The sequence below is a fragment of the Actinoplanes auranticolor genome, assembly GCF_018332655.1.
GTDB lineage: Bacteria > Actinomycetota > Actinomycetes > Mycobacteriales > Micromonosporaceae > Actinoplanes > Actinoplanes auranticolor.
Window position 1 is genome coordinate 340176 of sequence record NZ_BOQL01000018.1, and the last position, 56856, is coordinate 397031.

Annotated in this window: 52 protein-coding genes and 1 pseudogene (2 of these 53 running past the window's edge); 36 read left to right on the forward strand and 17 right to left on the reverse strand. The window is 70.8% G+C overall.

Translation table 11 applies throughout. The features are described 5' to 3' along the window. Positions 1-111: the 3' end of a cytochrome c biogenesis CcdA family protein gene (locus Aau02nite_RS10865; protein WP_212988214.1), read on the forward strand. It extends 741 nt beyond the left edge of the window; 111 of the gene's 852 nt are visible here — the last part of the coding sequence; its start codon lies off the left edge, out of view; it ends in the stop codon at positions 109-111. 65 nt (positions 112-176) lie between these two features. Here the strand turns inward: Aau02nite_RS10865 and Aau02nite_RS10870 are convergent, their stop codons facing one another. After that, positions 177-2204 carry a sensor histidine kinase gene (locus Aau02nite_RS10870; protein ID WP_212988215.1) on the reverse strand — a complete coding sequence of 676 codons (2028 nt, stop codon included), beginning with the start codon at positions 2202-2204 and terminating at the stop codon, positions 177-179. Positions 2205-2428: 224 nt separating this feature from the next. Between Aau02nite_RS10870 and Aau02nite_RS10875 the strand changes: the two genes are divergently transcribed. Beyond that, positions 2429-2755, forward strand: a complete 327-nt coding sequence (locus Aau02nite_RS10875; protein WP_212988216.1) for a hypothetical protein — start codon at positions 2429-2431, stop codon at positions 2753-2755. A gap of 12 nt (positions 2756-2767) precedes the next feature. Here the strand turns inward: Aau02nite_RS10875 and Aau02nite_RS10880 are convergent, their stop codons facing one another. Then, positions 2768-3883, reverse strand: a complete 1116-nt coding sequence (locus tag Aau02nite_RS10880) for a MerR family transcriptional regulator (protein ID WP_212988217.1) — start codon at positions 3881-3883, stop codon at positions 2768-2770. Positions 3884-4113: 230 nt separating this feature from the next. Further along, entirely contained in the window at positions 4114-6003 is a 1890-nt protein-coding gene (locus Aau02nite_RS10885) for a DUF8189 domain-containing protein (protein WP_212988218.1), read from the reverse strand. Between the two features lie 179 nt (positions 6004-6182). Here Aau02nite_RS10885 and Aau02nite_RS10890 point away from each other — a divergent pair, with 179 nt between their 5' ends. The 8 genes from Aau02nite_RS10890 to Aau02nite_RS10925 all read left to right on the forward strand — a co-directional run bounded on the left by Aau02nite_RS10890 (position 6183) and on the right by Aau02nite_RS10925 (position 17486). After that, positions 6183-7316: a glycosyltransferase family 4 protein gene (locus Aau02nite_RS10890; RefSeq protein ID WP_212988219.1), complete on the forward strand. Its 1134-nt coding sequence runs from the start codon at positions 6183-6185 to the stop codon at positions 7314-7316. Positions 7317-7319: 3 nt separating this feature from the next. Continuing rightward, on the forward strand, positions 7320-8399 hold the full coding sequence (locus tag Aau02nite_RS10895) for a glycosyl hydrolase (RefSeq protein WP_212988220.1): 1080 nt from the start codon (positions 7320-7322) through the stop codon (positions 8397-8399). A gap of 509 nt (positions 8400-8908) precedes the next feature. Further along, complete coding sequence (locus Aau02nite_RS10900) at positions 8909-10090, forward strand: glycosyltransferase (RefSeq protein WP_212988221.1); 1182 nt, start codon at positions 8909-8911, stop codon at positions 10088-10090. After that, entirely contained in the window at positions 10087-11313 is a 1227-nt protein-coding gene (locus Aau02nite_RS10905; protein WP_212988222.1) for a glycosyltransferase family 4 protein, read from the forward strand. Before Aau02nite_RS10900 ends, Aau02nite_RS10905 begins: the two co-directional genes overlap by 4 nt. Next, positions 11313-12431 (forward strand): glycosyltransferase family 4 protein, encoded by a 1119-nt coding sequence (locus Aau02nite_RS10910; protein ID WP_212988223.1) that lies wholly within the window; start codon positions 11313-11315, stop codon positions 12429-12431. Before Aau02nite_RS10905 ends, Aau02nite_RS10910 begins: the two co-directional genes overlap by 1 nt. Next, positions 12428-14857 carry a DUF2206 domain-containing protein gene (locus Aau02nite_RS10915; RefSeq protein WP_212988224.1) on the forward strand — a complete coding sequence of 810 codons (2430 nt, stop codon included), beginning with the start codon at positions 12428-12430 and terminating at the stop codon, positions 14855-14857. Before Aau02nite_RS10910 ends, Aau02nite_RS10915 begins: the two co-directional genes overlap by 4 nt. Before the next feature lie 14 nt (positions 14858-14871). After that, positions 14872-16176 (forward strand): glycosyltransferase family 4 protein, encoded by a 1305-nt coding sequence (locus tag Aau02nite_RS10920; RefSeq protein ID WP_212988225.1) that lies wholly within the window; start codon positions 14872-14874, stop codon positions 16174-16176. Next, complete coding sequence (locus tag Aau02nite_RS10925; RefSeq protein ID WP_212988226.1) at positions 16173-17486, forward strand: lipopolysaccharide biosynthesis protein; 1314 nt, start codon at positions 16173-16175, stop codon at positions 17484-17486. The genes Aau02nite_RS10920 and Aau02nite_RS10925 overlap by 4 nt, the downstream gene beginning before the upstream one ends. Here the strand turns inward: Aau02nite_RS10925 and Aau02nite_RS10930 are convergent. The 3 genes from Aau02nite_RS10930 to Aau02nite_RS10940 are packed head-to-tail and all read right to left on the reverse strand — an operon-like array spanning position 17455 to position 19597. Further along, the gene (locus tag Aau02nite_RS10930) at positions 17455-18294 is read right to left on the reverse strand and encodes an SAM-dependent methyltransferase (RefSeq protein ID WP_212988227.1); all 840 of its coding nucleotides are present in this window, start codon (positions 18292-18294) and stop codon (positions 17455-17457) included. The genes Aau02nite_RS10925 and Aau02nite_RS10930 overlap by 32 nt on opposite strands. Before the next feature lie 53 nt (positions 18295-18347). Next, entirely contained in the window at positions 18348-18656 is a 309-nt protein-coding gene (locus Aau02nite_RS10935) for a hypothetical protein (RefSeq protein ID WP_212988228.1), read from the reverse strand. Next, on the reverse strand, positions 18653-19597 hold the full coding sequence (locus tag Aau02nite_RS10940) for a LysR family transcriptional regulator (protein WP_212988229.1): 945 nt from the start codon (positions 19595-19597) through the stop codon (positions 18653-18655). Before Aau02nite_RS10940 ends, Aau02nite_RS10935 begins: the two co-directional genes overlap by 4 nt. Before the next feature lie 596 nt (positions 19598-20193). Between Aau02nite_RS10940 and Aau02nite_RS46335 the strand changes: the two genes are divergently transcribed. Then, positions 20194-20979 (forward strand): MFS transporter, encoded by a 786-nt coding sequence (locus tag Aau02nite_RS46335; RefSeq protein WP_246595048.1) that lies wholly within the window; start codon positions 20194-20196, stop codon positions 20977-20979. Positions 20980-21158: 179 nt separating this feature from the next. On the opposite strand, the gene Aau02nite_RS10950 is transcribed toward Aau02nite_RS46335, so the two are convergent. Beyond that, entirely contained in the window at positions 21159-21644 is a 486-nt protein-coding gene (locus tag Aau02nite_RS10950) for an SDR family oxidoreductase (protein ID WP_246595049.1), read from the reverse strand. A 33-nt stretch (positions 21645-21677) separates the two neighbouring features. Between Aau02nite_RS10950 and Aau02nite_RS10955 the strand changes: the two genes are divergently transcribed. From Aau02nite_RS10955 to Aau02nite_RS10970, 4 genes are all read left to right on the forward strand, one after another. Continuing rightward, the gene (locus Aau02nite_RS10955) at positions 21678-22160 is read left to right on the forward strand and encodes a hypothetical protein (protein WP_212988338.1); all 483 of its coding nucleotides are present in this window, start codon (positions 21678-21680) and stop codon (positions 22158-22160) included. 176 nt (positions 22161-22336) lie between these two features. Next, positions 22337-22777, forward strand: coding sequence for a hypothetical protein (locus Aau02nite_RS10960; RefSeq protein WP_212988231.1), 441 nt, complete (start codon positions 22337-22339; stop codon positions 22775-22777). Positions 22778-22801: 24 nt separating this feature from the next. After that, complete coding sequence (locus Aau02nite_RS10965; protein WP_212988232.1) at positions 22802-23530, forward strand: response regulator transcription factor; 729 nt, start codon at positions 22802-22804, stop codon at positions 23528-23530. Further along, positions 23527-24963: a sensor histidine kinase gene (locus tag Aau02nite_RS10970; protein ID WP_212988233.1), complete on the forward strand. Its 1437-nt coding sequence runs from the start codon at positions 23527-23529 to the stop codon at positions 24961-24963. Before Aau02nite_RS10965 ends, Aau02nite_RS10970 begins: the two co-directional genes overlap by 4 nt. Here the strand turns inward: Aau02nite_RS10970 and Aau02nite_RS10975 are convergent. Continuing rightward, the gene (locus tag Aau02nite_RS10975; RefSeq protein ID WP_212988234.1) at positions 24957-26090 is read right to left on the reverse strand and encodes a Gfo/Idh/MocA family protein; all 1134 of its coding nucleotides are present in this window, start codon (positions 26088-26090) and stop codon (positions 24957-24959) included. The genes Aau02nite_RS10970 and Aau02nite_RS10975 overlap by 7 nt on opposite strands. Further along, on the reverse strand, positions 26087-26692 hold the full coding sequence (locus tag Aau02nite_RS10980; protein ID WP_246595050.1) for a TetR/AcrR family transcriptional regulator: 606 nt from the start codon (positions 26690-26692) through the stop codon (positions 26087-26089). Before Aau02nite_RS10980 ends, Aau02nite_RS10975 begins: the two co-directional genes overlap by 4 nt. 123 nt (positions 26693-26815) lie before the next feature. Between Aau02nite_RS10980 and Aau02nite_RS10985 the strand changes: the two genes are divergently transcribed. Both Aau02nite_RS10985 and Aau02nite_RS10990 read left to right on the forward strand, forming a co-directional pair. Then, the gene (locus Aau02nite_RS10985; RefSeq protein WP_212988235.1) at positions 26816-27787 is read left to right on the forward strand and encodes an aldo/keto reductase; all 972 of its coding nucleotides are present in this window, start codon (positions 26816-26818) and stop codon (positions 27785-27787) included. A gap of 30 nt (positions 27788-27817) precedes the next feature. Then, the gene (locus tag Aau02nite_RS10990) at positions 27818-28561 is read left to right on the forward strand and encodes an SDR family NAD(P)-dependent oxidoreductase (protein ID WP_212988236.1); all 744 of its coding nucleotides are present in this window, start codon (positions 27818-27820) and stop codon (positions 28559-28561) included. 89 nt (positions 28562-28650) lie between these two features. Here the strand turns inward: Aau02nite_RS10990 and Aau02nite_RS10995 are convergent, their stop codons facing one another. Next, positions 28651-30840: an MMPL family transporter gene (locus Aau02nite_RS10995; protein ID WP_212988237.1), complete on the reverse strand. Its 2190-nt coding sequence runs from the start codon at positions 30838-30840 to the stop codon at positions 28651-28653. A gap of 792 nt (positions 30841-31632) precedes the next feature. On the opposite strand from Aau02nite_RS10995, the gene Aau02nite_RS11000 reads away from it, so the two are divergent. The 4 genes from Aau02nite_RS11000 to Aau02nite_RS11015 all read left to right on the forward strand — a co-directional run bounded on the left by Aau02nite_RS11000 (position 31633) and on the right by Aau02nite_RS11015 (position 36577). After that, entirely contained in the window at positions 31633-32952 is a 1320-nt protein-coding gene (locus tag Aau02nite_RS11000; RefSeq protein ID WP_246595051.1) for an SWIM zinc finger family protein, read from the forward strand. Then, the gene (locus Aau02nite_RS11005; protein ID WP_212988239.1) at positions 32942-35584 is read left to right on the forward strand and encodes a DUF6493 family protein; all 2643 of its coding nucleotides are present in this window, start codon (positions 32942-32944) and stop codon (positions 35582-35584) included. The genes Aau02nite_RS11000 and Aau02nite_RS11005 overlap by 11 nt, the downstream gene beginning before the upstream one ends. 15 nt (positions 35585-35599) lie before the next feature. After that, entirely contained in the window at positions 35600-35821 is a 222-nt protein-coding gene (locus Aau02nite_RS11010) for a hypothetical protein (protein WP_212988240.1), read from the forward strand. Between the two features lie 120 nt (positions 35822-35941). Beyond that, entirely contained in the window at positions 35942-36577 is a 636-nt protein-coding gene (locus Aau02nite_RS11015; protein ID WP_212988241.1) for an HNH endonuclease family protein, read from the forward strand. Between the two features lie 21 nt (positions 36578-36598). Here Aau02nite_RS11015 and Aau02nite_RS11020 read toward each other — a convergent pair whose 3' ends face one another. Together Aau02nite_RS11020 and Aau02nite_RS11025 are read right to left on the reverse strand one after the other, a co-directional pair. Next, entirely contained in the window at positions 36599-37138 is a 540-nt protein-coding gene (locus tag Aau02nite_RS11020; RefSeq protein ID WP_212988242.1) for a hypothetical protein, read from the reverse strand. 55 nt (positions 37139-37193) lie between these two features. Next, positions 37194-38864 carry an FkbM family methyltransferase gene (locus Aau02nite_RS11025; RefSeq protein ID WP_212988243.1) on the reverse strand — a complete coding sequence of 557 codons (1671 nt, stop codon included), beginning with the start codon at positions 38862-38864 and terminating at the stop codon, positions 37194-37196. Between the two features lie 227 nt (positions 38865-39091). Here Aau02nite_RS11025 and Aau02nite_RS11030 point away from each other — a divergent pair, with 227 nt between their 5' ends. Then, a complete protein-coding gene (locus tag Aau02nite_RS11030; protein WP_212988244.1) occupies positions 39092-39484 on the forward strand; it encodes an ester cyclase in 393 nt (130 codons plus the stop codon). Between the two features lie 9 nt (positions 39485-39493). Here the strand turns inward: Aau02nite_RS11030 and Aau02nite_RS11035 are convergent, their stop codons facing one another. Next, complete coding sequence (locus tag Aau02nite_RS11035) at positions 39494-40087, reverse strand: hypothetical protein (protein WP_246595052.1); 594 nt, start codon at positions 40085-40087, stop codon at positions 39494-39496. 225 nt (positions 40088-40312) lie between these two features. On the opposite strand from Aau02nite_RS11035, the gene Aau02nite_RS11040 reads away from it, so the two are divergent. From Aau02nite_RS11040 to Aau02nite_RS11065, 6 genes are all read left to right on the forward strand, one after another. Next, complete coding sequence (locus Aau02nite_RS11040; RefSeq protein WP_212988246.1) at positions 40313-41797, forward strand: alpha/beta hydrolase; 1485 nt, start codon at positions 40313-40315, stop codon at positions 41795-41797. A gap of 89 nt (positions 41798-41886) precedes the next feature. Next, complete coding sequence (locus Aau02nite_RS11045) at positions 41887-42783, forward strand: ABC transporter ATP-binding protein (protein WP_212988247.1); 897 nt, start codon at positions 41887-41889, stop codon at positions 42781-42783. Then, positions 42780-43529, forward strand: coding sequence for an ABC transporter permease (locus tag Aau02nite_RS11050; protein WP_212988248.1), 750 nt, complete (start codon positions 42780-42782; stop codon positions 43527-43529). Before Aau02nite_RS11045 ends, Aau02nite_RS11050 begins: the two co-directional genes overlap by 4 nt. Before the next feature lie 15 nt (positions 43530-43544). Then, a complete protein-coding gene (locus tag Aau02nite_RS11055) occupies positions 43545-44699 on the forward strand; it encodes a sensor histidine kinase (protein ID WP_212988249.1) in 1155 nt (384 codons plus the stop codon). Beyond that, entirely contained in the window at positions 44696-45349 is a 654-nt protein-coding gene (locus Aau02nite_RS11060; protein ID WP_212988250.1) for a response regulator, read from the forward strand. The genes Aau02nite_RS11055 and Aau02nite_RS11060 overlap by 4 nt, the downstream gene beginning before the upstream one ends. A 50-nt stretch (positions 45350-45399) precedes the next feature. Beyond that, a complete protein-coding gene (locus tag Aau02nite_RS11065) occupies positions 45400-45855 on the forward strand; it encodes a helix-turn-helix domain-containing protein (protein WP_212988251.1) in 456 nt (151 codons plus the stop codon). Here the strand turns inward: Aau02nite_RS11065 and Aau02nite_RS47835 are convergent. Then, entirely contained in the window at positions 45822-46112 is a 291-nt protein-coding gene (locus tag Aau02nite_RS47835; RefSeq protein ID WP_212988252.1) for a transposase, read from the reverse strand. The two genes, Aau02nite_RS11065 and Aau02nite_RS47835, sit on opposite strands and share 34 nt — an antisense overlap. 168 nt (positions 46113-46280) lie before the next feature. Here Aau02nite_RS47835 and Aau02nite_RS11075 point away from each other — a divergent pair. After that, positions 46281-47575, forward strand: a pseudogene (locus Aau02nite_RS11075) (IS701 family transposase). Between the two features lie 27 nt (positions 47576-47602). On the opposite strand, the gene Aau02nite_RS11080 reads toward Aau02nite_RS11075, so the two are convergent. Continuing rightward, positions 47603-47797, reverse strand: coding sequence for a hypothetical protein (locus tag Aau02nite_RS11080; protein WP_212988253.1), 195 nt, complete (start codon positions 47795-47797; stop codon positions 47603-47605). 176 nt (positions 47798-47973) lie between these two features. On the opposite strand from Aau02nite_RS11080, the gene Aau02nite_RS11085 reads away from it, so the two are divergent. The 7 genes from Aau02nite_RS11085 (at position 47974) to Aau02nite_RS11115 (ending at position 55286) form a co-directional block, all read left to right on the forward strand. After that, the gene (locus tag Aau02nite_RS11085; protein WP_212988254.1) at positions 47974-50154 is read left to right on the forward strand and encodes an FtsK/SpoIIIE domain-containing protein; all 2181 of its coding nucleotides are present in this window, start codon (positions 47974-47976) and stop codon (positions 50152-50154) included. A gap of 430 nt (positions 50155-50584) precedes the next feature. Further along, entirely contained in the window at positions 50585-51289 is a 705-nt protein-coding gene (locus Aau02nite_RS11090) for a GOLPH3/VPS74 family protein (protein WP_212988255.1), read from the forward strand. Positions 51290-51397: 108 nt separating this feature from the next. After that, on the forward strand, positions 51398-52330 hold the full coding sequence (locus tag Aau02nite_RS11095; protein WP_212988256.1) for an ABC transporter ATP-binding protein: 933 nt from the start codon (positions 51398-51400) through the stop codon (positions 52328-52330). 10 nt (positions 52331-52340) lie between these two features. Beyond that, complete coding sequence (locus Aau02nite_RS11100) at positions 52341-53060, forward strand: hypothetical protein (RefSeq protein WP_212988257.1); 720 nt, start codon at positions 52341-52343, stop codon at positions 53058-53060. Positions 53061-53067: 7 nt separating this feature from the next. Next, positions 53068-53448 (forward strand): alpha/beta hydrolase, encoded by a 381-nt coding sequence (locus tag Aau02nite_RS11105; protein WP_212988258.1) that lies wholly within the window; start codon positions 53068-53070, stop codon positions 53446-53448. Between the two features lie 84 nt (positions 53449-53532). Continuing rightward, positions 53533-54291, forward strand: coding sequence for a MerR family transcriptional regulator (locus Aau02nite_RS11110; protein ID WP_212988259.1), 759 nt, complete (start codon positions 53533-53535; stop codon positions 54289-54291). A gap of 50 nt (positions 54292-54341) precedes the next feature. Continuing rightward, positions 54342-55286, forward strand: a complete 945-nt coding sequence (locus Aau02nite_RS11115; RefSeq protein ID WP_212988260.1) for a DUF5996 family protein — start codon at positions 54342-54344, stop codon at positions 55284-55286. On the opposite strand, the gene Aau02nite_RS11120 is transcribed toward Aau02nite_RS11115, so the two are convergent. After that, on the reverse strand, positions 55264-56310 hold the full coding sequence (locus Aau02nite_RS11120; RefSeq protein WP_212988261.1) for a flavin-containing monooxygenase: 1047 nt from the start codon (positions 56308-56310) through the stop codon (positions 55264-55266). The genes Aau02nite_RS11115 and Aau02nite_RS11120 overlap by 23 nt on opposite strands. Before the next feature lie 158 nt (positions 56311-56468). Next, positions 56469-56856 carry the 3' portion of an alpha/beta fold hydrolase gene (locus tag Aau02nite_RS11125; protein WP_212988262.1) on the reverse strand. 425 nt of this gene lie beyond the right edge of the window, so 388 of the gene's 813 nt are visible here — the last part of the coding sequence; the start codon falls outside the window, past its right edge; its stop codon occupies positions 56469-56471.

Below are 56856 nucleotides of genomic sequence, written 5' to 3' on the forward strand. Positions count from 1 at the left end.
TGGTGGATCCTCGCCGCCTTCATCCTGACCGCGGGAATCGCCGTCGCCCTCCGGGCAGCCCGCCGGACCAGGTCCGGGGACGACCATCGCCGAAACGCAACCACTGGGTAACGCTTCCCGGCAGGGTGGCTCCGGTGCGGCACGTTCCTGCAAGCCGCGAGCCCATCGCCCCGGTCCTACCTGTCCTCCGCGGCGTGCCGGGGCGCCGCGCCGGGCTCGGCCCTGGCTCGGCCGCCCTGCGCGACCATCCCCACCAGTTTGGCCGCGTTGGAGCGGCGGATGCCCCCGGTGGGCGGCGCGGCAGTCGCGGGGACCGGTGCGACCACCGGGACGGCCAGCTCGGGCGGAATCGTCACCGTCGCGGTGAGGCCGCCGTGCGGAGACGGCCGGAGTACGACACGGATTCCGCGCTGGGCAGCCAGGAAGGCCACGACGAACAGGCCGAGTCGTGCGCTCTTGGCCGGGTCGAACTCCTGGGGTTGGGACAGCCTGCGGTTGGTCTCGTCCAGGACGGTCCGGGACATCCCCAGACCCTGGTCCTCGATCTCGATCGCGACCCCGTCCGGAACCCGTTGGGCCGACACTCGCACCGGCGTGCCGGGCGGGGAGAAGGTCGTACCGTTCTCCAGCAGCTCGGCGAGCAGATGCCCGATGTCGGTCACGGCCGGCTCGGGCACCTCCGCGTCCGTCAAGGGGCCGAACTCTATCCGTTGCGAGTGTTCGACCTCGCCCGCCGCCCGGGTGATGATCCGGGCCAGCGGCTCCGGGCCGAATCCGCGCCGGCTGCGCGCGGAGCCCGCGAGGATCACCAGATGGTCGGCGTGCCGGCGCATCTGGACGGCCAGCTGTTCGACCCGGGTCGTCGCGCGTTCTCCGGCGGCGTCCACGGCGGGCGTCCGGGCCAGGGCCTCGAGCTGCCGGTCCAGCAACGTCTGGTTGCGGCGGGCGATGTTGACGAGGGCCTTGTTCATGTCGTAGCGCAGAGCGGCTTCCCCGGCCGCGGAGTCGATCGCGCTCTGCTGCACCTCGCTCAGTGCGGCTCCGACGTCGGCGATCTCATCGTCGCCCAGGGACAGGCGCAGCGTGTTGCCGTCCGCGTCGATCTGCTCCCCCGCCCGTACCCGCCTGACCATCTCGGGCAGCCGGCGCTGGGCCAGATCGTTTGCCGCTGTCCGCAGGACGGACAGCCGCCGTACCACGGAACCGCCGACGCGGATCGACAGGAACAGCGACGCCAGGATCGCGACCAGGCCCAGCATCCCGGACACGCCGAACCGCATCAGGATCCGGTCGCGTTCCGCTGCCGCGAACTCCGCGGCCTTGCCGTAGCCGTTGGCCAGGAAGTCGTACAGCTGACGGACGGCCGGGATGAAGGTCGCCTTCCACTCGGCCCGCGTGGTCGACACCGGTCCTCCGGGACCGTCCTCGCTGAGGATGCGATCCTCGGCTGTCCGCAGCGCCACGAAGTTGGGGCTGCTGAGCATGCTCTTGAAGGCGGCCTGGTCCGGCGCCGGCAACGTGGAGCCGGCGACCGGGATCTGGAAGCGCAACGCTCCGACGATCTCACTCAGTTGCCGGCGTTCCCCGGTGTCGAACCGGCCCGCCGAGGTCACGCCGGTCAGCAGGGCGTCCTCCTGATGGAGCAGCTCGCCGGTCCGGCGCATGGCGACCGAGGTACGCATGACCCGTTCCACCAGCGGATCGCTGGAGACGGCGGCCGCGGTGGACACGCTGAAGGCGTAGCTGATGATGCCGTTGTATCCGCTCACAGCCACGGCCCGGGTGATGCTCCCGGCGTCGACCTGGGTGCGCAGCAGGACCAGAGCGTCGCGGGCCGCGAGCATGTCGGCGATCCGGGCCCGGGTGATGTCGGCCGAGATGCCGCTGCCCCGGTAGTGCCGGGAGAGGTCGCGGAACTCGGTGACTGCCGCGTCGGTCGCCGCCCGTTGCGCCCGCAGCGCGGCGGTGTCTCCGCCGGCCACCGCCAGGACATCGACGGACAGACTGCGTTCGGCCTGCAAGGCCGCCACCATCTTGTCGCACGGCAAGCTGACGTTGTCCTGGGTGTGGTTGGTGTCCCGGAGCGCCGTCGCGTCGGCGAACGACGCCGTGACATCCACGGTCCACAGCGCGGTCAACGCGGCCACGGGCACCAGCAGCACCAGGACGATCTTGGAACGGATGGACCTCGGTTTTCGCCCCACGAGACCTCATTCCTGGCCGGACGGCTGACGGTGGGATCGCTCCCATTGAGTACTCCGCCGCGCTGCCCTCGGATCAAAATCCGTCGAAGGTGCCCCGGAGAACTGACAGATGCTGCCCTATCGCCCGCTGCCGGCGTCGCTGTGACGCGTAAGCGCTACGCCAGCGCGCGGTAAGCGGCGTCTGGCTTGATGGGTGCCGGTGCACCACCAAGGGCGGCCGGCGCGTGGAAGCCGATCCCCGCTACCGCGCCACGCTTGCGAAATGGCAGGCTTGCCTGCGCGGCAAGGGCTACCACTACGAGCGGCCCGACAAGGCGTCGAAGGCGATGTCGAAGCTCTACGGCAAGCCGGGCACCGACACACGAGCACGGGCGACGGAGATCCGTACGGCCGTGGCGGACATCGAGTGCCGCCGGGCGACGGGCCTGGTCCGCCTCGCCCGGCAGCTCGACCAGAAGTACCAGGCCAAGACCCGTACGGAACGCGCAACCGAGATGGCGGCGTACCGCGACCTCCAGGCAGATGCGGTCAACCGCGCGACGGGGCTGTAGCCCGGCCACGGTTCAAGCTACGAGCAGGCGGAGTCCGAGCTCCGCCGCGTCGAGGCCGGCGAGTTCGCGGTTGCGATCGGCCCACCGCCCCGAGGACAGGTCTTCGCGGAGTCTGCTCACCGCCCGCTGCTCGGCCTCCGGCCCGACTCTGGTCCATACCGATACCGCGCGGCGCACACGCTCGTCGAGGTAGGTCTCGGGCCGGCGCCAGTAGGCCTCGAAGAAGCCGTCAGTGCAGTCCCAGGGAACGGGCACCGGCTCCGCGCGTCCCCCGATCGCCTCGGTCAGGTCGGTCAGCGACGGCCAGCCGATGAGCAGGTTCGCGAACTCGGGCAGGTAGTCGCGGGTGAGCCAGAACTGCCCGCGCCCGGCGATGTGGTCGGCGTCGTAGGTGAACACCACCACCCGGCGGGCCACCCGCCGCAGCTCGCGTAGCCCGGCGACCGGATCCGGCCAGTGATGGACGGTGCTGACCGCCATCGCGGCGTCGAAGGACTGGTCCTCGAACGGCAGGCTCTCCGCTGCGGCGGCCACGCACGGCGCGGCGCCCGCGGGCCGCTGTTCCCGCATGACCGCCGACGGTTCCACCGCCGTGACGTCGCGGTCCGGTGGTTCGTAGGAGCCGGTGCCGGCCCCGACGTTCAGAACCGTGCGGGCATCCCCGAGGGCGTCCCAGATCCGCGCGGCGATCCGCGGCTCGGTGCGCCGCGTCGCCGGGTAGGCGGACCCGATGGCGTCGTACAACTGCGCGCCGAACACCCGCAGCTGTTCCTCCGGCGTCGTCCTGATTCCCATCGCCCGTGCCTCCAGTTCCTTGTCTATGGCCGCCACCATGGCGGCCGCGCGATCCTGCTGCTCCAGCAACAGGCCGCGCAGCCGGCGCAGGTGCGCGATCGCGTCGGTTGCCGGGTCGTCGACGAGGTCGGCGATCTCACCCAGTCCGAAACCCAGCCGGCGGTAGGCGAGCACCTCCCGCAACCGCTCCACGTCGTCCGCGGAGTAGGCCCTGTGCCCGGCCGCGGTCCGCGTGGAGGGATGGAGAAGGCCGATCGCGTCGTAGTGGTGCAGCGTGCGGACGGTTACGCCGGCCAGCTCGGCCACGCGTCCCACGGTCAGGTGCTCTTCCACGCCACCGACTATGTGCCATGACGCCGCGTGAGGGGCAAGGGCTGTCAGTGGCCGTCGCTGCCGAGCCGAACATGCCAGCCACCACCGGGAGAACCAGAACACTCGCGCTCAACCGCATAGCGTTCGCATCATGGCGTCAGCATCATTGACCGCACAGCTACGGCACATCAGGATGCGACCCGCACCGGCCCCTCAAGTCGGCACGCGTGCTCTCCACTGTGGCGCCGTGGCTACATGCCCAGGCTCTGGGGGACGAACGGCTGTTCCGAGCCGGTTCCGGTCTGCCGCCGGGCCGACACCCCCGTCGGCTCGATCGTGAACACCACGGGCAGCCCGGCCGCGTCGACCGCCGCCGCCGGCTCACCGAGCAGCGTGCCACCCAGGTCGGCCCAGGGGCTGAAGGTCTCGCCACCGGCGGAGCGCCGGGTGACGCTGACCCCGTTGGCAGCGTTCCGCGCGAAGATCAGCTGTCCCCCGGCCGCCGGGAGCGCGGGAGTGGGCTGCCCGAGGCCGGATCCACCCAGGTCGGTCGGCTCCTCCGGCCAGGTGCCGTCGGCCGGCCGGGTCAGCTGCAGCACCCGTCCGGTGCCCTCCTCGCGGTAGCTGACCGAGATCCGTCCCTGCGTGTCCACGGTCGCCTGCGGCGGGCTCGCCGGCGCCCCGCTGCTGAGCGAGTCCTTGCGCTCCAGCGCCGCATTCGGCTGAGGCTGCGACCAGTGCTGGATCTCGGTACGGCTGCCGGCGAAGATCTCGATCCGTCCCTGCGGGCCGGTCACCGCGGCGACGCCGTCCTGCAGGTCGTGGCCGCCGAGGTCGTCCCAGCGCCCGCTCCACCCACCCTGGGCCGCCTGCGCCTGCGTGCTGATCCCGCCGCCGCCGTTCTTGACGAACACCTGCAGCCGCCCGTCGGCGTTGACCGCCAGCGCCGGCGTACCGACCTGGTCCTCGTTACCCAGGCCGGTGTTGGGGTTGCCCAGATCGGTCCAGCCCCCGGCGAACGAGCCGTCGGCGGCCTGGGCGGACGCGAGCAGGTGATGGTCGGACAGCCGACGGCCGGCCACCGTCAACCGGCCGTCCGGCGTACGCCCGACAGCGAGGCCGGAAGCCAGCCGGCCGCCGGGGCCGGCCAGCGGCAGCCCGGGGCCCCAGATCCCGGTGGCCAGCTGGGAGTAGACCTTCGGGGCGCCGTTGCTGACCACGAACGCCCGCACCGTTTCGCGGGCATCGCGGGCCACCCATCCGGCGCCGCGCGGCCACCGGTGGTACATGCGCGACAACCACCGGTCGCCGCCGTGCGAGTCGCCGAACTCGCGGTCGTAGCGGTAGTACGCCTCGAGGATCCGGCTCTTGCGGGCGGTCTGCTCGGCGGACAGGTTCGGTGGGACATCACCGATGTTGTAGCCGCGATAGTTGACCTCCTGCAGGGGGCCCGGGTACCCCGCGGCCGCGTCCCGTGCGAACCGGGCGGCCGTGACGTGGTCGGCGTGATCCTCGGTGTATCCGCTCCGGCGGTCCGGCTCCGGGTCGAGCGAGCGCAGCACGGTGGGCCGGTAGACGTCCATCAGCGAGCGCAGCACGGCCAGGACGTCGGTGCGGCCGTACCGCGACGAGGAGACACCCAGGCCGCCGGCCGGCACCACCGAGCCGAACGAACCGCCGGTGTCGATGTTGCGCAGCTGCCCGTCGGGCAGGTTGAGGAACAACAGGTGCACGTCCGGACGGGCCCGCAGGAAGTACATCTCCACCACGCGGCCCGCGACCGGGAACGGGGTGCCTTCCCACTCGGACTGGGTGGCATCGCTGGCGTCGGCGACCCCGGCCATCTCGGCGTACGCGTTCTGCAGACCGCGCTGCCGGTTCCGGGCCCGTTCGGCCGGGGTGGCCCCGTTTCCGGTCAGTTCGCCGGCGGTCAGGTACACCGTGATCGCCGGCAGCGCGGTGTTGATCGAGCGGTCGATGTCCGGGTTCATGAAGAAGAGTTCGTCGTCGGGATGGGCCACCACCTGCATATACAGCGGATGCAGATCTTGCGGCGCGGCGGCGGGTACGGCGGGCGCCGGAGTCACCGGCACGGCCACGCCCAGCGTCACCGTGGCGACCGCGACCACAAACGTCTTCACTCTGTGCAGCATGGTGTCCCCCGTAGCGATACTCTTCTATGCCACGCACCGTAGTCGTTCGAATGCGGAAGGGGGATCAGCTGGCCGGACACGGGTCAATGGCCATCGGTTCGGCACATCGGCGCCCTCAGCCGAGCGGCGGACCAGCCGGCAACCCGTATCAGGCAGGCCTCATCACCGTGAAAATTCTCCTCGCTGCCCCGTACTTCGCACCCCGCACCGGAGGCATGGAGACCTACGCCTGGCACCTCGCCCAAGGACTACGGGCGGCCGGCGCCGAGGTCGTCGTGGTCTGCGGCGACGATGTCCCCTCGGTGCGGCGCGAGCACCTCGACGGGCTCGTCGTCTACCGGTTGCCGATCTGGCGGACGGTCTCCAACACGCCCGTGCACCCGGCCTGGCCCTGGCTGCTGCGGCGGATCCTGCGCGCCGAGCGTCCGGACGTGGTCAACGCGCACACCCCGGTCGTGTTCATGGTGGACGCCGCCGCCCTGGCGGTGGGGCGCGTCCCGCTCGTCGTGACCTACCATGCCGCCACCCTGGACAAGCCCGGCGGCCTCGCGATGCGCGCGACGACCCTCGCCTACCGGGCGGTCCAGCGGCTGACGCTGGGCCGGGCCGACGCCGTCGTCGCGGTCTCCCCCTACGTCCGCGACGCGTTGGGCCGATGGGCGGACAAGCTGCACGTGGTGCCGAACGCGGTCCCCGCGGTCGCCGCCGCCCCGCCGGAGGCGATCGGCGACGGCCTGGCCTTCGTGGCCAGCCTGCAGCGCACCCACTCCTGGAAGGGACTCGACCTGCTCCTCGACGCGCTGGAACGGTACCGCCGCCGCTACGGCGGCAGCGCGCCCCGGCTCACGGTCGTCGGCGACGGCGACGACCGGCCCCGCTACGAACGGCGGGTGAAGGAGCTGGGCCTCACCGCCGCGGTGACGTTCACGGGCAGATTGCCTCCGGCCGACCGCGACCGGGTGCTGCGCGGGGTCCGCGCCCTGGTGGCCTGCCCCAGCACCGCCAACGACGCCTTCCCGACGGTGCTGCTGGAGGCCTGGGCCCAGGGGGTGCCGGTCGTGGCCACCGCGATCGGAGCCCTGCCCTCGCTCGTGGCGGAGGGCCGGACCGGGGCACTGGCCCAGGCCGGCGACCCGGATGATCTGGCCCGGGTCCTGCACGAGGTGCTGACCGACCCCGAACTGGCCCGCACGCTCGGCGAGAACGGCCGACAGCGGGTGGCGGCGGAATACACCTGGCCCACCCAGGCCCGCCGGATGATCAACCTGCTGGCCGCGGTCGCCGGCCCCCGCCGGAGGTGACCCGTGCGGACCAGGCCCCGGCGGGTGGTTGCTGTGCTGGCCGCTGCCGTCATCACTGCCGCGATTGTGTACGGCGGCCCGATCACCACCGGCCCGGCCACGGTGCAGCCCGTCGTCCCGGACGCGCCGGCCCAGAGCAGGCACGTCGGCGGCGTCGCGCTGGGCAGCGGCGAACCGGCGAACCCGCGTCGCCGCGCCGACTACGCGGCGCTGCGGGCGATGAACGCGTCCTGGGTGCGCAGCGACATCGACTGGCGGGCCGTGGAGGAGTCGCCCGGCCGCTGGGACTTCAGCCGGTACGACCCGGTCGTCGCCGACGCCCACGCCGCAGGCCTGCGCCATCTGGCCATCCTGCACACGGCGCCGGCGTGGGCCAACAACGGAGCCGGCGCCTATGCGCCACCGCGGCAGCTGGTGTGGCTGCGTGAATACTGCCGGCGGGCCGCGGAGCGGTACATCCCCCGGGGCGTACGGGACTACGAGATCGGCAACGAGGTGAACCTGCCGCATCCGGGCCGGGCCCGGCCCACCGCTCCGGCGTACGTGCGCCAGTTGCTGCAGCCATGTGCGCTGGGCGTTCGCAGCGCCGCGCGCCACCTGGGCGTACAGGTCAACGTGGTCCTGGGATCGGTGGTGCCCGGTGGCACCGGCCCCGCCGACCCGGTGCGCTTCCTCACCGACGTGTACCGCGCCGGCGGCGGGCCGCTGTTCGACACCGTTTCGGTGCACCCGTACACCCGGCCGCTGGCCCCGGCCGCGAGCGACCACCTCGACGGGTTCGTCGAGCGGATCTACGAGGTCATGCGGGCGCACGGTGACGCCGGGAAGACGATCTGGGCAACGGAGTACGGATATCCGACCGCGGGACCGCACTCGACGTCCGAGCAGCGACTGGCGACCTATGTGGATACGGCCGTGGATCTGTGGTATTCGCACCCGTTCGCCGGCCCACTGTTCTGGTATTCCGCCCGCGACACGGGCGTCGACCGCGGCGACGACGAACAGCACTTCGGTCTGCTGCGCCACGACGGATCGGCCAAACCGACATACCCGGCACTGGCCGCCCGGTTCACCCGCCGCTAGGCGACCCGGACGACCCACGGTCGGTTCCGGGCATAACGGATTCATCCCTGTGAATGTGCTCGCATCTGCATCCCCGCAGGGCCCGGCCGCGTGAATAGGCGCGATTATCCGCCACGAATTGTTCATGAGCTGTTAAAAGTCAACACGGCCGAGGATGCATTGCCGGACCCCGAGCACTCGGTGGCCGCCGCCGTTATCAGCAAAAGCCCATGATCGCGATACGGCGTTCACAATTTTCGGTGACCCGTACTCGCTTGCTTGATGACAACGATGAAAAAGCGGAAGTCATTGACGCCCGCCACTCTCTGATGCTTCCATGGACCGGCATCAGTGTGCCGAAGCCGAACGCGTGCGCTATTTCGCGCCGGTGCCGGGATAACACGAAACAATCTGATCATCCACTTTCTTGACGATCATGTGGTCGCCGCCGTTGCCGGCCGTTTGTTCCGTCCCGCCCGGAGCCGCAGTGGGTCTCCGCTGCTCTTCCCGGGCCGATAGGGAAGATACTCATGGCTGCTTCGTACCACGGTGGTGCCGCTCGCGCCGAGCTGGTCGCCGGGCTCGACACCGTCCCCGCCGAGCGGGCGTCGATCGACCAGGTGTCCACCGGCGACCCCGAGCCGCAGTCCCGGCATCCGACGATCAGTCCACCGGCACCGCAGCGGTTCGGCGGGGCGCGGACAGACCTCGCCGACCCTCCGGTGGACGGACACGCGAACGGCCGGACCCACCCGGCGCCGGCGCTGTCCGGCCGGCCCCGGGTCGCGGTGCTGCTGCCGTGCCGCAATGAGGAGACCACCATCGCCGACGTGGTCGCGGACTTCCGGCGCGCGTTACCGGAAGCAACCGTGTACGTCTACGACAACGCCTCCACCGACCGCACGGACGCCCAGGCGAGGCGGGCGGGTGCCGTCGTCGCTCACGTACCGCGCCCGGGCAAGGGCAACGTCCTGCGGCAGATGTTCGCCGACATCGACGCCGACGTCTATCTCATGGCCGACGGGGACGGCACCTACGACGCCGCAGCCGCTCCGGCACTGGTCGCTGCCCTGTGGGAGCGCAAGCTGGACATGGTGGTGGGACGGCGCGTCGATGCGGCGGAGGTCGCCGAGACGTACCGCTACGGCCACCGCTTCGGCAACCAGCTGTTCACCTCCGCCGTGCGGTGGATCTTCGGCAGCGGGCCCGAGGACATGCTCTCCGGCTACCGCGCCCTGTCGCGCCGGTACGTGCGGTCCTTCCCGGCCGCCTCCCGGGGCTTCGAGATCGAGACCGAGATGACGGTGCACGCGCTGGACCTGTGCGTGCCCTTCAGCGAGGTGCCGACCACGTACCGGGCCCGTCCCCCGCACTCGGCGAGCAAGCTGCGGACGGTCCCCGACGGGCTGCGGATCCTCGCCTGCATCGTGTTGCTCTGCAAGGAGTACCGGCCGGCACGCTTCTTCGGGGCACTGCTCGCGGCCCTCGTCGTGTGCGCCGCAACCGCGTCCGTGCTGCGCCCCTGGGATGCGGCCGGCGCTCTCGGCACCGGCAAGCAGGTCGTGATCACCTGCGCCGTGCTGGGCTTCGGCCTGCTCAACGCCGGCCTGGTGCTGGACTCGGTCAGCCGCAACCAGCGCGCGATGAAACGAGTGCTGTACCTCGCCGCCGCCGACCGCAGCGCCGACCGGCCACCCGCGAGGTCCCGGTGACGGCCGGGGCGCGCGACACGGTCACCACGGCGGAACCGACGCCGTACCCCGCCGCCGGGACCCGGCCGGCCCGGGTGGCCTTCGTCAGCGACTCCGTCTGGCCGTTCAACACCGGCGGCAAGGAGCGGCGGCTGTACGAGATCACCCGCCGGCTCGTCGCCGCCGGGGTCGAGGTCCACGTGTACACGATGAAGTGGTGGCCGGGGCCCCGCACCCTCGTGCTCGACGGCGTGCACCTGCACGCGGTCGGCCGGCAGCATTCCCTGTACCAGGGCGAGCGGCGGTCGATCCGGCAGGCCCTGATGTTCGGCGTGGCCACCATCCGACTGCTGGGTGCCCGCTTCGACGTGCTCGACGTGGACCACATGCCGTACTTCCCGCTGTTCACCGCGCGGGTGGTGTGTTCGTTGCGGCGCCGCCGCCTGGTCGCGACCTGGCACGAGGTCTGGGGAGCGGCCGGCTGGCGGCAGTACCTCGGCCGGCTCGCACCGTTCGGCACGCTCATCGAGCGCTGGGCCGCCCGGCTGCCCGACGAGATCGTCTCGGTCTCGGCCCAGACCTCCGATCGCCTGGTCCGGGAGCTGGGCGTACGGGTACCCGTGCACACGATCGTGCCCGGCGTCTCGCTGTCCGAGGTGGCCGCCCAGCCGGCGGCGGAGCCCCGCGTCGACGTGCTGTTCGCCGGCCGGCTGCTGGCCAACAAGAACGTCGACCTGTTGCTGCGGGCGGTGGCGCTGCTGCAGCCGCAACGTCCCGGCATCCGCTGCCGGATCGTCGGTGCGGGCCCGGAACTGCCCCGGCTGACGGCGCTGCGCGACGAGCTGGGCCTGGCCGGCGCGGTGGAGTTCTCCGGCTTCGTGCCGGACGACGAGATCTACGGCGTCATGAAGAGCGCGTCGGTGCTGGCCCTGCCGTCGGTACGCGAGGGATTCGGATGTGTCGTGGTCGAGGCCAACGCGTGTGGCGTCCCGGTCGTCACCGTGGACCATCCGGACAATGCCGCCCGGCACCTGGTCGCCAACGGTCGTAACGGTTACCTCGCGGCCGTCGACGCCCACGACCTCGCCCGCGGGCTCGCGGCGGCGCTCGACGCGGCCCCCCACCTGAACCCCCGGTCGGCCGCCGAACACGCCGGTCACCTGCGGGACTGGGACGAGGTTACGGCCGCGGTGCACGACACGCTGGTCCAGCACCTCCCCCGGCAACGGAGCCACGCGCGCTGATGGAGATCGTTCAGGTCGTGGCGCTGTACCCACCGCACCTCGGCGGTCAGGAGGCGGTCGTCGAGCAGCTCGCCACGCGGCAGGCTCAGCGACACCGCGTCACGGTGTACACCTCGGATGTCGGAGCCGAGGGACAGCTTCGGACCGAGGAGCATCCCGGCCGCGCGGGGTCGCTGCGGGTGGTGCGGCTACGCGCCGCCTGGCTGGCGAACACGCCGTTGATGCCGGGCCTGGTAGCACGTCTGCTCACGCACACCCCGCGCCCGGACGTCATCCACGTGCACACCGGTCAGGCGTTCGTCCCCGAGATCGTCGCGCTGGCGGCCACTCTGCGCCGTACCCGTTACGTGGCCCACCAGCACCTGGTGCTGCGCCCTTCCAGCCGGCTGGGCCGGCTGTTGCTGCCGGCGTACTTCCGGCTGGTGTTCGGGCCGGTCCTCCGTCGCGCCGACCGGGTCATCTGCCTGACCGCCGCGATGCGCGACGAGGTGGTGCACACGTTCGGGGTGGACCCGGCCCGGGTGGCGGTCATCGCCAACGGCGTGGACACCACCGGAGTCCCCGCGGCGCGACCGCGGCGCACGGACGAACTGCTGTTCGTCGGGCGCCTGGCCGTGCAGAAGAACGTCGAAGCCCTGCTGCACGCGACGGCCGCGCTGCGCGCGCAAGGCCGCGACGTGCGGGTCCGGATCATCGGCGACGGCCCGGAACGCCGGCGTCTGCAGGACCTGACCGACCGGCTCGCTCTGGGCGATACCGTCGCGTTCGAGGGGCGGCGCGACCGGGCGGAGATCCAGGACGCGTACGCGCGGACGACCGCACTGGTGTTGCCCTCCACTCACGAGGGCATGCCGCTGGTACTGCTGGAGGCGATGGCCGCGGGGACCCCGGTCGTGGCGGCCGCGCTTCCGGAGATCGTCGAGGTGGGCGGCGACGCGGTGCTGACCGTCGACGTCGCCGCGCCCGGTGCGCTCGCCGGGGCCCTGGGCCGCGTGCTCGATGACGTACCCCTGCGGTCCCGGCTCGCCGCTGCGGCGGCCGCCCGGGCCCGGGCCTACGCGTGGCCGGCCGTCACCGCGTCCGTCGAGGGCCTGTACGCGGAGGTGCTCGGCCGGTGACGGCCGGGCTGGCGACCGCAGCCCCGGCCGGAGCGTCCCCGGCCGGGACGCGGCCGGGCGTCCCGGCGGCCCGGGTCACCGCCGTGCTGCTGGTGCTGGTCAACGTGCTGGTGCTCGCCGGAACGCCGGGACCGGTACGCGCCGCCGTGGTGCTGCCCGTGGTGGTGCTGCTGCCCGGTGCGTGGGTGATGCGGGTGATCGGCCTGCGCCGGCCGGCCGGCTGGGACGCGGTGCTGCACGTGGTCGCCTTCGGCCTGTGTTTCCTGCTGGCGGTCAGCCTCGCCGTGGCGGTGGTGCCCATCGCCGGTGCCCTGTCGACCGTCGGGTGCCTGATCGGCTTCGACCTGGCCATGGGCGCGCTGCTCGGCGTGGCAGCAGTGCGCGCCGTCCCCCTCACCGGTCCCGCCGAGGTCGAAGAGCCCGGATGGGGATGGCCGCGACTCCCGGTCCGGCCGGCGGATCTCACCGCGGTCGCGCTCGCGGCGCTGGCAGTGGTCCTGGCCGTGGCCGGCGCCGCCCGGCTGAACGCGGGCGGCAGCGGCACCCTCACCGCGCTGGCGCTGACCGCGGGCGCGATGGCCCTGTTCGGCGCCTCGCTGCCCGGCGAGCGCGCGCCCGGCTCCCGCAGCGCGCGGGTCCGGGACCAGGCCGCGGCCACCACCGTGTTCCTGCTGGGGCTGGCGGTGCTGCTGGCCACCTCGCTGCGCGGAACGGGGGTGACCGGCCACGACATCAAGATCGAGATGCACGCGCTGCACGCCACGTTGACCGCCGGCCAGTGGCAGCCCGGCGGTATGGCACCGGACTACACCGCGTGCCTGAGCATCACCACGCTGCCCGCGTTCCTGCACCACCTGCTCGGTATCGCGCCGCTGGACGTCTTCCGGGTCTGCTACCAGGTCCTCTTCGCCGGCGTCGGCGTCGGCGTGTTCCTGCTCGCCCGGCGCCTGCTCCCCACCGGCGGGGCGGTCGCGGCCGCCGGGCTGTTCGTGGCCTTCCCGACCTTCGTCAACGACATGCCGATGCTCAACCGGCAGGAACTGGCGTTGATCTTCTTCACCGTCGCCATGCTGGCGCTGCTGGACGATCGAGGTTCCCGGCGCCACCGGCTGGTGACGTTCGCCGTCATGGCCGCCGGCCTGACGGTCTCCCACTACTCGACCACCTACGTCACCGTCGGCCTGCTGTTCTCGGGATGGCTGCTGCTGCGTACCCCCGCGCTCGCCGTCGCGGTCCGCCGGCGCACCGGCCGTCCGGACCGGTCCGGACGACCGCCGGCCCGGTGGCCGGCCCGGGTCGTCGCCGGCCTGCCGGGCTGGCGGGGAGCACACCCGGTTCCGCCGCCGCTGCTCGGCCCACGCCTGGTCCTGCTGCTCGTGGTCTTCTCGGTGGGCTGGAGCGTGTGCACCGGCAGCGGCGGCGGCCTGCTCCGGACGGTGCAGGACACGATGGCGGCGGTCCAGCGCAGCAACAGCCAGTCGGCCGACGCGGTCGGGTACAGCTTCTTCGGCGGGCGTCCCGCCCGCACCGACGAGCAGGTGCTGCGCGACTACCTGGCCGCCCGGGGCGCCCCGGCAGATCCCGGCGCGGCCGGCCGGCTGGCCACCACCTGTCCCGTCCGGCTGGTGCCGGCGGACACCCTGCCGGAAACCCCGGCCGGCCGGGGGCTCCAGGCTGTGGGGATCCCGCCGGCCACGGTCACGGCAGCTTCCCGGATCGCCGCCGTGGCGCTGTTCCAGCTCGGCGCAATCCTCGGTCTGATGCTGCTGTGGTGGGCCACCCGGCGCTCGTCCGGCCCGGCGCGCGTCCTCACCGCACTCGGCCTGGCAGCGCTGGGCCTGCTCGCGGCCACGGTCGTCCTCCCCCAGCTGTCGCTGAACTACGGACTCCTCCGGCTGTTCCAGCAGTTCCTGATCCTGCTGGCCCCGATGGTGGTCATCCTGCTGACCACCGCCCTGGGCGGGTTCCGCCGGCACCTGCCCGCAGCGGGGGCCGCGGTGGTCGTCACGGCCTGCTTCGTCAGCACCTCGGGGCTCCTGCCGCAGTTCCTCGGCGGCTACCCACCCCAGCTGAACCTGAACAACGCGGGCGCGTACTACCGGGCCTGGTACGCCGCGGCCGAGGACGTGACGGCGGCCAGCTGGCTGGGCGCCTCCGTACCGGCCGGGGCAGTCGTCGCCGCCGACAGCGCGGACACCGCGCTGCTGCGGGCCGGCACGCGGTTCGATCCCCGCGAGGGTGTGGCCCCCGGCATCGTGCCGGCCGACGCCTACCTGCGGATCGACGCCGACGCAGACGGCCGGGCCCGGGCCGTGATCGTGGCGGACGACCGAATCCTGACCATCGGCTTCCCGCTGCGGTGCGTGGCCGCCGGACGGCCACTGCTCTACGCCCGGGACGGGCGTCTCGTCTACGGGCCGACATGAGGTGAATGGACGCGATGCGGATCCTGCACGTCATCAACAACGGAAGCACCTGCGGCGGAGCCGAGCGGCTCACCGCGGACCTGGTGCGCGCGCAGCGGGCCGGCGGCCACGACGTCCACGTGCTGGCCGGCGACCGCCCCGGACCCGGTGAGTGGTTCGCGGACAGCACGTGGCCGGTGCGGACGGCACGCGGCCCGGCCCGGATCCGCAACTTCTACGTCAACCAGGGCGCCCGAGCGGCCCTGCGCGAGCTGCTGAGCCGGTTCGCCCCGGACGTCGTGCACCTGCACACGATCGGACTGCTGTCCGCCGGCGCGTTACCGCTGCTGCGGGGCACGCCCACGGTGATGACGGTGCACGGGCCGGAGTACTTCGTCGGCGGCACCGTCCGGTACTGCCTGCCGGCGGCCTACTTCCGCCGGGCCGACCGGGTGGCCGGCCGGCTGAACGCCCGCGGAGTCGCCGCGTACGCCTGGGGCGGCGTGGTCACGGCGGGCCTGTCCCGCTATCTCCTGCGCCGGCACGTCGACGTGTTCACTGCGCCCAGTGCCTCCATGGCCGGCCTGGTCGAACGGTCGCTCGGGCCGACCAGGATCATCCGCAACGGGCTCGACGAGGGGTTCCGGGCAGCGGTCCGCGCCCGGACGGCCAACCCACCCGGGACCGGTCCGCGCCCGCTGACCGCCGGCGCGCCCGGGTCCAGGGCGCGGCCGGTGACGGACGACGCGCCCGCGTCCGGTCCGCGGCTGGTGACGGCCGGGCGGCTGGAGGACGTCAAGGGTGTTCAGGTGCTGCTCGCCGCGATGCCGGCGATTCTCGCCGCGTACCCCGAGGCCCGGCTGACGGTCCTCGGCACCGGTTCCATGGAGGACCGCCTGCGGCGGCTGGCCGGCGAGCTCGGCGTCGGGCCGGCGGTGAGCTGGGCCGGCTGGTCGCCACCGGCCACGATGGCCGCCGCCCTGGCGGCGGCCGACATCGCGGTGGTCCCGTCGATCTGGCCGGAATCGTTCGGACTGACCGCCCTGGAAGCGCTGGCCGCCGGCTGCGCCGTCGTCGCCGCCGACTCCGGCGGGCTCCCGGACCTGGTCCGGCCCGGCGAGACCGGCCTGCTGGTGCCGCCGGGCGACGCACCCGCCCTGGCCGAGGCCGTTCTGCTTCTGCTGGCCGATCCGGCGTTGCGGGCCCGGCTGGCCGCGGCCGGGACGCAGCTGGCCGACCAGCTCACGCTGACCGCATACGCCGAAGCCGTGTACGCCGCGTATCACGACGCGGGTGCCGCGGACCGGACCACCTCCCCGACCACGGTGCCCGGGCGATGACCGACTCGACGCTCGCGAGACCGGCCACCGGCCCGCTGGCCCGGCTGCGGGTGGCGGCCGCCGACAGCCTGTTCCGTAATTCCGCCTTCCTGCTGCTCGCGACCGTGGAACTGGCCGCCGGAGGCTTCCTGTTCTGGCAGATGGTCGCCCACCTGTTCCCCGCGGCGGAGGTGGGCCGGGCCAGCGCGCTGATCTCGGCGTCCGTCCTGATCGGCAGCTGCGCGCTGCTGGGCATGCACAACGCCGTCATCCGCTACCTGCACACCTGGGAGGACGACGCGGCCACGGTCGACACCGCGCTGACGACGGTGCTGGTGGCCGCCACGGCCGGTGCGCTCGCTTTCGTCGCGCTGGCGCCGGCCGTCGCGCCCGAACTCGCCGGCCTGCTGCGACACCCGCTCAACGCCGCCCTCTTCGTGCTGCTGACCAGCGGGTACGCGGTCAACATGGTCGGCGACAACGTCTTCGTGGCCGCCCGCCGCAGCGGATTCGTGCTGGGCCGCAACACCGTGGTCGTCGTGCTCCGGCTGCTGTTGCCCCTGGCCTGCCTGGGCCTGGGCGCCCTGGGCATCTTCACCGCCTATCAGGGGGCGATGGTCGCCGCCCTGGTGGTGTACCTCTTCGCGCTCCGGCGGGTGCTCGGCCTGCCGAGCCGGCTGCGGCTGCGCTGGGACCGCCTCGCCGCCATGTGGCGGTACTCCGCGTGGAACTACCTGGCGACTGTCATTCTGATGCTCCCGGCCCTGCTCATGCCCATCCTCGTCGCCGAACGGGTCGATCCGGCCTCGGCCGCCTACTACTACGTGGCCGCGCTGCTGGCCGGCACGCTGGCGTTCGTGCCCCAGGCCACCAGCCGCAGCTTCTTCGCCGAAGCCGAGCGGGACCCGGCCCGGATGCGGGCATCGCTGGGCCGGGTGGTCCGGCTCACCGTCGCGGTGGAGCTCCCCATGCTGCTCGCGCTGCTGCTCGGCGGCCACTTCGCCCTGAGCCTGTTCGGCGGCCAGTACGCCGCGGCGTACCCGCTGCTGGTCGTGCTGGCGCTCACCCAGGCGTTGACCTCCATCGGGTACGTGGGCAGCACCGTGCTGATGGTGCTCGGGCGGTTGCGGCTGCTCTGCGCCCTGTCGGCCGTGGCTTCCGCCGCCGCCCTGCTCGGCGCGTACCTGCTGGTCGGGCGGGGCTTGATCTGGGCCGGCTGGTCCCTGCTGATCGGCGAGGTGATCCTGGCCGCGATCTACCTGCTGCTGATCCGCTCGGTGCTGGCCGCGAGCGGGACGGTCAGGGCTTGCGTCCCATCCCGGCTCCGATGATCTTCCCCGCGAAGGTCATCGGGTCCGGCACGACATCGGTGGGGTCCGGGCGCCAGAGCGGGTTGTAGACGACGCCCGGGTCCAGCAGTTGCGTCCCGGCGAAGAAGCCGCGGACCTCGTCGAAGGTCCGGAACCGCCCACTGCCCAGGTCGCTGAGCATGACCCGCTCGATCTGCGCGGTCTCCTCCCCGCCGTCGATGAAGTGGGTGATGAACAGGTGACTGCCCGGGGGCACCGCATCGCGATAGCGGGCGACGAGCTCAGCGGGGCGCTGGGCGTCGTCGAGGTGGTGCAGCACGGCGACCATCAACAGTCCGACCGGCCGCTCGAGATCGATCAGGGCGCGCAGGTCCCCGTCGCTCAGGACCTCGTCCGGCTCGCAGAAGTCAGCGGTGATCACCGTGGTGTCCGGGTTCGCGTCCAGCAGGGCACGGCCGTGGGTCAGGACCATCGGATCGTTGTCGACGTAGACCACTCTGGCCCGCGGGTTCCGGCTCTGCGCCACCTCGTGGGTGTTCTGCACCGTCGGCAGGCCGGCACCGAGGTCGATGAACTGGTCGATGCCCTGGCCGACCATGTACCGCACGGCCCGGCCGAGCACGGCCCGGTTGTAGAGCGGCACATCCGCCCCGCCGGGCGTGAGTTCCATGAGCTTGTCGCGAACGGCCCGGTCGACCGCGAAATTGTCCTTGCCGCCCAGTAACGCGTCGTAGACACGAGCCACACTCGGCACCGAGGTGTCCACCCCGATCGGGATCCGGCGATCGGTGGCCGAGTTGAGACCGGTGCCTTCCGGCGCGATATCCATAATGGACTCCAAATCAGGGGGGAGGGCTGGCGAACAGAGTGTAAGGCTTATGGTCAGCCGGTGGGACGGAGCAGCACGGCGTACAGGTCACCGGGGCCGGGCTCGTGGACGTTGCCGTCGGCGTCCCGGCCGAGCGGAGCGGAATCGCCGGCGGCCGGGAAGAACCAGCCCTCCTCCACATCGGCCAGCGGTGAACAGTCCTCCCCGCCGCCCGCTCCGTCTCTCGCGACGACCACAACGGCGTCGTCCGGCAGATCGGCGAGAATGTCTCGCAAACCCGCGACGGTCATCATCCCGAGGGTGAAGATCGGATCGACCCGGGCGTTCTGATCTCGTACATAGGTGTTGTCATCGGCACTCACTGCCATGCACCCCATTTCGGCATCCACACGTTCTCGTCGGATGTTGTCGTTCTTCTTCGGGAGCTGAGGTAGTCGCGAAGGCTGCTGAGCGCGGGATGCGGGTTGTCGTCGCGCCAGATCAGTGACATCGGGTAGACCGGTGCCGGGTCGCGCACCGGTATGCGCCGCAGGTCGTAGCTGTCCGGCCACAGGTACCGGGTGCGTTCGCCGATGAAGGTCGCCAGGTGCGGCGAGCCGGCGATCTCGGCCATCAGCGCCTCGCTGCCGAAGACCGGCCCGGTCACGTCGATGGTGAGGCCGAACGCGGCGGCGAGTTCGTCGTAGTAGCCCGCCCATTCGGTGCCGGTGGCCAGCCCCGGCATCCAGATGCGGTGTTCGACGAGTTGGGCGGGCGTGACCGAGCCGGCGTCGGCGAGCGCATGGCGTGGTCCGACGAGCAGTTCGTGATGCTCGTCGATCACACGAGCGGTCCTGATCGCCCGCGGCAGCTGGCGCGCGGGGACGGTGACGGCGTGGAAGGTGGCGTCGATCGTCCCCGCTTCGACGGCGGCGGTCGCGGCATGCACATCGGCGTCCAGCAGCGTGACGACGTCCAGCTCGATCCGCGGATCCGTGCGGTGGAACTCCTGCAGCAGCACCGCCGGGGCGATCCGCCGGCTGTGCACGTCGATGCGCAGGGCGCGCCGGCCGGGACGGACGGAGGCGTCGGCGCGCTCTGCCACCCGGATCAGCTCCCGGGCGTGGGGCAGCAGTGCCTGGCCGTCGACGGTCAGGTGGGCGCCGCGGGCAGTGCGGGTGAACAGCCGCACCTGCAGGTCCTTCTCCAGAGCGGCGATGCGCTTGGACACGGCCTGCTGGGTGATCGACAGCGCGGTGGCGGCGTCCTGGAACTGGCCGGCGTCCGCGGCGGCCACGAACGTGCGTACGGCGGCGAGATCCACGCGCTGACCGTACCCACACAACGTCCGGTTGTGGCTCGCCGCCGGTTCGGTTGTTTGATTCGTTCACCCGGGCCCTGCTTTGCTCCCAGCGTTCAACGGCGGACGGCTGGGCGGGAGGTGCGGATTGGCGGCGAGGCGATCCCTGGGCCGGCAGTTCGGCTGGCTGTGGGCGGCGTACGCGGTCAGCGCGTACGGCTCGGGGTTCGGATTCGGCGCCCTGCCGCTGATCGCCGTCCTGGTCCTGGACGCCGGCCCCGCGCAGGTTTCCGCCCTGGCCGCGGTCGGTCCGGCGGTGGGTGCGCTGATCGCGTTGCCGCTCGGGCCTTGGGTGGAGTTCCACCGCAAGCGACCGGTGATGATCGCGATGGATCTGGCCCGGTTCGCGGCCATGCTGACGATCCCCCTCGCCTACGCTCTCGGCCGGCTCAGCTTCGTGCAGTTGCTGGTCGTCTCGGCTCTGGTCGCCGCGGCCAAGATCGCGTTCAGCGCGGCCGGCGGCGCCTACCTCAAGACTCTCCTCGCCCCGGACGACCTGCTGGTGGCCAACGCGCGGTTCGAGTCGACGACGTGGAGCGCCATCGGGGTCGGGCCCACCGATGGGCGGTGCCGCGATCGGTCTGTTCGGGCCGGTCACGTCCGTCGTGGCCGACGCGCTGAGCTTCCTGCTCTCCGCGCTGGGCATCACGGCGATTCGCAGCCGGGAGGAACCCCCGCAGCGCACCGGCGACCGCCGGGTCCGGGCCGGCGAGCTGCTCGACGGCTGGCGGCACCTGCTGAGCCATCCCGGGCTACGGGCGCTCTACCTCAACCAGCTGCTCGTCGCCGGACTGATCATGGCCAGCGAGCCACTGCTGGCGGTGCTGCTGCTCGGCGAGCTCGGCTTCGCGCCCTGGCAGTACGGCCTGGCCTTCGCCGCGCCCTGCCTCGGCGGGCTCCTCGGCTCCCGCCTGGCCCCTCGTGCGGTGACCCGCTTCGGCCGGCACCGCATTCTGCGCACCGTCGGCACGCTCCGCGCGGTCTGGCTGATCGGCCTCGCCTTCGTCCAGCCCGGTGCTGCCGGTCTCGCCACCGTGATCGTGGTCGAACTCGCGATCATCGTCAGCATGAGCCTGTTCAACCCGGTGCTCGCGACCTACCGCCTCGAACACACCCCCGACGACCGCGTCGCCCGTACCCTCACGGCCTGGTCGATCGGCAGCAGCGCAGCCATCGCCATGCTCAGCGCGCTCGGTGGTCTGCTCGCCGCCGCCACCAGCCCGCGCACCGCCCTCATCACTGCGGGGCTGCTCATCCTGGCCAGCCCGCTCCTGCTGCCGCGCCGCCCTGCTCCCGAAGCCCCACCGACCGCGTCCCCTACGAAGTCCGCTTCCCGCACGGGATAACCACGCGGTCATGGCACGGTTCCACTCTCACGTGCCGGCGCTGTCCTGACAGCTCTACGGCAGCCGCGACTCCGACACCACGCTTCTCGGGAGCGCCCGGCCCGGGTCAATGCTCGGACCACGGCCCGTCATAGTGCCGCGGTGGCGCGGCACTATGACGGGACCGGCACCGATGCGGGTCATGAAGGGGTGCTCTCCTCGGCGGGTATCCGTGGTGAGACGTGGTAATGGGCGATCCGCCAGGCGCCACCGGCCCGGCGCGCCACGACGGTGAGATTGACCGCGATCGGGGGCCGGTCGACCAACGAGAACTCGGCCGCGACCCAGCCCAGCACGACGTCGTCGGCGAGCTCGCGGGTCTGCAGGATCCGGTAGGCCACCGTCATCCCGGCCGGCTGCCCGGCGTAGTACTCCGTCACCCCGGCCCGCCCGATGGTGTACGGGTGCACGCCCTGGAAGACGATGGCGTCGGTGACGTCGCTGATCTGGCCGAGCCGGCCGACCGGGTGCAGGCCGGCCAGGAACTCGTGGGTCTCGGCCGGGTGCATGGGGGTCGCGATGACGCCGGGCGAGACCGCGTTGAAACGGATGCCGCGGGTCGCGTACTCGATGGCCAGGGCCTTGGTCGCCGAGTTGAGGCCGCCCTTGGTGAGCGAGGCCAGCACAGCCGGCAGGCTGCTGTTGGCGTGGTCGGTCAGGTGCGCGACGAAGACCTCGACGCCCGGCTGCTCGGCGCCGACCGCCTGTACGCGGTGAGCACCGGCACCTCGACCGAACCGGTCCACACCCGCGACACTGTGGTGCTCATCGACGCCGACGAGGTCAGCTGGTCGTCCTGGAACCGCTGGGCGGCGGCGCTGGCCGAGGAGACCGGCGCCGGGACGGTGGCCGTCTCGGACGGCGGCATCACCGGTCCGGCGTTCTTCGACCACGTACGCCGCCTGCGCCGGCCGGTGGTGAACTGCCCCAAGGGTCAGACCACCCCGGTGCCGGCCGACCTGGTCGCCCGCCCGATCACTCGGCCGGCACCGTACTGGACGTGGTCGCTGGTCTCCCGCCGCAACGAGCGGCGGCCCGCGGTGCGAGCGCTCGTCGCGGCGCTGACCCGCTCGGTGGACGGGTGCGGCCTCGACAACCCGGACGCCTGGCTGCCCCCGGACGACCCGTACCGCGTCACCTGAACTGCGGTCAGCTGCCCGGTCGCCTCGGTCACCCGGAAGCCGAGATCGACGGCGCCGATCTCGGTGAGGTCACCCGAGACCGGTCGTTCATCCACGCTGCGCTGCTATGCTCACACTGTCCAGATCATTTCGGGGTCACTCTTCGCCACCTCCGGCACGGGAACGGGATCGCCGCAGTGAGCGTCAACGCACGAGATCCTGATGGAGGAAGAACTACTGTGATCGACCCACTCAGGAAATCCATGGCGGTCACCGCTGAGCTCTTCGATCTTGCCCTCCGGGAGATGCGCCTCGGCAACCTGGATCGGGCACGTGCCTCGTTCCGGCAGGCACGCGAGCAGGTGGTCCGGGAAGGCTGGGGCGGATTGCTGCCTTCGATCTGCGTCGTGGGCGCGGCCCTGGTGTCGGCCGAGGGTGATCATCGGCAGGCGGCCGTGCTGGTGGGCGTCGCCCACACCGCCTTCCTGAAGTCCGGCCAGGCACCCGACCCGGGCGAAGTCGTCGAGATCGCACGAGTGTCCGAGGCGGCCGTCAACGCACTCGGAGCTCAGCAGTTCGCGGCCGAGTCCGCCCGGGGCCGCAGAGCCGGTCCGTCCTCGATCGTCTTCGAGATCTGATGCGGCCCGGACGGAGGACCACGGATGTCTGACACCGGGCACCGCGACCGGGTTCTCGTCGTCGACGACGATCCCGGGATCCGCGGTCTGCTGACCTCCGCTCTCGGCTTCGCCGGCTACCAGGTCGACGTGGCGGCGGACGTCGGCCAGGCCCTCGACCAGGTCCAGGCCCACCCGCCCGACGTCATCGTGCTGGATGTGATGCTGCCCGGAGGAACCGGATTCGACATCCTGACGCTGCTGCGGGCCAGGTCCGTCGCAGTGCCGGTCCTGTTCCTGACCGCACGTGACGCAGTCGAGGACCGCGTGCGGGGACTGCAGCTGGGCGGCGACGACTACGTGGTCAAGCCGTTCAGCGTCGTGGAGATCGGGGCCCGGATCGAGGCGCTGCTGCGCCGCTCCCGCGGCACCGCGGTGCCCGCCGATTCGGCCCTCACCTTTCACGACCTGACACTCGACCTGCAACGGCACGAGGTCCGCCGGGGCGACCAGCTCATCCAGCTGTCACCGACGGAATTCAAGCTGCTCCACGTCCTGATCACCCGCCCGGGACAGGTCCTGTCCAAGGGCCAGATCCTCGATGCGGTCTGGCAGTACGACTTCGGTGGCGACTCGGTCGTCGTCGAGCGGTTCATCTCGAACCTGCGCCGCAAGATCGACACCGGGCACGACGCGCTCATCCACACCGTCCGCGGCGTCGGGTACGCCCTGCGCCACGAGACGCAACCAGACGGCAAGCGGACCGGACGATGAATTACGGCTGGCACCGGTGGCGGGCCGGCATCCGAGGACGGCTCCTGGCCGGTTTTCTCATGCTGTTCCTGCTCGCTCTCGGTGCGAGCGGTCTCACCACTGCCTTCCTCGTCGACAACTACGTCTCCGACCGTTCCGTCGCCAAGCTCCGCACCGACGAACAGCGGATCACCGCACTGGTCCGCTCCGGCCCGCAGACCATCAACGCCGACCAGTTCGAGACGATGCTCGGTCCGCCGCTGGGCATCATGGGATTGGACGCCCGCGGCGACATCTTGTTCGCCATCGGCTCCAGTGCCGGGTACGAATACGAGCTCGCCCGCCTCGCCCGGGCGGCCGACCCCGGCGAGATCCTGGAGACCGGCGACGACGTCGTGGCGGTCCTGATCACCACACCGGGCATGCGGATGAACTACGGCGACCGGGACACCGACGACGTCGCTCAGCTGATTCTGGTCAACGACGCGAACATCGAACGGACCGCCGTCGTCGGTTACGTCGGCAGCATGGCGACGATCGCCGTCATCGCCGTCCTCGTGCTCATGGCCCTCGCCGTGGTCGTCCTGCGCATCGGCTTGCGCCCACTGGCGGAGATGGCCCACGCGGCCGACGCGATCGCCCAGGGATCCCGCGACGAACGACTACCGGTCTCCGATCGCCACGCCGAGACCGACATCCTCGCCGCCGCGGTCAACCGGGCCTTCGATGCGCAGGCCCGCGCCGAGGACCGGGCGAGAACCTTCGCCGCCGACGCCTCGCACGAGCTGCGCACCCCGCTCGCCACCGTGTCCGGCTGGTTGGAGCTGTACCGGCAGGGCAACCTGAGCGGTGAGGATGTCGAGCAGGCGGTGGCCCGCATCGAGGACGAAGTCGGCCGGATCCGGCTGCTGGTCGACGAGCTCGGCCTGCTGGCCCGGCTCGACACCGGCCGGCCCCTCGACAACCAGCCGCTCGACCTGAGCGAGCTCGCCGAGAGCGTGGTCGAGGACGCCCGCGTGATCTACACCGATCTCGACATCACCCTGCGGGCACCGCCGGATCGATTGCCGGTTGTCGGCGACGCCGCCCGCCTGCAGCAGGTCCTGCGCAACCTGGTCGGCAACGCCGTCCAGCACAATCCCGCCGGGACTCGGGTCCGTCTGCGGCTGTATCAGGACGACGACGAGGTACGCGTCGACGTGGCGGACAACGGCACGGGCATCCGGGCTGCCGACGTACCTCGGCTGTTCGACCGTTTCTGGCGGGCCGAAGCCAGCCGCAGCCGCGACTACGGCGGCTCAGGTCTGGGCCTGGCGATCGTCCAAGCCATCGTCCGCGCCCACAACGGCCGGACGACAGTGCACTCCCAGGTCGGACAGGGCACCACCGTGAGCCTGCATCTGCCCACCGCGGCGGACGACAGGGCACCGGTTGAGCCGCACTCCGGTCATTGACCGCCGGCTGGACGAGGGCGTTGGATGGTCGTTCGCCGGCCCGTGGCGGCGGCCCGGACGATCGCGTCGAGGAGCCGGTGGCGCTTGACGGCGTGGCTGAAGTCCGGCGCGACGGCCGTGCCGCGGATCAGGTCGTCGCGGATCGCGGCGTAGGCGTGAGCCAGCGTGTGGACCACCGTTCCGGCCAGGCCGGGGTAGTTGTCGTAGCCGCCGGGCATCGTGAGCTCCGCAGGCCGGCCGCGACCGCGGGTGCCGTACACCGTGACCGGACCGAGGTGCGGAAACTCGGCGGCGGTGATCTCGAGTCTGCCCTGCGTACCGTCGATGATCAGCGAGAATCCCGCACCCGACGCCGCGCCGCCGCGATGGTGGGCGGACAGGATCGCGCCGCCGGCCACGGTGCCCGAGACCGCGATCTGGTCCTCGGCGGTCATCGCCACGACCTGCCCGGTGCGCCCGAGGGGAACCTCGCGGCGCCGGGTCGCGGTCGTCGCGACCACGTCCTGGAGCTCGCCGATGACCATCGACACCAGGTCGATCGCGTGCCCGAACGCGATGGTGAGCATCGTGGCCCCGAGTTTGCGGTCGAGGGTGTAGAGCGCGCGCTCCCAAACCGGCGTTCCCCATTCGGTCGAGGACGCCACGACGGTGGCCGAGAGCACTTCCCCGACGAACCCCTCGGCGACGAGGTCGGTCAGCCAGCGGAAGGTGGGCGAGGATCGTCCCTGAAGGCCGACGAACGTGGGCACCGTGCCGGCGGCACGCTCCATCTCCTCCGCTTCGCGCAGGTCGACGGCGAGCGGCCACTCGGCGAGCACCGGTACGGCCGCCACGAGCGCGGGCAACACCAGTTCGCGATGCTGAGGCACTTTGACGGCGACAACGACGAGGTCGACGTCCGGGTCGCCGGCGAGCTGCTCGACCGACGTGTACGCGGGTACGCCGTACACCGCTTTCGCGGCTTGGGCGGAGGCCGGCGAACTCGACGCCAGTGCGCGGAGCTCGATCCCGTCGACGGCCGCCAGCGCGGGCAGGTGACCCCCGGCCGCCCAGCCTCCGGTGGCACTCAGCCCGACGATGCCGACGCCGATCGGCCTCCGCAGGTCAGGCAGCGCGCGTTTCGTCATGAAGGCCAGGCGAGGAGGGCCGTGTCGACGATCTCGTCGAGCTCGGCCGGACCGAGGCCGTTGGCGGCCTGCACGGCGACGCCGAACCCCATCGTCATGATGAACCGGGCGAGACGCCGGGGATCGGCCCCCGGCGGAAGATCACCCTCGGCGACAGCGCGGCGGAAGCGCTCCTCGAGGCGGACCCCCGCATCGTTGCGCCAGTCGACCAGCAGGTCATGGACAGGCCGGCCGTCGTCGCTCGACGCCAGAGCACCTTGCACCGTCAGACATCCGGTGGGCCCGCCGGGCGGGGTCGTGGTGCGAACCGCTCCGCGCAGGAACGCCACAGCCACAGCGCGCGCGGTGGGCTCCCCCAGGGCGCGCATCGCGTAGGCGGCCGGTCCCGCGCCGTAGCGCTGGAGGGCCTTGCGGAACAACTCCTCCTTGTTGCCGAAGGCCGCGTACATGCTGGTCTTGGTGATCCCCATCGCGGCGGTCAGTTCGGCCAGGCTCGCCGCTTCGTAACCGCGCGCCCAGAAGACCCGCATGGCGCTTTCCAGTGCCTGGTCGGTGTCGAACTCGCGAGGACGGCCCATGACGGCTCGGCGGGAATCACCCATGCAACAAGCGTACCCCTCGGTACAGATGTCGCCGTGATCCTCATCATTGTGTACCGGACGGTACTTATACGTGCTACGGTTCTGCACCGACCGGTACTTAACTACCATCAGGGAGTCCGCACCATGCACACCACTTCGCTCGGCGGCCTCGCGACGTCACGCATCGGGCTCGGCGCCATGGGGATGTCGGCGTACTACACCGGCGCCGGTCAGCGCGAGGACGAGTCGATCCGGACGATCCGCCGCGCCCTGGACCTCGGCGTGACCCACATCGACACCGCCGAGGGGTACGGCCCCTTCATCAACGAGGAGCTGGTGGGCCGGGCAGTCCAGGGGCACCGGGACGAGTTCGTGCTGGCGACCAAGTTCGGGCTGATCTCGCACACCGGCGGCTCGGCTCCGGACAGCACCCCGGCCAACGTCCGGCTGGCCGTGGAGGGATCGCTGAAGCGCCTGGGCACCGACTACATCGACCTCTTCTACCAGCACCGGGTGGATCCGGGTACGCCCATCGAGGAGACCGTCGGGGCGCTGGCCGAACTGGTGGCCGAGGGCAAGATCCGGCACATCGGCCTTTCGGAGGCCGGCCCCGCCACGATCCGACGCGCACACGCGGTGCATCCGATCGCGGCGGTGCAGTCCGAGTACTCATTGTGGACCCGCGACCCCGAGGCCGAGGTTCTGCCGGTCCTGCGGGAACTGGGTATCGGGTTCGTGCCGTACTCCCCGCTCGGCCGCGGGTTTCTGACCGGCGACATCCGCTCCCTGGACGACCTCGACGCCGACGACTGGCGCCGCACCAACCACCGCTTCGCCGACGGCAACCTCGCACGCAACATGCGGATCGTCGACGAGGTCCGCGCCGTAGCCGCCGAGATCGGCGCCACGCCGGCCCAGGTGGCCCTGGCCTGGCTGCTCGCCCAGGGTGACGACATCACGCCCATCCCGGGCACCAAGCGGGTCGCCCGGCTCGAGGAGAACGCCGCCGCTGACCGCATCGAGCTCACGGCCGGCCACGCCTCTCGCCTGAACAGCCTGCCGCCGACCTCCGGCGAGCGCTACGACGCGGACAACATGGCCGCCATCGACCGCTGACCCGATTTTTATATCAAGGAAGGGCATGGAATGGGACAGCTCGAAGGCAAGACAGCGATCGTCACGGGCGCCAGCGACGGCATCGGCCTGGGGGCTGCCACGCGCCTGGCCCAGGAGGGGGCGCACGTCTTCATCACCGGCCGCCGGACGGAGCAACTGGAGGCGGCGGCCCGGGCCATCGGGTCGGCCACCGCAATCCCCGGGGACGTCTCGAACCTGGCCGACCTGGACCGGCTCTACGACGCGGTCCGCGACCGAGGGCAGGGCCTGGATGTGGTTTTCGCCAATGCCGGGGCGGCCGGATTCGCAACGTTGGAAGAGACGACCGAGGAGCACCTCGACCACATCTACCGGGTGAACATCCGAGGCACCGTCTTCACCGTGCAGAAGGCGCTGCCGCTGCTCAACGAGGGGGCGTCGATCATCCTGAACCTCTCGACCCGCGCCGACGACGGCTGGGCAGGCTTCGGTGCGTACGGCGCCAGCAAGGCCGCGCTGCGCCTGTACACCCGCACGTGGGCCAATGAGCTCAAAGGACGCGGCATCCGGGTCAACGCGGTCTCCCCCGGTGCGATCGAGACTCCCGCCGTGGCCAAGATGGTCGGGGAGGCCGACGCCGAGGCGGTCAAGGCCACGTTCCGGGCCTCGGTGCCGCTGGGCCGGCACGGAACGATCGAAGAGGTGGCCGCCGCCGTGGCCTTCCTGGCCTCGGACCAGAGCAGTTTCGTCCTGGGCACGAGCCTCTATGTCGACGGCGGCGAGAGCCAGCTCTGAGCTCTGCAGCCCTTCGACGGCCTGACCGGCGAGGCCCGGGGCGGAGGTCAGTTGCTGACCTCCGTCCCGGCCCGGTGTACGGCGTGGTTTCAGCTGACGAGTTCGGGTTCGCGGGTGGTGGCCGGGGCGGCGGGCTCGGTGAGGTGGTGGCCTTCGACGTCGACGTCGGGCACGACCCGGTCCAGCCAGCGGGGCAGATGCCAGGCGCGGTCGCCGAGCAGCTTCAGGACGGCCGGGACCAGGGTGAGACGCACGACGAAGGCGTCGATCAGGACACCGAAGGCCAGGGCGAGCGCGATCGGCATGACGTTGGGGTCGTGGGAGAACAGGAAGCTCGCGAAGACGATGACCATGATGACCGCGGCGGCCACGACCACCCGCCCGGAGTTGCGGGCACCGGCGCGGATGGCTTCGGTGGCGTCACGGTGGCGGGCGTAGTGCTCGCGCATGGCCGAGACGAGGAAGACCTCATAGTCCATGGCCAGACCGAACAGCACGGCCATGACGATGATCGGGGCGAAGCTGGGCACCGGCCCGACCAGCGGCACGCCGAGCAGATCGGCCGCCCAGCCCCACTGGAACACCGCGACCATGGCGCCGAACGCGGCACCGACTGAGAGCAGGAAGCCCGCGGTGGCCTTCAGCGGGACCGTCCAGGAGCGGAAGGCGACCAGCAGCAACAGCAGGGACAACCCGACCACCACCACGGTGAAGGGCAGCAGCGCGCCGTTGAGCTGGTCGACGGCGTCGAGGCTGACCACGGTCAGGCCGGTCACCGCGACGTAGTCACCGGAGCGGGCAGTGATCGGCTTCAGCGCGGTGCGAAGCTCGGCGACCAGGGCGCTGGTGGCGGCCTCGCGCGGGCCGGTGGTGGGTACGACCTGCACGACCGCGGCCTGGTTGTCCGCGGCGATCAGCGGTCCGTTGACGGCGGCGATGCCGGGCATCGGCGTGATGGTGTCGATGACAGTCCGGGCGGTCGCGTTGATCTCGGCGACCGATCCACCCTCGATCAGCACGACCAGCTTGCCGTTCTCGCCCGGACCGAACGCGCCGGCGACCAGGTCGTAGGCCTGCCGCGGCTCGGAGGCCGGGGCCGCGGAGCCGTTGTCGTTGAGCGCCAGCTGCAGCTGCACGGCCGGCACGGCGAGCAGACCCAGTCCGAGCACCACGGCCACGACGATCTTGCGGGGATGCTTGATGACCAGATCCACCCAACGGGCGGCGGCGCCCCCCGTACCGGTGATCAGAATGCGCCGTGCTGCCCGCGAGTCCGGCTTCGGGCGCAGCTTCTCGCCGGCCAGCGACAGGACGGCCGGCAGCATCGTCAGAGCCAGGACGACCGCGATCGCGACCGCGCCGGCCGCGGCCAGCCCCATGGAGGTCAGCATCGGTACGCCGGCCAAGGTCAGCCCGACCAGGGCGATGATCACCGTCAGGCCGGCGAACATGACCGAACTGCCCGCCGTGGCCGTCGCCAGCGCGATCGACTCCCTGACCCCCATGCCGCGGGTCAGCTGAGCGCGATGCCGCGACACGATCAGCAGCGCATAGTCGATGCCGACCGCCAGACCGAGCATCAGGGCCAGCGTCAACGCGTTCTGGGAGACGTCGAACACGTTGGCCAGCAGCAGCGTGCCGGCGGCCGTGCCGCCCACCCCGAGAGCCGCGGTGAGCATCGGGATGCCGGCGGCCAGCATCGATCCGAACGTGACCAGCAGGACCAGCAGCGCCACACCCAGACCGATGATCTCCGGGATACCGAACGGCTCGAGTTCCTCCTCGAACGCGTCACCGCCGAACAACACCCGGCCACCGGTGTCCCCGAAAGCAGCACCGGCAGCCCGCACCGTTTCCTGCTGCGCCGGGTCGACCTCGGTACCCGCCGGGAGATCGAAGGCGAGCGACCCGACCGCGACGCGTCCGTCGTCGGAGACCTGTTCCAACGGATCACTGACCTCGGCGATGTGCTCCACGGCCTGCAGCCGCTTCATCGCCGCCTGAACCTGCGCGGCGACCGTCCTGTCCGTGATCTGCGAACCGTTCGGGGCGACGAACACCACGTCACCCTCGATGCCGCCTTCCTCGGGAAAGTGCTGCTCCGCCTTCTGCAGAGCGACCTGCCCCGGCGAACCGGGAATGGCGTGACCCGGAGAGAACGAGCCCGCGAACCCGAGCATGGCGATCAGCGCGGCCGCGATGACCGCCAGCGACGCCGCCAGGAAAACCCACCGGCGACGCGCGGCAACAGCGCCCAACCGGTACAAGAACTTGGCCATCGAATTGCCCTTCCAAGGCAGGAGTGGGAGACATGTTCACCCTGAGCTCCCGACCTGACGATCGACCCCCACCCACCTTGACGACTCCTTGACGACAAACCCACCGCGCCGTCAAGAACCCCCCGAGCCCGGAGCGACCCGCCATACGCATGTGACCACCACGCCTTCGCGTAGTGGTCACATGCCTGACGAGCCCGGGGGAACGTCGACGGTCCCGGGTGAAGACCCACTCCCGCAGCAGCAGGAACCGGACCAGGCCGACCACCGCGTTGACCGAGGCGATCAGGAGGACCCGTGACCACCAGTCATCGCTGACGACGTCGCCGAGGAGCGCCGACGCCAGACTGCTTGCCGCCAGCGCGGCGACGGACAGTGCGCCACCCTCCCACTGCGCAGCCAGCCAGGAGACCCGGGCGCCGGCCCGGAAGGTGAGCCGGCGGTGCCAGCACGGCGAGACGGCTCACCAGGTCGCGCAGGCAGATCAGGCCCGCGATGAGGACAACATCTGATCACGCCGTACGGCGCAAGTGCGCGAGCCACTCCACTCGCCTGACGAGCACATCGCTACCCGGGTACTCCCAACCGAGAGCGCCATCGGCGAACACCGCCGCGAGCGCACCCTGGTGACTCCACAACATCGGCTTGGTCACTGCCCCTCCATGCTCCCGCGCGCGAACGACGGCCGCGCACCAGCCTGAGCACCTTCAAACGCCCGGCCCTTGCGCTGTTGATCTATCTTCTTCGATTGTGGCGCAGGTGGCACATTCATGGACCTATGTTCGTCCTTCTCAGGTGACGTCCACGGCCGACGGCAGTCTGGTCGGCCTGGAGACCTCCGGCGGGAGGACTGCGCGGGGGACGCAGGCTCACCCCCGGTTCTTCTCCGGCTTTCTGACCGATCCGCGGATCGCCTCGGCCGGGCTGCTCGCCGTGGCCGACGTCGCCGCCACCCGCTATTACCAGCCGACGCTGAGGAACTCGCTCGACCCGGTGGTCACCGGCAACGGCGACCGGCTGCGCTTCGAATCCTTCTCCGGCTGTTGCGGGGTGTACGCACGACTGGACGTGCTTCGCGACGGCCTCGACGGCGGCGACATCGGGCACGGCACGACCAACGTCGACGTCAACGACCCCCTTCGTCTCGCGCTGTCGCGGATCGCCGCCAGCGATCCGCTGCATCTGCGGGTCGGCCCGGATGAACTCGCCGTCACCACACTCGACGGTCCGCTGGTCGAGAAGAAGGTGCCGCTGCCTCAGCGCTGGCTGCGCGGTTTCGCGGAGGCGCAGGTGATCGCGTCGGCGTTCGAGCTACGGGCCGAGGTGCCGGGCGGCGACGCCGTGCGATTCCTGCGGTCCCTGCCGACCCGCGGCCGGGTTGCCGACCTCTGGGTGGTGCCCGCCGGGCGGACCCTGCGGACCACGTCTCGTCCGGCCCCGGGCGCCGTCTGCCTTCCCGGGCCGGCCCGGTTGGCGGCGCTGGAACGGGTGCTGCGGCACGCTCGCGCTCTGCGGCTGTACGGCCCGGCGGTCACCAGCGGCAGCGCGCCCGTGGCCGGCGCCTGGGAGGTGGCGCTTCCGGGTATGCGGCTGACGGTGATGCTCTCACCGCAGGTCTCGCGGGGCTTCTCCGGCGAGGGCTCGGTGCTGGAGTCCCTGGCCACCCCCGAGGCGGAAACCGATGCCGACCTGATTTCCGTGCTGCTCGCCTGGGAGCCGCGGATCGACGTGGGTGATCTCGCCGTCCAGGCCGGGTTGACGACGGAACGGGTTCGTGCAGCGCTGGCCCAGCTGGGCACCGCGGGCCGGGTCGGATATGACGCTGCGGAGGCCGCGTACTTCCATCGCGAGCTGCCGTACCGTGTCGGCCGGACGGAGCTGCACAATCCGCGACTGCGCGACGCCCGGGCCCTGGTGGGTGCGGGTGCCGTGACGGTGGACGGCGACACCGCGACGGTGCGCTCGCGCGACAGCGTCTATCTCGTCAATCTCAGCGGCAAGGTGATGGGCTGCACCTGCGCCTGGTGGGCCGGACACCGTGGCGGGCGCGGCCCATGCAAACACGTGCTGGCGGTACGGATGACGATCCGAGGAGACGCGACCGATGACTGCTGAACGCATGGATTACCACGAGGCTCTGCTCGACGCCGTTCGAGCCGGCGACCTGGATCTGACCGGCACCCTGGCCCGGAAGCTCCACGACGCGGACCGGAAGAAGATCCTGGCCGCAATCCGGAAGTTCGTCAGCGCGCTCCCGCCCGACCAGGCCGGATCACCGGCCTTCACCGCCGCCGAACTGGCCGGCCTCGCCGGCCAGGCCACGCCGGCCGCGGCGACCCAATGGCTGGTCGCGATGGGGCGCCGGCGGCAGCGCCACTCCTGGTACAGCCTCATGCCGGCGGAATCGCTGGACGTGTTGTCCGGGCGCGACCCGGCGTGGCTCGGCGAGCTGGCGCACCTGCTCGCTGCCGAGCTGGACAAGGGGAAGGGATTCGGCGGCGGTCAGCGTCCGATCAATCACCTGATCCGCCCGCTGATCCGGATGTCCGGCTGCGCGACGCCCACCAACCCCGGTTACGCGGCGCTGTGGATGGTCAACTCCGGCGGGCTGGGTGACCTGCGCGCCGCCCCCGAGACCGCGACCTTGCTACCGATCGCGCTGGAGATGGAGGGCGCGGGGGCGTACATCGAAGGGCACGACAAGGGGTACGTGGAAGGGGCGGAGAAACACGGCAGCAAGGATCCGGCCAACCCTTCCCTGCCCTGGAAGGAAAAGCTGGTGCGACTCACCGAATCCGGTGAGCTCGGTCGCGCGGTGCTGATCGACCTGTGTGTCGGTCGTCTGCTCCGCGGCGGTAGACCGTACGAGGTGCGCTGTTTCCGCTCTCTCCTGGAAAGCCTGCGGCTCACCGACGACGATATCGCGACCCGGGCAACCGATTGGGCGCGGCTCGCCGCGGACGCGGACGCCCCGACCGCGAGCGCAGCAATGGGATTCCTGCGCCGGATGGTGGACGCCGAACGGCCGGTGGACGGCGATCTGCTCGCCGACGCCTCGCGCGACATTCTGGCGCGGCCGGAGAAGGCTCTGGTGCGCACGCATCTCGTCCTGCTCGGCCGGGCTCTCGACCAGGACGGGTACCCGCCGTCCGAGCTGCTGCCGGCGGTGGCCGTGGCGTTCGGTCACGAGGACGGCGCGGTGCAGGAACAGGCGTGGAAGATCGTCGCGAGACACCTTGCCGCCGTGGACGCCGCAGCGCGTACCCGGATCGTGGAAGCCGTCCCGGCACTGACTCCGGACCTGCGTGACAAGGTGACCGCCGATCTGGGCGTCGCCGAGCCGGCGGACGAACCCTACCGCGAGACGCTGCCACCGATCTCGTCGCCGGTACGCGCCGCTGCCACGCCGCTGACGGTGGCGGAGGTGGTGCAGGGTGTCGTCGCCGAATGCGCCGCCGATTCACCCGACGCTGCCGCGTGGACCGAGGACTCCGAACGCATTCTGGATGGGCTGGTCCGGGTCGCGCACCGGGACCGGGCAGCGTTGACCGAGGCGCTGGGCACCCTCACCTACCCCTACGACTGGACGGCCCAGGACGAACCGCCCGGCGCCGGCGTGGCCCTCGTGGCGAAGGTCCTCGTCGGCAAGGTCGGAATCGACGAGCTCCCGGCCCTGCCCAGAAGGCTGACCGATCCCCCGTACCGTGCCATGGACGGCGAGACCATCATCCGCGGCGTCTGGCAGATGCGGACGTGGGAGGTCGCGCGGCGGATCACGACCGACATGCCGCCGTTCCTGCTCGCCACTCCGTCCTGGAGCACGGGCGCCGTGGACGCCGACGTCCTGGTGGACCGGCTCGCGGCATACGCCCGGCTGAATCTGCCGGCCGGGTCCGCGGATTTCGACCAGGCGTTGTTGCGGGTGCGGATCCCGCAGGGGCCGGATCGCGAGCAGTTCGTGGCCGCCGCTGCGGGTCTCGGCACACCGGAGGGCGCCAGGCTCGCGGATTGGTTCTCGGGTGAGGGCCTGCAGCCGGTCGAGGAGGACGACCGGCTGGTCCTGCCCGTCGTCCGGGAAACGTTCACCGACCCGTTCCGGCGGCTCGGCGACAAACTCGGCTGGTCGTACGATGCGCTCGAGCTGCCACGATGGGTCTCGACGCTACCGTTGCTCCGCGGATACGTCGCGGCGCAGTCGCTGTGGCGCGGCGCCTGCTCCCACCACGGCGAGGGCGGCCAGTGGGCCGGTGACCTGCCATTGCTCGTTCAGGCCGACGGTTCGATCGGGCCGTGCATCGAGGCAGTCGTCGCTGAGGGCCTGGCCAGAGCGGGCGAGGCGGCCCGGCCGGGCGTGGTCGAGGGTCTGCTGCAGCTCGTGGCGCGCGGCGAACTGGACACCGTTCGCTGCGGCGCGCATCTCAGCCAGGTGAACGTGCCGAGACTCCGACCCTTCACACCGCCCGAGGTGCTGGACGTCCTGAGCGAGGTGGCGCGCACCGGCGCGTACGCAACGGTCTGGGGCATCCTGCTCGGGGCCCTGCCGGGTCTACTGCCCGAGGGCCGGCGTCCGCGCCAGCTCGGCGCGCTGCTGTCGCTGGCCGTCGAGTGCGCCAGCCGCTGCGGCGAGACCGGGTCGATCACCGGCCTGGACGCCGTCGCCGACAGCAAGGGCAGTTCGCAGACCATCAAGCAGGCTCGTCGCCTGCGCGACTACCTCACCCGCGCCGCCGAGCGGGTGAGCAGTTAGCTCGAGCTTCAACCGGTGCGGCGGGCCGGGCTGTTGCGGGGCAACGCAGCCGCGCGGGAACGCGGCGCGATCCGCGACCGGCTGCGGCTGGTCGCCGCGGCCTGCCTGGCCCAGGCCGACGTCATGGAGACCGACGACATCCACGAGCAGGTCCACCAGGCCACCCGGCGGCCGGACGACGTGCGGGAGCTCGTGGGGCCCCCGGTCCTGCGGCGCCTGTCCGTCGACGACGACTGATGGTAGTAGGACGGCAACGGGATGTTCACACCGTGCCGGTCGCACAACACACTGAACTCCATCGATATTTGGTGCGACGCCGGCGGTCGGCCGGCGGCGCCACCTCGCGATCGGAGCGGTATGAAGCGAGCGCTGCACTGGACCGTCACCCTTGCCGTCGCCACCCTGACCGGCAGCCTGCTCAGCGGCCCGGCACTGGCCACCCCGACAGGCATCCCGTCCAAGACCACTGCCCAATCGCAGCTGAACGGACTCAGCGTCGCCGCCCAGGGCAGCATGAGCGGCTACTCCCGGGACCTGTTCCCGCACTGGATCACCATCAGCGGCAGCTGCAACACCCGCGAGAACGTCCTCAAACGCGACGGCTCCGCTGTGGCCACCGACAGCGCCTGCGCCGCGACCTCAGGACGCTGGTATTCGCCGTATGACGGCGCCACCTGGACCGCCGCCTCGGACGTCGACATCGACCACGTCGTGCCGCTCGCCGAGGCGTGGCGCTCCGGAGCCGGCTCCTGGACCACCAGCCGGCGGCAGAGCTTCGCCAACGACCTCACCCGGCCGCAGCTGATCGCCGTCACCGACAACGTGAACCAGGCCAAGGGCGACCAGGACCCGTCGACCTGGCAACCGTCGATCACTTCCTACCGGTGCACGTACGCCAAGATGTGGATCGCCGTGAAGGCGTCCTGGGCGCTCACCTTGCAGGCCTCGGAGAAGACGGCCCTGCAGACGATGCTCAACACCTGCGCGTCCTGAACCGGTAGCTCGTGGCGCCCTTCACGTGGACTGCACCACCGTGAAGGGCGGCCGCACTCCCTCGGTGAGCTCGGCCGCGGCCTCCAACGCCAGCACCGCCCGTTCCCGGCTGCCGATGGGCGACTTCGCGGTCGAGTGCAGCGATCCCAGGGCGACGAGGTAGCCGGACCCCACCGCGGCATAACCCGCGATCGTGTGCCCGACCTGATAGTCGTCGCCGACGACGTAGAGGCGGCCGTGAATGCCGACGAGAAACTGCCCACCCTGCTCCTGGCCGTCCTCGGTGCGCGCGTAGCCGCCCGTGGAGAGACACTCGCGGACGGCATCGATGAACGTGGTCACCATGAACCGGTCGACGTCCCAGGTGTCGGGCTCGCCGACGTGCAGCGAATAGCGCAGGAGCTGGCCCATCCGATAGCTGGTCGTGAAGCCCATCAGGTACGGCCCCACCTGGAACACCTTGGAATCCGACCGGACCGCGACATGCCATCCGTCGCTGCCGGCCGAGTCGCCGCCGATAGTGAGGGTCCGCCCGTCCGTGATCCCGACAATGCACGTCATGGAGTCACTTTCCATCAACCCGCGGACGTCCTCAACGGGACGACGCCGGCGGCAGCTATCCGGCCGCGTCGACAGCCGCGCGTTGCGCCCGCACCGCCGACCAGAACGACTCGTCCGGCGGCTCCGGCGCGAAGAGCCACATCAGATCCTGGTACGTGGGGTCGCCGGCGATGGTCTGCGCCTCGGCGTACGGAACGCCATCGACGATGTGGTACCAGTGGTAGCCGTGCGGGGCCAGCGCCTCCATCAGGCGGTCCTCGCCGCGCCCACGCAGCACCTCGCAGAGCACCCAGGGCCGATGCTCGCGCAGGGTTTCCGCGGCGCCGAAGAGAACATCCGGCTCGGTGCTCTCGGTATCGACCTTGAGGACGGCCGGGATGATCCCGTTCCTCTTCACGTACTCGTCCAGGGTCTCGACCTCGACCTCGATCTGCCGCGAGGATTTGCGGAAGCCGGCCGCCAGCGAGTTGGAGGAGTCCGAGGTGTCCGACAGATAGAAGGTGGCCGTGCCGGCGTGGTCGCTCAGGGCGATGCGCTCGACGCGGATCTTCAGACCGTTGTCGGCGGCGACCCGCTCGGCCACCTCCGCGAGCGTCGGAAACGGCTCGAACGCCACCACGTCCCGGTCGGACACGGCCGCGGCCAGGGCGGCGTACAGCCCGACGTTGGCCCCGATGTCGAACACCGCGCCCGGCCCGGTCGTCCCGATGGTGGCCAGGAAGCACGGGATCGAGGACGACTCGTAGTCGGCCAGTCCGTGCTCCTGGAGCTTGCGCGGCACCAGCAACTCGACCGGCGCCGTCATCGTCACCGCACGCGCCGGAATGCCCGGCACCGGGATGGACACCACCCGGTCGGTGACCTTGTCCTGGACGACCACCGGCGCCGGCTTCGGGAGCGGGGCGGGAACGGTTCTGGCCCGGGCACCACGATCCCGCCAGATGTTCGCCACGGTCATCGGCAGAGCCACCATGCCCTTGCCCGGGTGCCGCACGCCGTCGACGAGCGACTTTCCCAGCCGGAACGACGCCGACGCCTCCAGCGCCGCGCTCCGCTTGCGGGCCTTGGCCAGTTGCCTGGTCCGGACCTGCACCTCTGTCCGCGCCTCGGCGGTGTCGTCACGCGCGGCGGCCAGCTCCGCCGTCAGCCGGGTGACCTGCTCCTCGAGCATCCGCACCTGCCCACGCAGCGGTTCGACGGCCAGCTCGCCCAGCAGCGGCTGATTCGCCACCCACAACTGCGCCGTCAGCGGGCCGTCCGGCAAGGGCGCCGGCTCACCGGCCGGAGCACTGGACAACTGCGCCGTACGCGGCTGGATCGTCTCCACTCGCTCGGCGAGCAGGGCGACATGCATGCCGTACCGCTCGGTCGAGCTCAGGGACACCGCATCGGTCAGCTGGCAGTGCCCGTCGGCCAGCGTCTGCAGCACCACGGGCACGGGGAGGGTCTCAGCCGGCCACCCGGTCAGAATCAGTACGGTGGCGCCGACCGGCGCTGCGCTCAGCTTCCGCGCGAGCTCGGCGGGCGGCGTGTGGGTGCCCGCTTCCGGGCCCAGCATGCAGACCACCAGAGTGCCGGCCCCGCCGCCGCCCCACTCGGTCGAGGCGGCCGAGAACGGCACATCGTCCGGAACCATCAGATGACGGCGCAGATCCTGTTTGCCCGCAGAGGCGTCGACGACCCTCTCCACGTCTTTGACCAGGGATAACAGGTTGCGCACAAGCATCGGAGCCGTTCCTCTCTTCGGCGGCGGGCATACGTTCGGGCCTCGCCCGGGTTGGTCCTGTGAAGTACCCGTCCGGGCCGGATGCCGGAGAGGTTTATGCCGCCAGACGATGGGCGACGATACCAAACAAGTTTCGGACGGTATCTACTGGCTATACACATTCATACCTTTTGCCGTAATGACTCGTGCCGGCCACTAGTGCCCGCGTTCCTCGCAAGGAGATTCCGATGAGTGCCACTGACCTGCGCAAGGTCTACCTCGACTACCTCCGGGCAGCCAACGCCCGCGAGCTGCACCGGATGGCCGAGTTCGCCCACGACACCATCGTCTTCAACGGCGAACCGGTCTCCCGCGACGACTACGTCGCCGCGATGCAGCAGGCCATCGACTCGGTGCCGGACCTCGTCTGGCACCTCGAGGACCTGATCATCGAGGGCAACCGGGTGGCGGTCCGGCTGACCGACACCGGCACCCCGGTGAAGGAATGGCTCGGACTCCAGCCCACCGGCCGCGACGTCACCTTCACCGAGTACGCCTTCTACCACTTCCGCGACGGCCGCTTCGAGCACATGTGGTACCTGCTCGACACCCGGACCATCGAGAAGCAACTGACAGCGTGACCGCCCGGGTCAGCTCGCCACCGGGTCCAGCCAGCGGTTGTACCGCAGGCGCAGGGCGCGCTCGGTGCTGCCCACCACGGCGCTGATCGTGAGCGCGACGGTGAGCCATCCCGGCACCTCGATCGGTGACTCGAAGACTCCGAACCGGTCGGCCAGCGGAGGGATCCGGGAGATCGCTTCCAGAGTCTGCGGGAGGACGAAGAGCAGCGGGACGACGACCAGGATCAGGGAGAGCAAGCCGATCCAGCGGCTGAGCGCGGGGTGCTCGCGATCGAGGCGGGCCCGGCGTCCCTCGGCGGAGCGGGGGTCCGGGACGAGTTGCTGCGCGATCCGGCCGGCCGTGACGAAGTGGCATCGCCGGATACCGAACGCCGACGTCTCCACCTCGATCTCGCCACCCTCGATCGGGAAGACGGCGGGGAGCCTGGCCCGGGCGTAGCGCATTCCGTCGCGGTACAGGTGGGCCTCGGTGTCGCCGTTCGCATCGCTCTTCAGGTGGTTCACGTCGACGGCATAGACCACCGGCCGGCCCGAACTGCCGTCCACGAGCAGGTAGAACACCGATCGCGTCAGCAGCTGCCACCAGCGGAACCGCTTCAGCACGCGCCCGTCACCGGGCCTGATCCGCTGGATGGCTCGGCGCCTCCGCCATTCGTCGAACATCTGCCTGCCCCGCTTTCTTCAGGCTGACCGGCCTGCGGGTCCCGAGTGCAGCCTGTGTTGCCGGAACACAGTCAAGACGGTGCCCGGGCCGGGCGTTGACTGTGTGCCGAGGACATGGTGTCGCATGGATCGGCCCGCGAAGAGGACGAGCGATGGAGGCTGGACATGAATCGACGGCGTAGCGCTGCCCTGGTAGCGGCGCTCGGTCTGATCGGTACGTCGATGGCGGTGATGCCGGCGCGAGCGGAGCATGCCGTGGCAGCCGGACTGAAGTGGGCCGCCTGCCCCGCGGATGTGAACGCGAAGACGGCGCCGCGGACGGCCCAGTGCGCGACCGTGCCCGTTCCCCTCGACTACAGCGATCCCGGCGGCGCGCAGATCTCGTTGCTGGTGTCACGGATCGCGAGCACCAAGCCGGAGAAGCGGCGCGGCATCCTGATGTTCAACCCGGGCGGGCCGGGCGGTTCCGGGCTGGACCAGCCGGCGTTCCTGGCCAACAAGGGTCTGCCGGCGAGCGTGCTGGACTCCTACGACCTGATCGGCATGGACACCCGGGGCGTCGGGCACTCGACGCCGATGACCTGCGGCCTGACCGAGGACATCGGCTACTGGGCCAACGTGCCGCCGTACGCGGCGGACGACGCGGCCGTGACCGCGCAGGCGAAGATCGCCGAAGCAGTCGCGAAGAGGTGCGCCGCGACTGACACCGGCGGGCGGCTGCAGCACCTCACCACGGCGAACATGGCCCGCGACCTGGATCGGATCCGGGCCGCCCTCGGCGAGCCGAAGGCCGGCTTCTACGGCGCGTCGTACGGTTCGGCGCTGGGCGCGGCCTACTTGTCACTGTTCCCGGACACCATCGACCGCATCGTGTTCGACAGCAACCTCGCCGACACCCACCTCGACCGGGACGGCCTGCGCCGGTTCGCCCGCGGCGTCGAGGAGACGTTCCCGGACTTCGCGAAATGGGCGGCGGCGCGGCACGCCTCCTACGGCCTGGGCCGTACGCCCGCGCAGGTCCGCAAGACCTACTTCACCGTCGCCGAGCGGCTCGACAAGACCCCGGCCGCCGACGGGACCACCGGCGCCATCTTCCGGTACCTCACTTTCGCCCACCTCTACGGCGACATCCAGTACGGCGCTCTGGCCGGCATCTGGCAGTCGCTGCTGACGCCGGCCGCTGGCCGGGCGACCTCCGCGCCCCCGGCAGTCCGGGCCGCACCCCCGGTCGACAACGCGCTGACCGTGTTCCTCGCGGTCACCTGCAACGACGTGAACTGGCCCGAGGATGTGGCCACCTACCGGCGCGGCGTCGCCGAGGACCGCAAGCGGTACCCCATGTTCGGCGCGGCGACCGCCAACATCATCCCGTGCGCCTACTGGAAGCACGAGCCGTCCGAGCCGGTCAAGGTCGGCAACGAAGGACCGGCCGAGGTGCTGATCCTGCAGAACCGGCGCGACCCGGTCACTCCCGCCGTCAACGCCCAGCTGCTGCGCCAGAAGCTCGGCCAGCGGGCCAAGCTGGTGACCGTCGACGACAGCGGGCACGGCGTCTACGTCCTCGGCGGCAACGCCTGCGCGCTGAACCTGACCACCGCCTACCTGGTCGGCGGAAAGCTGCCGGCCCGGGACATCACCTGCCGATCCTGACCGCCGGTGTACCTGGGTACCAGCGCAGGCGCGGAAGAGTCGACCGCGGTACCACGATCTCCCCGTTACGCCTGCCTAGCGTGGTGAGCATGATTCAAGTACGCGAAGTATCCAAGCAGTACGGTGCGAAGACAGTCGTGGACCGGCTGTCTTTCACCGCGAAGCCGGGACAGGTCACCGGCTTCCTCGGGCCGAACGGCGCCGGAAAGTCGACCACCATGCGGATGGTCGTCGCTCTGGACGCGCCGACCGCGGGCGACGTGCTGGTCAACGGCCGGCCGTACGCGTCGTCGAAAGCCCCCTTGCGCGAGATCGGCGTGCTGCTCGAGGCCAGGGCCATGCACCCCGGCCGCACCGCGGTCAGCCACCTGCTGGCCCTGGCCCGCACGCACGGCATCTCCCGCTCGCGGGTCGACGAGGTGCTCGACCTGGCCGGCCTCTCGGCCGTCGCCCACAAGCGGGTCGGCGCCTTCTCCCTCGGCATGGGTCAGCGGCTCGGCATCGCCGCCGCCCTGCTCGGCGACCCGGCCGTGGTGATGCTCGACGAGCCGGTCAACGGACTCGACCCGGAGGGGGTCCTCTGGGTGCGTAACCTGCTCACCGGCCTGGCGGCCGAGGGCCGCACCGTGATGCTGTCCTCGCACCTGATGAGCGAGGTCTCGCTGATCGCGGACCACCTCGTCATCATCGGCCGGGGCCGGCTGCTGGCCGACACCACCGTGGCCGACTTCGTGACCGCCGAAGGCGTCCGGGTCGTCACCGCGGCCCCCGACGCGCTGCGCACGGCGATCGCCGGCCCGGGCATCACCGTCACGTCGACCGGCGCCGAGGAACTGTTGGTCGCCGGCACCACCGCCCGCGCGATCGGACTGGCCGCGGCCGGCCGCGGAATCCCGCTGTTCGAGCTGACCCCGCAGAACGCCTCGCTCGAAGAGGCGTTCATGGCCCTGACCCACAACGCTGTCGAATACGAGGCCGCCCGATGAAGATCACCCCTGGTGGCGTCGTCGCCGCCGAATGGACCAAGTTCTCCTCCCTGCGCTCCACCTGGATCACCACCGGCATCTCGGTGGTGCTGCTGATCGCGTTCGGGATGATCGCCTCGGCGTCCTTCTCGGGCGACAGCCTGTCGGCCGTCGATCTGGCCCTGTCCGGGAGCACCCTGGCCGCCCTCGCCGTCGGTGTGCTCGGCGCGCTGCTGGGGGCCGGCGAATACACCACCGGCATGATCCGGGCGACCCTCGCCGCGGTGCCGCGCCGGCTGCCGGTGCTGTGGTCGAAGAGCCTGGTGGCCGGGGTCGCCGCCCTGGTGACGATGACTGCCGGCGCCTTCGCCGCGTTCGCGCTGGGCTCGGCCGTCCTCAACGACGCGATCGGCGGTCTGGGCCTCCGCGACGACGGCGTGCTGCGCGCCCTGCTCGGTGCCGGCCTCTATCTGGGCCTGGTCGCGGTGCTCGGCGTCGCGCTCGGCATGCTCGTCCGCTCCAGCGCCGGCGCCATCGCGATCCTGGCCGGCCTCCTGCTGATCGTGCCCGGCCTGGCCGCGCTGCTGCCGGACTCCATCTCCGAGACGGTCACGCCCTACCTGCCGAGCAACGCCGGCAGCGCGGTCATGGCGCTGACCCAGGGCGACAACACCTTGGCGCCGTGGACGGGTCTCGCCGTCTTCGCGGGCTACGTCGTGGTGGCCCTCGCCGTCGCGGCATTTCGGCTCAAGAAGACCGACGCGTGAGGGGACAATCGTCTGATGAGCGCGCAGGGGTGGCTGGTGGACCGGCAGGGAAGGCTGCGGACTTTCCACCGCCGCCGGCCTTGGGTCATGGACACCTTGGTGGCCGTCCCGATCGTGCTCTTCAGCATCCCGAACCTGATCGAGAAGCCCCTCTCGGCCACGATCGCGACTCTGGCGCTGCTACCGCCGCTGTACTGGCGGCGCCGGTACCCCTTCCCGGCGTTCCTGGCGACCGCGGCCACCGACCTGATCCAGGGATGGCTGGACGCCAGCGTGGGCGCCGGGGTGATCCTGCTCGTGATGCTCTTCGGGGTCGCATCCCGGGGGGCGTGGCGTTCGCTCGCCTGGGCCTCCGGGATCACCGTCGCGCTGCTGGCCGCCAATATCTATCTGTTCCAGCCGGTGACGGAGAACCGCACCCTCACGTCGTTCCTGGCGCTCGGCATGTCGGTGGCCGTGGTCGCGTCCGGCGTCGCGGTGCGCACCCGCCGGGCGTACCTCATCGCTCTGGAGGACCGCGCCGCCCGCCTGGAGGTCGAGCGTGACCAGCGGGCCCGTCTCGCCGTCGCCGACGAGCGGGCCCGGGTGGCCCGCGAGATGCACGACATCGTCGGCCACCACGTGTCGGTGATCATCGGCCTGGCCGACGGCGGGGCCACGCTCGCGAGATCGCGCGAGGAAGAGGCCGCCGAACCCCTCCAGCTGATCGGGGAGACCGGCCGGCAGGCGCTCGCCGAGCTGCGGCGGGTGCTGGGCGTGCTGCGCGGGGAGGACGCCGACGCGCAGCTGAGCCCGCAGCCCGGCATCGACGATCTCGACCGGCTGCTGCCGAGCGTGCGGGCCGCGGGGCTGCCGGTCACCTACTCCACCACGGGCGAGCTGCGCACCCTCGGCCGCGGCGTGCAGCTCGCGGTCTATCGCATCGTGCAGGAAGCGCTCACCAACACCCTCAAACACGCGGGGCGCGGTGCGACCGCGGACGTCACGCTGGCTGCCTCCGACGGAGAGGTACGCGTCCGCGTACGCGATGACGGCCGCGGCAGACCCGCCGCCCCGAGCCACGGCCTGCTCGGCATGCGCGAACGCGCCGCCATGTACGGCGGGGTGGTGCACGCCGGCCCGGCCGAGCGGGGCTGGCTCGTCGACGTCGTCCTCAAGGAGCCCGCATGACCACCGTGCTGATCGCCGACGACCAGCCGTTGCAGCGCATGGGCTTCACGATGCTGCTCAACGGCACCCCCGGCATGACCGTGGTCGGCGAGGCGGCCACCGGCGCCGAGGCTGTGCGGATGGTCGAGCAGACCCGCCCCGACGTGGTGCTGATGGACGTGCGCATGCCCGGCATGGACGGCATAGAGGCCACCCGCCGGATCACCGCGGCCGGCTCACGCACCCGCGTGCTGATCCTGACCACCTTCGACCTCGACGAGTACGTCTACACCGGACTGCGGGCCGGGGCGAGCGGCTTCCTGCTCAAGGACGCCCGTCCGGAAGAGCTCGTCGCCGGCATCCGGGCCGTCGCCGGCGGGGAATCGGTGGTGGCGCCCAGCCTGACCCGCAAACTCATGACGGCCTATCTGCAGGATGCGGCCCCGGTCAGGCAGGACCGCCGGCTGGCCACGCTGAGCGAGCGGGAGCGCGAAGTCCTCGAAGCGATCGGCCGGGGCGCCACGAACACCGAGATCGCCGAACGCTTCATCCTGACCGAGTCGACCGTGAAGAAGCACGTCGGACGCGTACTGGCCAAGATCGGAGCGCGGGACCGGATCCAAGCGGTGATCTTCGCGTACGACAACGGCCTGGTTCAGCCACGCGCCTGAGCCCTTCGCCCCACCCACCGGACACCCTGGCGACGCACGAGGAGACCACCGTGCCCTGGAGTACCCGTGAACTTGCCGAGCTCACCGGCACGACCGTGAACACCATCCGGCACTATCACCGGCTCGGCCTGCTCGAAGAGCCCGAGCGCCGGCACAACGGCTACAAACAGTACGGGGATCGCGAACTGGGCCGCCTGCTGAGCATCCGGCGGCTCGTCGAGCTGGGCGTACCCCTGGCCCGGATCGGCGAGGCCGGCACGGACGGAACCGTACCCCCGGAGATCCTGCGGCAGGTCGACGCCGGACTCGCGGCCGACATAGAACGCCTGGTCCGAGCCCGCACCGACATCGCCACCATCCTCCGCAACGGCGCCCAGGGACCGACCGCGACCATCAGCCACAGTATGGATCTTGGTGGTCAGTCCGCCGGGGGATCGGCCGATGTTCTCGCGTGTCTGCGTCTCGGCGACGGTCAGCCCCTTCTAGCAGGTCCGGCGGCGTGCTGAGCGGTGCGCACGATAGTGGCGTCGACTTGGGCGTCCCAGTCGATGTCGTCGTCGAATTCGGCCAGCACGAAGACCTGGGCCCTCATCCGTGCCCACGTTCCGTCGGCCGCCCACCGGGTTAACCGCTGATGGGCGATCTTCCAGGGTCCGTAGCGTTCGGGCAGGGCACGCCAGGGTGAGCCGGTGCGCTTCACCCAGCGGATCGCGTTGATGACCTGCCGATGATCACGCCACTGGCCGCCACCACCACGTGCCACATCGATTCAACGACCGTTTCCATGATCGCTATGCACGATCCGCGGACAGAACCTAGTACTCCAGCAGGAGATCCGTTCTGACCTGCGGTGACGGTGCGGGTTTGTCCGTGAGCAGCAAGCAGCCACCGTCGAGTCTCAGCGGTTGTGTGGACCTCAAAAGATACGGCGGTGGCTGCCGCCTACAGAGTAGACGCCCAGCGATGGGCTGAGCTGTTCGAAGAGCTGCTAGACACGATCGAGGCGCGCTTCACCCGCCCGGAACCGCGTCGCCGGGTGCGGAACTTCGTCGCCGGGTTGCTGGCGCCGTTACCGGTCAAGAACTGCTGGACGATCGCGGAACACGCCGGTGACGACGGGCCGGGCGGGATGCAGGACCTGATCGGCCGGGCCAGCTGGGACGACGCCGGAGTCCGCGCTGATGTGCGAGATTTCGTCGCCGCCCGGCTCGGGCATCCCGACGGGGTGTTACTGGTCGACGAGACCGGCGATCTGAAGAAAGGCACCCATACCGTCGGGGTTCAGCGGCAGTACTCCGGCACCGCCGGGAAGATCGAGAACTGTCAGCTCGCAGTGCATCTTTCCTATGCGGCACCGGCGGGACACACCCTGCTCGACGTGGCCCTCTACCTGCCGAAATCCTGGGCCGAAGACCCGCAACGACGCCATGAGGCAGCAGTGCCCGACACCGTCGCTTCGCCACGAAACCGCAGCTGGCACGCCGGCTGATCGAGACCGCGGTGGCCGGTGGCCTGCCGTGTCGGTGGGTCGCCGGCGACGAGGCCTACGGCGGGGACCCGAACCTCGCCCTCGCCTTACGTGGCCTGCGACTCGGCTACGTCCTCACGGTCGCCTGCTCGCATCGGGTCCCGACCGGCCTCGGCGTTCAACGGGCCGACCGAATCGCCGACAGTCTGCCGAAGCGGGCATGGCAACGCATGTCCGCCGGCACCGGCGCGAAGGGATTCCGTTACTACGATTGGGCTTTCGTCACTCTGCCGCACACCGTCGACCAGCACGCAGGTCACCATTGGCTGCTGATCCGCCGCAACCGCACCACCGGTGAGCTGGCGTTCTACCGCTGCTGGTCACCCGATCTCGTTGCCCTGCACCAACTGGTCGAAGTCGCCGGCCGTCGCTGGAGTATCGAGGAATCGTTCCAGGCCACCAAGACCGGCCTCGGTCTGGACCAGCACCAGCACCGCCGCTGGAAAGCCTGGCACCGCTGGACCACCCTGGTCATCGCTGCCCACGCCTTCCTCGCCGCCGCCACCGCGGTCAGCACCAAAAGCCCGGACGACCTGATCGACATCACCGTCAACGAACTACGCCGACTGTTCCACGCCTTGATCCTCGACCCTGCACGACGCGTCGCCAACGTCATCGCCTGGTCCATCTACCGACGCCGGCACCAAGACGCGGCCAAGACCAGCCACTACGCCCGGCAAGCCCTCACCGAGCCCTAAAAGATCTCCCGCTGGAGTACTAGGCCGCTAGCCGAGATCGGTCAGGAAGGCGCCCGCAGCCACCGCGAAGACCAGCACTCCACCCGACGCGCCGCCGCCGACCAACACCGCGCGGGCCAGCCGCCGGTCATCCAGCCAGGCCAGGACGCCCGCGAGGACGCCGACCATGGTGGCGGCCAGGAACGACAGGGCGATCCAGACGACTGTCAGTGGCGCGAACATGACATCTCCCCTCGCATGAATGGCATTGCGAAAAGTGAAGCAAGCGCCGCCGCGAAATGGGCTGTCGCGGCCAATTTCGGCACCGGGACGGACGGAAAGGAACTGTCCGCGGACGCCTCGGGACAAACGCGGACACTACTGGTCCCCGGCTCGCGACTCGGCTAGCATCGACCGGTGTGGAGCTCACGGACGAACTCTCGGCGGCGCTCAATGCCGTGAGCGGCAAAGAAGACCTCGCCCGATGCCTGAAGAAACTGTGGATCCTCGCCGACAAACCATCCTATCGCGATCTCAGCATGCGAGCGCGGAACTACGGCGTGCCGCTGTCGAAAACGACGATCGGGCAGGTCCTGAATGGCAACGTATTTCCGCGTCGCGGTTTTCTCACCGCCTTTCTTACCTGCTGTGGTCTCGGGGTCGACGACCACCTGGAGTGGGAACGCGCCTGGACCCGGCTCGCCCCGCGCTACTACGAAAGCCCCACGTCGCTGCCCCGGGCTGCCGTGCAACCGCCTCCGGTCGAGATGCCGGCTCAGGACGCGCCCGCCGACGAGTCACAGGACGTGATGCTCCGTCTGCTGGGCGACGCCCGTGGCGAGATCCGGCGGATGTCCATGCAGATCTACCAGCTGGAGCGCTACCTGGACCGACTCAAACAGGTGGTCGATCCGTCCGCACCCGTCCCGAACGGACCGGTCGCCCAAGCCATGAGGTTCACCGACCTTGTGGCCGGCACCTGGTGGTCGGCCTCGTCCGCCGACGGGCTCAGCATGCGGGTCGGCGCCGACGCGCTGGGCGCCCCGGTCGACGTACGCCTCGGCGACCGCCCGCCGCACGGGCTCATCGGCGGGCCGTCCGGCTCCGGCAAGACAAACGTGATCTTCGCGCTGCTGGCCGGCCTGTGCACGAAGTACTCGCCCAGCGAGCTGGAGCTCTACCTGCTCGATTTCAAAGAGGGTGTCTCCTTCAACCGGCTCGCCCCCGATGTCCGCACCAAGCCGTGGCTACCGCACGCCCGGCTGGTCGGCATCAACATCAACTCCGACCAGGAGTTCGGTCTCGCCATGCTCCGGCACCTGCACTGGGAGATGCGGCGACGCGCAGCCGCGGCGAAGAAGTTCGACGCGACCACCATCCGTGAGCTCAGGCTGCACGACCCTGCAGGACATTGGCCACGCATCCTTGCGGTCGTCGATGAGTTCCAGGTGATGCTGGCCGGCCGTAACGGCTACGCGAGCGAGTGCGCTGAGCTGCTCGAGGACGTAGCACGGCGGGGGCGGGCCATGGGTGTCCATCTGCTGCTGGCCAGCCAGGACATCGCGGGGACCGAGACCCTGTGGGGCCGACCGGCGCTGGTGGAACAGCTCAGCCTGCGGATTGCGTTGCCCAGGGCGCATCGAGTGCTCTCCGAGATGAACCAGCTCGCGGAGCGTATCCCGCGGGACCACGCCGCGTTCAACGAGGAATCCGGGGCGGCTGAGGCGAGCCGCGTCACCCGTGTGCCGTACGCCAGTGGTATCGAGGACTGGTCGGACCTGCGCAACCGGTTGTGGCAGATGCGATCGCCCGACGCGGAACCACCGGTCGTCTTCGACGGCGACGCGGTGCCGCGGCTCGACGAGGTGGCCGCGTTCCGCCGGCTGACCACGGCATCGAGGATGGCGCCCGTGGTCGCCGTGGGACACGCGATCGACGTCGCTGATCGGCCGGCCTTCGTGCGGCTCGACCGGCGGTCCGGTCGCAACCTCGCCGTGGTGGGCAACCGGGACGACATTGCCCGAGCTGTCATCAGGTCGGCGGTACGCTCGGTGACCCGACAGTTTCCCGCCGGGGAAGCGCACATCACGCTAGTGTGCCCGGACAACGTCTCGCATGCCGAAGCGATGCGCCTGCGGCGCGACGCCGACCGGCCGGACATCGCCATCTGCGGCGCAGCGGATCTCGGCCTCTTCCTCGATCTCGCCTTGGGCGGGACGACACCCCACTTTCTCATCCTCTACGCCGTCGACGAGATATGGCCCGACCCTTCCGATGAGGTCGGTGAACTGGCCGAGTCCGCCGGGTCCTCGACCGGGGACCCCGGCAGGGCGTCCACGTCATCGGCTGGTGGCGGTCGGCGAGCCGGTTCCAGCAGACGCTCGGCCTGCGCGCCCGACACGAGCTGGTCTCGTCGGTCGTGGTGGCTGGCGGCGACGTCCCACGGATCGGCCCGGACCGGATCCAGCATTCCCTGCCGCAGTGGATACCGCGGCAGAACCGGGCGCTGCTTATCGATTTCGAGCAGCACCCGGCCTACGAGACCGTCATCCCGTACGCGGATTAGGTCTTGTCCCGTGGACCACCCAAGTGCGAGGTGAGGTCCAGAGGGTGCCTGACATCGGCCGCAAAGCGGCTTGATACCGGTGCTGTACTTGGTCGTTCTGCGAACGCTGATCAGTCCCAAGAGGGCCGTTTCGGCCGAAGAACAGGTAGTAGCCGATGAGCCGTCGATCGCCGGCCGCGTGCACGGCGGCGAACGAGACTCGAGACCACGAGCCCGGTGATGAACGCCGGCCGCACAGTGTCACCGGCCGAGTTCATGGGCACGTTCCACTCCTGGCGGCTGGGTTCGGGTATCGGGTCATGGATCGAACACCGTATGGCCGCAACACAGTCAAGCCCGGCGGACGGTGGCGCGACGAGCTTGCAGAGTGGCAACCGGTCTTGACCCTGTGCCGGGAACACGGTGTGTCCTGAACGTCTCCGTGAACGCGACTTCGAAGTACGCATCAGCGAAAGGCAGAGTCCATGGCCGAGCACCATGAGGAGACGTTGGCCGAGGACCTTCTGCTCCTGCTGTTCCAACCGAACTCGGGCTTCCGGCGGGGCACGGGGACCATCGCGGGCGAGAACACCCTCTTCTACGTGCTGGGTGGAGCGGTGCTCGCCGACCTCGCGCTGAGCGAACAGGTTTCGACCGAGCAGGGCCGCGGCGGGACGACGCTCGTCAAGGCCGTCGAGAATCGGCCACCGGCCGACGACATCCTCCGTACTGCGTGGGACTACGTGCTGCCGAAACCGCAGGGCGTGCAGACCGTGCTCGCGGCGGTCGGGCCATCTCTGCGCGGCCCGCTGCTGGACCGGCTGGTCGAGCGGGATCACCTCCGCCGATCGAGCCGCAAGACGCTGGGCTTGTTCACGACGACAGTTCTCGAAGAAGGCGGCACCGGGCGCCGGGCTCAGCTGTTGGCTGAGGTGCGCGCCGTGCTCGTGGACGGTGCCGAGCCGCAGCCTCGCGTCGCTGCGCTGGCGGCGTTGATCTCGGGCAGCGGGAATCTTCCTCGATTCGACCCCGGGATTCCCTGGACCTCCCCGGTCATCACCCGCGCCAAGGAACTGGAGCAGGGCAACTGGGGAGCCGAGGCCGCCGCCCAGGTGGTCACACGCACCGTAACCGCGGTCATCGTCAACAGTGTGGTCGTGGCAGCCGCCGTTGCTCCGCAACAAACGTGAGCCAGCCAACTGCTGCCTTGACTGTGTGCCGAGGACACGGTCTGCACTTGAGCCGGCCCGGTCAGCAGACCGGATCAGCGACGACCATGCAGTGGAGGCAGGACCGACATGGGGCACGCGGAGCAGACATCCGGCGCACCGTCCCGACCCGTCATCGAAGTGGACCGGTTGCACGTCTCGTACGGTGATTTCCAGGCCGTCAAGGATTTGACCTTCCGGGTCGAACAAGGCGAGCTCTACGCCCTGCTCGGCACCAACGGGGCGGGCAAGACCTCGGCTCTGGAGGTCATCGAGGGGCATCGGAAGGCGTCGTCGGGCACCGTACGGGTCTTCGGCGAGAGTCCGGCGGACCGGCGGGCGGTGCGGCCCCGGATGGGGATCATGCTGCAGGAGAGCGGGTTCTCCGCCGACCTCACCGTCACGGAGTCCGTCCGGCTGATCGGCCGGCTGTCCGGCCGCTCCGATTCGGTCGACCGCGTGCTGGGCATCGTCGACCTCACGCGGAAGGCCACGACCAGGGTCGGGCAACTGTCCGGCGGCGAGAAGCGGCGACTCGACTTCGCCACCGCCGTCTACGGGCGACCGGAGCTCGTCTTCCTGGACGAGCCCACCACGGGGCTGGACATCCAGTCCCGGGATGCCCTGTGGGAGGCCGTGGAGGACCTGCGCGGCAACGGCTCGACCGTCATCCTGACGACGCACTACCTCGAAGAGGCGCAGCAGCACGCCGACCGCATCGGGCTGATGCACCGGGGCACCCTCCGCAGCGAGGGCACGGTGGCCGAGCTGACCCGGACACTGCCGGCAGCGATCCAGTTCACGCTCTCCCCCGGCGCTCCGGTGCCACCCCTCGGCGCCGCCCAGCCGGCGGGCCCGGCGTACCAGATCGAGACGTTCGAGCTGCAAGCGGATCTCAAGCGGCTGCTCGACTGGGCGGACCTGCACGACGTCGACCTGCACGGGCTCTCCGCCGCGCCGACCCGGCTGGACGACGTCTTCCGCGCCATCGAGACCGACCCGGTCCCCACCCCGACTCGCTGAAGGCAACGACATGCTTCCCATCGCGTACAGCGAATTCGCCCAGATCTTCCGCAACCGCGCCGTGCTGATCTCCAACCTCGTCATGCCGTTGGCGGCCAGCGCCTTCTTCATCTACCGCCGCGACACGTTCGCCCAGATCGGCAGCCTGGGTTACATCGCCGCTGTCCTCGTCTTCACCGTCGGCGCGTTCAGCCTCTACACCACGGCGGTGACCACCCTGTCCGCGCGCCGGCAGGACCTGTTCCTCAAGCGGCTGCGCTCCACCGCCGCCGGCGACGCGGCGATCCTGTCCGGCCTGACCCTGCCGGTCGCCCTCACCGCGCTGGTCCAGGTAGTGGCCATCCTCGGGGTCTTCGCCGCGGTGAGCGGCCGCCCGGCCGACATCGCGCTCCTGGCCGTGGCCATCCTGGCGACCTTCGTCATGATGCTGGCCCTGGCGCTGGCCACCGCCGGCCTGACCGGCTCACCCGAGCAGGCGCAGGTCACCACGCTGCCGATCAGCCTGGTGAGCATCGCCGTGGCCAGCTGGGTCGGCATCACCGGCACAGAGAGCCTCGCCCTGGTCAAGCGGCTGCTGCCCGGCGGATCGGCCACCGAACTGATCGTGAACACCTGGAACGGCGGCGTGCCGCTCGCGGATTCCCTGCCTCTGCTGGCGCCGACGCTCGGCTGGGTCGTCGTGGCGATCGTGCTCGCTCTGCGGCTGTTCCGGTGGGAACCCCGCCGCTGACGCCACCATGAATGAGTTGACCGGCAAGAAGGGCGGACCGATCCTGCTGCACGGCAATCTGACGCTGACCGCATCCGGCCGGCAACCGCACCGGGAGAACCGGATCGCGCTGTGCGCCAACTACGCCGGGGCGGTGTCGACGAGCCGGCAGATGCCGAACTCCCGGCTGCTGTCCAGCGACAACTGGGGCCACACCGCGTACGCGCTGAGCGCCTGCGCGACCGCCGCGATCGACGCCTACCTGCTGACCGGCGCGCCACCGGCCCGGGACACCGTGTGTGCCGATGCCCCGGAGCCGTTCTCGGGGCAGGAACAGACGTTCGCCGAGCGCCGGGGCAAGCACCTGCCGCCGGTCGCGCGTCCGCGATCCATGCTCACGGTGCGTTGACATGCGCACCCGGGCCAGCACCTACCGTATCGATCGGATCTCTTGTGCTAGCGTCGGCACGAGGACTGATCGAAGGGGCCGGACGTGGCCTGGAGCACCCGGGAACTCGCCGATCTCGCCGGCACCACGGTGAACACCATCCGGCACTACCACCGCCTCGGCCTGCTCGAAGAGCCGGACCGCCGGTACAACGGATACAAGCAGTACGGCGTACCGCATCTCGTCTGCCTGCTGCGGATCCGGCGCCTCGTGGAGCTCGGGGTTCCCCTGTCCGAGATCGGGGTGGCCAGGACCAACGGTGACGTACCCCCGGAGGTTCTGCGCCAGGTCGACGCGCAACTCGCGAGCGAGATCGAGCGCCTGAACAAGGCCCGCTCCGACATCGCCGTGATCCTCCGCGACGGAGCGCCGGCCGATGCCCCGGCGGGCTTCGAGTCGGTCGCGCCCCGCCTGTCCGAAGCCGATACCTCGCTCATCCACGTCTACACCCGGCTGTACGACGACGACGCCATGAAGGACCTGCAGCGCATGGCGGAGAACGACAACGATCCCGTCAGCGCGGAGATGGACGCCCTGCCCCCGGACGCGGACGAGGCCACCCGGCAGGGCGTCGCCGAACGGCTCGCACCGGTCATCGCCCAGAACCTCACCGACTACCCGTGGCTGAACGACCCGGGCGCGCACCTCATCAAGAGCGAGAACGTCACCATGCAGACGTTCATCGACTCCGTGGTCGCGCTCTACAACCCCGCACAGATCGACGTGCTCACCCGGGCCAGCCTCCTCGCGCACCAGCAACTGCGGTCCGCGTCCGAGGCCGGCGACGACATCAAACCCGAGTGATTCTCGGTTCGGCCGCCCTTGGCAGCCGCAGCGAAGGACGTGAGAACCGGATGACCTCTCCCATGACGGCACCCTGGCCGAGCCTCAAAGTCTCGGACTGGACCCCCACCCGCGACACCCTGCACATGTGGACCCAGATCGTGGGCAAGATCCGCATGGCCCACGCGCCCCTGATCAACCACTGGTGGCAGGTGACCCTGTACGTCAGCTCCCGCGGTCTGACGACGTCGAGCATCCCGTACCGCACCGGTAGCTTCGAGATCGAGTTCGACTTCATCGGCCACCAGCTCGAGATCCGCAGCAGCGACGGCGGCACGCGCAGCCTCCCGCTCCGGCCGATGCCGGTCGCCGAGTTCTACACCCGGATCATGGGCCTGCTCGGCGAGCTCGGGATCGAGGCGCCGATCCGGCCGCACCCCAACGAGGTCGAGCCGGCCATCCCCTTCGCCGAGGACGACGAGCACGCCTCCTACGACGGTGCGGCGGTCAACCTGTTCTGGCGGCAGCTGCTGCAGGCGAACCGCGTGGTCGGCGATTTCCGGTCACACTTCGTCGGCAAGGTCAGCCCGGTGCACTTCTTCTGGGGAGCGATGGACCTCGCCTGCACCCGTTTCTCCGGGCGGTCGGCGCCACCGCACCCCGGCGGCGCACCCAACTGCGGGGACTGGGTCATGGTCGAGGGCTACTCGCGGGAGCTGTCCAGCTGCGGATTCTGGCCCGGCGGTGGGGAGGAGGGCGCGTTCTACTCGTACGCCTACCCGGCACCCGACGGGTTCGCCGATCAGCCGGTCGGTCCCGACGGGGCCTACTACAGCACCGAGTTCCGGCAGTTCCTGCTCCCGTACGAGGTCGCCCGGACCGCCCCCGACCCGGACCGCGCGGTCGCCGAGTTCCTCCGCACCACCTACGAAGCCGCCGCGAACCTCGGACAGTGGGACCGCCCCGCACTGGAAGACAACCCCCTCCGGTGGCTCAGCCACGCAAGCGCCGGCTGAGGGCGGCGACCGCGGCACGCCCGGCCCGGTTGGCGCCGACGGTGGATTGGGAAGGGCCGAAACCGATGAGGTGTACGCGGGGTTCGCCGGCGACCTGGGTGCCGGCCAGCCGGATCCCGCCCTGTTCGTTGCGCAGGTTCAGGGGGTCCAGGTGCGTCAGGGCAGCCTTGAAGCCGGTGGCCCAGAGAATGGCGTGCACCGAGGTGAAGGAGCCGTCGGCCTCGCGTACCCCATGGGGTTCGATCCCGGTGAACATCGGGCGCCGCTCCAGGGCCCCCCGCTCCTTGGCCGCCAGCGCGTAGGGCGTCCAGAGCAGGCCGGTGTAGGAGACGACACTCCCGGTCGGCCGGCCGGCCTCGACGTCGGCGATCACCTTGCCGATCACCTCGCGGCCGGTCACCTCCGGCTCGAACGCGCCGTCGCGGAAGACCGGCTCACGGCGCGTGTACCAGAAGGTCGTCGCCACCCGGGAGATCTCCTCCAGCTGCTGGACCGCCGAGATCCCACCGCCGACGACCGCCACTCGCAACCCCGCGAAACGATCCGCCGACACGTAGTCGCGGGTGTGCACCTGAAGGCCGGCGAAGGTCTCCCGGCCCGGGTAGTGCGGGCGGACCGGGTTCGTCCAGGTGCCGGTCGCGTTGATGACCGCGCGCACCCGCCGGACGCCGGTGCTGGTCTCGACGATCAGGTCGCCGTCGGGGTCGGCGTCCGCCCGGCGTACGGCGGTGACCCGGACCGGCCGCTCGATGGACAGACCGGCGGCCCGCTCGAAGTCGGCGAAGTAGCGTGGCACGGCGGTGCGGCTCGGCGCGCCGGGGTCGAGCGGCGGCTTCGGGAAACCGGGCAGGTCGAAGATGCCGTTGACGGTGGCCATCCGCAGCGACTCCCACCGGTGCTGCCAGGCGCCGCCGGGCCGCTCCTCGGCGTCGAACACGACGAAGTCGATGCCGCGCCGCCGCAGGTGATAGGCCGCGGACAGGCCGGACTGACCGCCCCCGATGACCGCCACGGTCGTGATCACGGAGCAAGCGTACGACCCGAGCTTGACCCGCTGCCGAGAACGTGGTTCCTGCTGGCGGTGACCTCGCCGCCATCGCCGTCCCCACGCTGATCCTGCACGGCACCACCGACGGTTGCCCCCGGGGTGACCTGCACCCCGCGGGGGCCGGGGTCGCCGGTTCAGCCCGCGGCGCGGACGATGAGCTTGACGACCGTCTCCGGACGCGAGACCGCCACGGCGTGCGAGGCCCCCTTGACGGTCACGGTGGCACGGGAGCCGCCGCGTTCGGCCATGAACTTCTGCGCCGGCAACGGGATGTTCTTGTCGGCACCGGCCAGCACGAACCATGACGGGATGCTCGCCCAGGCGGGCTTGCCGGACGCCTCGCCCAGCGCGGCGTCCCGGATGGGACGCTGGGTGCTCGCCATGACGGCAGCCTGCCGGGCCGGGACGTCGGCGGCGAACTGCTGCCGGAAGAGCGAGGGCTTGATGTAGAGGTCGTTCGAGCCGTCGGGCAGCGGGACCGGTGCCAGCGTCTCGCCCAGCGTGCTGCCGGGGTACTTCGCA

Bases quoted from the DNA above. Each gene is read 5' to 3' on its own strand.
- Aau02nite_RS11045 (WP_212988247.1), top strand. From the start codon at position 41,887: ATGATTCAAGTACGCGAAGTATCCAAGCAGTACGGTGCGAAGACAGTC.
- Aau02nite_RS46335 (WP_246595048.1), top strand. From the start codon at position 20,194: ATGGGCGGTGCCGCGATCGGTCTGTTCGGGCCGGTCACGTCCGTCGTG.
- Aau02nite_RS10925 (WP_212988226.1), top strand. From the start codon at position 16,173: ATGACCGACTCGACGCTCGCGAGACCGGCCACCGGCCCGCTGGCCCGG.
- Aau02nite_RS10980 (WP_246595050.1), bottom strand. From the start codon at position 26,692: ATGGGTGATTCCCGCCGAGCCGTCATGGGCCGTCCTCGCGAGTTCGAC.
- Aau02nite_RS10965 (WP_212988232.1), top strand. From the start codon at position 22,802: ATGTCTGACACCGGGCACCGCGACCGGGTTCTCGTCGTCGACGACGAT.
- Aau02nite_RS11080 (WP_212988253.1), bottom strand. From the start codon at position 47,797: ATGTTCGCGCCACTGACAGTCGTCTGGATCGCCCTGTCGTTCCTGGCC.
- Aau02nite_RS11095 (WP_212988256.1), top strand. From the start codon at position 51,398: ATGGGGCACGCGGAGCAGACATCCGGCGCACCGTCCCGACCCGTCATC.
- Aau02nite_RS11020 (WP_212988242.1), bottom strand. From the start codon at position 37,138: ATGACGTGCATTGTCGGGATCACGGACGGGCGGACCCTCACTATCGGC.
- Aau02nite_RS10985 (WP_212988235.1), top strand. From the start codon at position 26,816: ATGCACACCACTTCGCTCGGCGGCCTCGCGACGTCACGCATCGGGCTC.
- Aau02nite_RS10995 (WP_212988237.1), bottom strand. From the start codon at position 30,840: ATGGCCAAGTTCTTGTACCGGTTGGGCGCTGTTGCCGCGCGTCGCCGG.
- Aau02nite_RS11050 (WP_212988248.1), top strand. From the start codon at position 42,780: ATGAAGATCACCCCTGGTGGCGTCGTCGCCGCCGAATGGACCAAGTTC.
- Aau02nite_RS11030 (WP_212988244.1), top strand. From the start codon at position 39,092: ATGAGTGCCACTGACCTGCGCAAGGTCTACCTCGACTACCTCCGGGCA.
- Aau02nite_RS10990 (WP_212988236.1), top strand. From the start codon at position 27,818: ATGGGACAGCTCGAAGGCAAGACAGCGATCGTCACGGGCGCCAGCGAC.
- Aau02nite_RS11055 (WP_212988249.1), top strand. From the start codon at position 43,545: ATGAGCGCGCAGGGGTGGCTGGTGGACCGGCAGGGAAGGCTGCGGACT.
- Aau02nite_RS11015 (WP_212988241.1), top strand. From the start codon at position 35,942: ATGAAGCGAGCGCTGCACTGGACCGTCACCCTTGCCGTCGCCACCCTG.
- Aau02nite_RS10970 (WP_212988233.1), top strand. From the start codon at position 23,527: ATGAATTACGGCTGGCACCGGTGGCGGGCCGGCATCCGAGGACGGCTC.
- Aau02nite_RS11100 (WP_212988257.1), top strand. From the start codon at position 52,341: ATGCTTCCCATCGCGTACAGCGAATTCGCCCAGATCTTCCGCAACCGC.
- Aau02nite_RS10930 (WP_212988227.1), bottom strand. From the start codon at position 18,294: ATGGATATCGCGCCGGAAGGCACCGGTCTCAACTCGGCCACCGATCGC.
- Aau02nite_RS11115 (WP_212988260.1), top strand. From the start codon at position 54,342: ATGACCTCTCCCATGACGGCACCCTGGCCGAGCCTCAAAGTCTCGGAC.
- Aau02nite_RS10920 (WP_212988225.1), top strand. From the start codon at position 14,872: ATGCGGATCCTGCACGTCATCAACAACGGAAGCACCTGCGGCGGAGCC.
- Aau02nite_RS11025 (WP_212988243.1), bottom strand. From the start codon at position 38,864: ATGCTTGTGCGCAACCTGTTATCCCTGGTCAAAGACGTGGAGAGGGTC.
- Aau02nite_RS11040 (WP_212988246.1), top strand. From the start codon at position 40,313: ATGAATCGACGGCGTAGCGCTGCCCTGGTAGCGGCGCTCGGTCTGATC.
- Aau02nite_RS11090 (WP_212988255.1), top strand. From the start codon at position 50,585: ATGGCCGAGCACCATGAGGAGACGTTGGCCGAGGACCTTCTGCTCCTG.
- Aau02nite_RS11060 (WP_212988250.1), top strand. From the start codon at position 44,696: ATGACCACCGTGCTGATCGCCGACGACCAGCCGTTGCAGCGCATGGGC.
- Aau02nite_RS11005 (WP_212988239.1), top strand. From the start codon at position 32,942: ATGACTGCTGAACGCATGGATTACCACGAGGCTCTGCTCGACGCCGTT.
- Aau02nite_RS10975 (WP_212988234.1), bottom strand. From the start codon at position 26,090: ATGACGAAACGCGCGCTGCCTGACCTGCGGAGGCCGATCGGCGTCGGC.
- Aau02nite_RS11105 (WP_212988258.1), top strand. From the start codon at position 53,068: ATGAATGAGTTGACCGGCAAGAAGGGCGGACCGATCCTGCTGCACGGC.
- Aau02nite_RS10900 (WP_212988221.1), top strand. From the start codon at position 8,909: ATGGCTGCTTCGTACCACGGTGGTGCCGCTCGCGCCGAGCTGGTCGCC.
- Aau02nite_RS10910 (WP_212988223.1), top strand. From the start codon at position 11,313: ATGGAGATCGTTCAGGTCGTGGCGCTGTACCCACCGCACCTCGGCGGT.